Here is a 45,113-nt window from a genome sequence, read left to right as displayed (position 1 = left end):
GGCCCTGCACAGGGCCTGCGACACCGAATTCCAATGCGGGCACCTGCTTGCAGGTAGTGGCGTGTGCCCGCTGTTTTTCCGTGCCGATGTGAGCGGCACGCTATCCCGAAAGGAGTGACACCATGCTGGTGATGCGCCCCGCGCAAATGGCTGACTTGAACGAAGTGCAGCGCATGGCTGCCGACAGCCCGGTTGGTGTCACCTCGCTGCCGGACGATGCCGGCCGCCTGGGCGACAAGATCGCTGCCTCGGAAACCTCCTTTGCCGCCGAAGTGAGCTTCAACGGCGAAGAAAGCTACTTCTTCGTGCTCGAAGACAGCGCCACCGGCAAGTTGGCCGGCTGCTCGGCCATTGTGGCCTCGGCGGGCTACTCCGAGCCGTTCTACAGCTTTCGTAACGAGACCTTCGTGCACGCCTCTCGCGAGCTTAAGATCCACAACAAGATCCACGTACTGTCGCTGTGCCACGACCTCACCGGCAACAGCCTGCTGACCAGCTTTTACGTGCTGCCGGAACTGGTCAACAGCGGCTGGGCCGAGCTCAATTCGCGCGGGCGCCTGCTGTTCATGGCCGCACACCCCGAACGCTTTGCCGATTCGGTGGTCACCGAAATAGTCGGCTACAGCGACGAACAGGGCGAATCGCCGTTCTGGGACGCCATTGGCCGCAACTTCTTCGACCTCAACTATTCCCACGCCGAACGCCTGTGCGGGCTGAAAAGCCGCACCTTCCTCGCCGAACTGATGCCGCACTACCCGATCTACGTGCCGCTGCTGCACGACGAGGCCCAGGAGGCCATGGGCCAGGTGCACCCGCGGGCACAGATCACCTTCGACATCCTGATGCGCGAAGGCTTCGAGACCGAGCACTACATCGACATCTTCGATGGCGGCCCCACGCTGCATGCGCGCACCTCGAGCATCCGCTCGATTGCCCAGAGCCGCGTGGTGCCGGTCAAGGTCGAGGATGCCGCGGTCAAGGGCGGGCGCCCATACCTGGTGTGCAACGGCCAGTTGCAGGATTACCGCGCCGTGTTGCTTGAGCTTGACTGGGTGCCGGGCAAGCCGGTCAGCCTGAGCGCAGAAGCTGCCGACGCCCTTGGCGTGGGTGAGGGCGCCAGTGTGCGCCTGGTCGCCGTCTGAGCCCACGCCAACTGCAACAGTGAGTTTTGCGGCGGGCGCCGTCCGCCGCACAAGGAGATAGCATGATCGTTCGTCCTGTACGCAGCAGCGATTTACCCGCGCTGATCGAGCTTGCCCGCAGCACCGGCACCACCGGGCTGACCACGCTGCCGGCCAACGAAGAGCGCCTGGCGCGCCGGGTTGGCTGGGCGGAAAAAAGCTTTCGTGGCGAAGCCGAGCGCGGCGACACCGACTACCTGTTCGTGCTGGAAAACGACGAAGGCCTGGTGGTGGGTATCAGCGCCATCGCCGGCGCCGTCGGGCTGCGTGAGCCCTGGTACAACTACCGGGTTGGCCTGACCGTCAGCGCCTCCCAGGAGCTGAACATCTACCGGGAAATCCCCACGCTGTTCCTGGCCAACGACCTGACCGGCAACTCCGAGCTGTGTTCGTTGTTCCTGCGCAGTGACTACCGCAGCGGGCGCAACGGCCACTTGCTGTCGAAATCGCGCATGCTGTTCATCGCCGAGTTCCCCGACCTGTTCGGCAAGAAGATCATCGCCGAAATGCGCGGCATGTCCGATGAAGCCGGGCGCTCGCCGCTCTGGGAGAGCCTGGGCCGGCATTTCTTCAAGATGGAGTTCAGCCAGGCGGATTACCTGACCGGCGTTGGTAACAAGTCGTTCATCGCCGAGCTGATGCCCAAGTTCCCGCTCTACACCTGCTTCCTGTCCGAGGCGGCGCGCAGCGTGATCGGCCAGGTGCACACCGACACGGAGCCGGCGCTGGCGATGCTCAAGCGCGAGGGCTTCAACTACCAAGGCTACGTCGACATCTTCGACGCAGGCCCGGCCATCGAGTGCGCAACCGCCAGCATTCGCGCGGTGCGCGAGAGCGAAACCTTGGTGCTGGCCGTGGGCACGCCGGGCGATGACGCCACCCCGTACATCATTCACAATCGCAAGCGCGAAGACTGCCGTATCACTGCCGCGCCCGCACGCCTGGCGGCCGGCACCCTGGTGGTCGACCCGCAGACCGCCAAGCGCCTGCGCCTGGGCGCTGGTGACAATGTGCGCGCAGTGCCGCTGTCCGCCGCTCGGGAGGCCAAGTAAATGACCACGCATTTTATCGCCGGCCAGTGGCTTGCCGGGCAGGGCGAGGCCTTGCAATCGCTTAACCCGGTCACCCAGGCGGTGGTCTGGTCCGGGCAGGGCGCTGATGCCGCCCAGGTCGATGCCGCCGTGCAGGCGGCGCGCAAGGCGTTCCCGGGGTGGGCGCTACTTGGCCTGGATGCGCGTATCAGCGTGCTGGAAGCCTTCGCTGACAAGCTCAAGGCGCGCGCTGACGAGCTTGCTCGCTGCATCGGTGAAGAAACCGGCAAGCCACTGTGGGAATCGGCCACAGAAGTGACCAGCATGGTCAACAAAGTGGCGATTTCGGTACAGAGCTACCGCGAGCGCACCGGTGAAAAAAGCGCCCCGCTGGGCGATGCCAATGCCGTGCTGCGCCACAAACCGCATGGCGTGGTTGCGGTGTTTGGCCCTTACAACTTCCCAGGGCACCTGCCCAACGGGCATATCGTGCCGGCGCTGCTGGCCGGTAACTGCGTGGTGTTCAAGCCCAGTGAACTGACGCCCAAGGTCGCCGAGCTGACCGTGCAGTGCTGGGTTGAGGCCGGGTTGCCCGACGGGGTGCTCAACCTGGTGCAGGGTGCGCGCGAAACCGGCGTGGCACTGGCGGCCAATGCCGGTATCGATGGCCTGTTCTTCACCGGCTCCAGCCGAACCGGCAACCTGTTGCACCAACAGTTCGCCGGGCGCCCGGACAAGATCCTCGCCTTGGAGATGGGCGGCAACAACCCGCTGGTGGTCGATGAGGTCAAGGACCTGCACGCTGCGGTGTACACCATCATCCAGTCGGCCTTCATTTCGGCAGGCCAGCGCTGCACCTGCGCCCGCCGCCTGCTGGTGCCTGAAGGTGCCTGGGGCGATGCGCTGCTGGCGCGCCTGGTAGAGGTCAGCCGCAGCATCAGCGTGGGGGCCTTCGACCAGCAACCAGCGCCGTTCATGGGCTCGGTCATCTCGTTGCAGGCCGCGCAGGCATTGCTGGCGGCGCAGGCCGACTTGCTGGGCAAGGGCGCCCTGGCGCTGCTTGCGATGACCCAACCGCAACCGGGCGCTGCGCTGCTGACCCCCGGGATTATTGATGTAAGCGCGGTGGCCGAGCGCGTCGACGAAGAGTTCTTTGGCCCGCTGCTGCAAGTGGTGCGTTACGCCAACTTCGAGGCGGCCATCGATGAAGCCAACAACACCCAGTACGGCCTGGCCGCCGGGCTGCTGTCGGACTCCCATGCCCGTTACCAGCACTTCTGGCTGCGCAGCCGCGCCGGCATCGTCAACTGGAACAAGCAACTGACTGGCGCTGCCAGCAGCGCGCCCTTTGGCGGGGTGGGTGCCAGCGGCAACCACCGCGCCAGCGCTTACTACGCGGCTGACTATTGCGCCTACCCCGTGGCATCGCTGGAGACCGCCAGCCTTGCATTGCCGGCGGCCCTGACGCCGGGCGTCACCCTATAACAACAGGTCTCGGAGCCTAGCCGATGAAATCCTACGAAGTGAATTTTGATGGCCTGGTGGGGCCAACCCACAACTACGGCGGCCTGTCGTACGGCAACGTGGCCTCGCAAAGCAACAGCCAGCAAGGTTCGAACCCCCGTGAAGCGGCGCGCCAGGGCCTGGCAAAAATGAAGGCGCTGATGGACATGGGCTTTGTCCAGGGCGTGCTCGCGCCGCAGGAGCGCCCGGACGTCGCCGCTTTGCGCCGCCTGGGCTTTACCGGCAGTGACGCCGAGGTGATCCGCCGCGCCGCCAAGGAAGACATGCCGCTGTTGGTGGCCAGTTGCTCGGCATCGAGCATGTGGGTGGCCAACGCGGCCACAGTCAGCCCCAGCGCCGACACCGCAGATGGCCGCGTGCATTTCACCGCCGCCAACCTCAACTGCAAATACCACCGCAGCATCGAGCACCCGACCACCAGCCGCGTGCTCGGCGCCATGTTCAACGACGACAAGGTCTTCGCCCACCACCCGGCGTTGCCGGCCGTTGCGCAGTTCGGTGATGAAGGCGCGGCCAACCACACGCGTTTTTGCCGCAGTTATGGCGAGGCCGGTGTCGAGTTCTTCGTCTATGGCCGCAGCGCGTTCGACGCCCGTTACCCGGCGCCGCAGAAATACCCGGCGCGCCAGACCCTGGAAGCCTCGCAGGCCGTTGCCCGGCTGCATGGCTTGAGTGAGGGCGGGGTCGTCTACGCTCAGCAGAACCCTGCGGTGATCGACCAGGGTGTGTTCCACAACGACGTGATTGCGGTAGGTAACGGCGAGGTGCTGTTCTACCACGAGGATGCCTTCCTCGACACCGACGCGGTGCTTGCGCAACTGCAAGCTAAACTGGCCAGCAAGGGCGGTAACTTCCAGGCCATCTGCGTGCCGCGTGCGGCGGTAACGGTCGAAGATGCGGTGCGCTCCTACCTGTTCAACAGCCAGTTGCTCAGCCGCGCCGACGGCTCGATGCTGCTGGTGGTGCCAGAAGAGTGCCGCAACAACGAGCGGGTCTGGGCCTACCTGGCGCAGCTCGCCAGCAGTGGCGGGGCAGTCAAGGAGGTCAAGGTGTTCGACCTCAAGCAGAGCATGCAGAACGGCGGTGGCCCGGCTTGCCTGCGTTTGCGCGTGGCGCTGAAAGAATCGGAACTGGCGGCGGTCAACCAAGGCGTTATCATGACCGCCCCGCTGTACGACACCCTGGTGCAATGGGTCGACAAGCACTACCGCGATCGCCTCGTCGAGGCGGACCTTGCCGACCCGCAGTTGCTGGTTGAATGCCGCACGGCACTGGATGAACTGACCGGCATTCTCAAGCTGGGCTCGGTCTATCCGTTCCAACGCCAACCTTGATAGAGAGAATTAGCAATGTCCGACGCCCTGCAACTGATCCTGGAAGATGAAGACGGCACCCAGCTGGAAACCTCCTGCACCCGCTTTGCCGTAATGTGGCAAGGCAAGGAAGTGTGGATCCAGCAAGACGGCCGTGGCCAACTGCTGATCGGCGTCGATGTCGACGAAAACGACACCGAGTACGCCAACCTGTTGCTGCGCCCGATGGCGACCAACCTGGTCAGCCTGCAACTGGAAATGGAACCGGCTGAGGTCGGTGAAGACGACGATCATGTCCACGGCCCTGACTGCGGCCACCACCACTAAGGAAGCGCCCATGCTCGCCCTTGGCAAACTGCTTGAGCTGACCCTGACCGACCGTGAACCGGCCGAGAAGACCCAAGTGACGAGCCGGGGCGTGCGTTTGCGCTGGCTGGGCGAAGGTGCACTTGAAGTGCGCCCCCCAGAAAGCGACGACAGCGGCCTGGACGTGCTGCTGTCAGCGGGCATCCATGGCAACGAGACAGCTCCCATCGAGCTGCTCGAAGAGCTGTTGCATGGTGTTGCCAGTGGGCAGATTACGCCCAAGGCTCGGGTGTTGTTCCTGTTCGGCAACCCGGCGGCCATTCGCAAGGGCGAGCGTTTCATCGATCAGGACATCAACCGCCTGTTCAACGGGCGCCATGAGCTGACCAGTGGTTTCGAAGCGCTGCGTGCGGCTGAACTGGAACAGTTTGCCCGGGTGTTCTTCAGCAAGCCCGGGCGCACCCGCCTGCACTATGACCTGCATACCGCCATACGCGGCTCGAAGATCGAGCAGTTTGCCCTGTACCCGTTCAAGGAGGGGCGCAAGCATTCGCGCAACGAACTGGCGCGCCTGGCGGCGGCCGGCATGCAAGCCGTGCTGCTGCAGAGCAAACCTTCGATCACTTTCAGCGCGTTTACCTACGAGCAGCTCGACGCCGAGGCTTTTACCTTGGAGTTGGGCAAGGCGCGGCCATTTGGGCAGAACGAGCAAGTCAACCTCGATAAGCTGCACACCCGCCTGGTGCAGATCATCGAAGGCACTGAGCCGCAGGCTGATGCCTCGCTTGCCGGGCTCAAGCTGTTCAGCGTGGCCCGCGAAATCATCAAGCACAGCGACAGCTTTCACCTGCACCTGCCGGCGGACATCGAAAACTTCTCCGAACTGAGCAAAGGCTACCTGCTTGCCGAAGACCTGGCCGAAATGCGCTGGGTGGTCGAGGAAGAGGGCGCGCGCATCATCTTCCCCAACCCCAAGGTCCGCAACGGGCTGAGGGCCGGCATTCTGGTGGTGCCTGATTCGGGGCAGCGGCTGGGTTGAGCGGCTGGTTTTTTTGGATCCGATAGCCGATGAAAACCTTTTAATTCACCGGCTGTTCCATTTTCCCTTGGCATGGGCGGTAATGGGCTTGCCAGTGGCGAAACGCTGCATTTAGCATCGCCCCATGTCATTTTCTGTTTGAACACGCTCAAAACCGTCCGATTGGCGGTTTCTTGCACATAAACACACTGCACCGAGCCTGCAGGACCGATATAATGCGGCCCTTTGCCGTCGTTTCGACGATTCGACGTGGCCGCCGTTTCCGTGGAAGAACCTATGAAAAGCGCTGAAATCCGTGAAGCCTTCCTTCGCTTCTTCGAAGAGCAAGGGCACACCCGCGTCGCCTCCAGCTCTCTGATTCCGGGCAACGACCCGACCCTGCTGTTCACCAACGCCGGTATGAACCAGTTCAAGGACTGCTTCCTGGGCCAGGAAAAGCGCGCCTATACCCGCGCTGTGAGCAGCCAGAAATGCGTGCGTGCCGGCGGCAAGCACAACGACCTGGAAAACGTCGGCTATACCGCGCGTCACCACACGTTCTTCGAAATGCTGGGCAACTTCAGCTTCGGTGACTATTTCAAGCGCGATGCAATCACCTTCGCCTGGACCTTCCTGACCTCCGAGCAGTGGTTGAACCTGCCCAAGGAAAAGCTCTGGGTCACCGTCTACGCAAGCGATGACGAAGCCTACGATATCTGGACCAAAGAGGTCGGCGTGCCGGCCGAGCGCATGGTGCGCATCGGCGACAACAAAGGCGCCCCGTACGCCTCCGACAACTTCTGGACCATGGGTGATACCGGCCCTTGCGGCCCGTGCACCGAGATCTTCTACGACCACGGCGCCGATATCTGGGGTGGCCCGCCCGGCTCGCCAGAAGAAGACGGTGACCGCTACATCGAGATCTGGAACAACGTCTTCATGCAGTTCAACCGCACCGCCGACGGCGTGCTGCACCCGCTGCCGGCGCCGTCGGTGGACACCGGCATGGGCCTTGAACGCATCAGTGCGGTCATGCAGCACGTGCACTCGAACTACGAGATCGACCTGTTCCAGAGCCTGCTGGCTGCCGCCGCCGAGGCCATTGGCTGCAACAACGAAGAGCAACCATCGCTGAAGGTGGTCGCCGACCACATCCGTTCGTGCGGCTTCCTGATCGCCGATGGCGTGCTGCCTTCGAACGAAGGCCGTGGCTATGTGCTGCGCCGCATCATTCGTCGCGCCTGCCGCCACGGTAACAAGCTGGGCGCCAAGGGCAGCTTCTTCCACAAGATCGTCGCGGCGCTGGTCAACGAGATGGGCGAAGCCTTCGTTGAGCTGAAAACCCAGCAGGCGCACATCGAGCGCGTGCTCAAGACCGAAGAAGAGCAGTTTGCTAAAACGCTGGAGCAGGGCTTGCGCATCCTCGAGCAGGACCTGGCGCAGTTGCAGGGCAGCGTGGTTCCGGGTGATGTGGTGTTCAAGCTGTATGACACCTTCGGCTTCCCGATGGACCTGACCGCCGATATCGCCCGCGAGCGCGAGCTGACCATCGACGAAGCCGGTTTCGAACGCGAAATGGACGCCCAGCGTGAGCGTGCGCGCTCCGCCAGCGCCTTCGGCATGGATTACAACAGCCTGGTCAAGGTCGATACCGCCACAGATTTCCTCGGCTACGAGGCTACCGAAGGCCAGGGCAAGATCATCGCCTTGTACAAGGACGGCCAGGCGGTCGACCAACTCAGTGAAGGCGAGCAGGGCGTCGTGGTGCTGGACCGCACCCCGTTCTATGCCGAATCCGGCGGCCAGATTGGCGACACCGGCTTCCTCCAGGCTGGCGCTGCGCGCTTTGACGTACGTGACACCACCAAGACCGGCGGTGCCTTCCTGCACCACGGCGTGGTTGCCAGCGGCGCGCTGCTGATCGGTGCGCCGGTCGAGGCCAAGGTTGACGCCCAGGTGCAGCACGCCACGGCGCTGAACCACTCGGCGACCCACCTGCTGCACGAAGCGCTGCGCCAGGTGCTGGGCGAGCACGTCCAGCAGAAGGGCTCGCTGGTCGACAGCCAGCGCCTGCGCTTTGACTTCAGCCACTTCGAGGCGGTAACCCCTGCGCAAATCAAGGCGCTGGAGGACATCGTCAACCGTGAAGTGCGCCGCAACACCCCGATTCAGACCGAGCTGACCGACATCGAAACTGCCAAGGCCAAAGGCGCCATGGCGCTGTTCGGTGAAAAGTACGGCGACACCGTGCGCGTACTGAGCATGGGCGGCGACTTCTCCGTTGAGCTGTGTGGCGGTATCCACGCCAAGCGCACCGGCGATATCAGCCTGTTCAAGATCATCAGCGAAGGCGGCGTAGCCTCTGGCGTGCGCCGTATCGAAGCGGTCACCGGCGCCGTTGCGCTGGCCTACCTGAACGCTGCTGAAGAGCAGGTCAAGGAAGCCGCACAACTGGTCAAGGGCAACCGTGACAACCTGATCGACAAGCTGTCGGCTGTGCTTGAGCGCAACCGTCAGCTGGAAAAGCAGCTCGAACAGTTGCAGGCCAAGGCCGCCAGCGCCGCAGGGGATGATCTCTCCAGTGCGGCTGTTGAGGTCAAGGGTGCCAAGGTCCTCGCCGCCCGCCTTGATGGGCAGGATGGCAAGGCACTGTTGGCACTCGTCGATCAACTGAAGAACAAGCTCGGCCACGCAGTGATCCTGCTGGGCAGCGAGCATGAGGGCAAGGTCGTGCTGGTGGCTGGCGTGACCAAGGACCTCTCCGGCCAACTCAAGGCTGGCGACCTGATGAAACAAGCCGCTGCGGCGGTCGGTGGCAAGGGCGGTGGTCGCCCTGACATGGCTCAGGGTGGTGGCGTTGATGTCGCCGCGCTGGACAAGGCCCTGGCCCTGGCAGTGCCGTTCGCCGAGCAGGGACTTTGAGATGGAGCGGCCGCCGTGTGAACGGTGGTCGCGCCATGTTGGATTGTTTTTTGGGGCCCCTGGTGGGCTGAGGCACCTTTGAAATGGCGTTGATCGTACAGAAATTTGGCGGTACCTCTGTCGGTTCCATCGAGCGGATCGAGCAGGTAGCCGACAAGGTCAAGAAATTCCGTGAGTCGGGCGACGACCTGGTCGTCGTGCTGTCGGCCATGAGCGGGGAAACCAACCGCCTGATCGACCTGGCCAAGCAGATCACCGAAAAGCCTGAACCGCGTGAGCTTGACGTGATCGTGTCGACTGGCGAGCAGGTGACCATTGCACTGCTGACGATGGCCCTGATGAAGCGTGGCGTGCCTGCGGTGTCCTACACCGGCAACCAGGTGCGCATACTCACCGACAGCGCGCACAACAAGGCGCGCATCCTGCAGATCGACGACCAGAAGATCCGTGCCGACCTCAAGGCTGGCCGTGTGGTGGTGGTTGCTGGTTTCCAGGGCGTCGATGAGCAAGGCAACATCACCACCCTCGGTCGTGGCGGCTCCGACACCACTGGCGTTGCCCTGGCGGCGGCGCTGAAGGCTGACGAGTGCCAGATCTACACCGATGTCGATGGTGTCTATACCACCGACCCACGTGTGGTGCCGCACGCGCGGCGTCTGGAGAAGATCACCTTTGAAGAGATGCTGGAAATGGCCAGCCTCGGTTCCAAGGTGCTGCAGATCCGTTCGGTGGAGTTCGCCGGCAAGTACAACGTCCCGCTGCGCGTGCTGCACAGCTTCAAGGAGGGTCCGGGTACCCTCATTACCATTGATGAAGAGGAATCCATGGAACAGCCGATCATTTCCGGTATCGCCTTCAACCGTGATGAAGCCAAGCTGACCATTCGTGGCGTGCCGGATACCCCAGGCGTTGCGTTCAAGATCCTCGGCCCGATCAGTGCTTCGAACATCGAAGTCGACATGATCGTGCAGAACGTCTCGCACGATAACACCACCGACTTCACCTTCACCGTGCACCGCAACGAGTACGACAATGCGCTGAGCGTGTTGCAGAAGACCGCCAACGAAATCGGCGCGCGTGAAGTGATCGGCGACACCAAGATCGCCAAGGTGTCGATTGTCGGCGTTGGCATGCGTTCCCACGCAGGTGTTGCCAGCCGCATGTTCGAAGCCCTGGCCAAGGAGAGCATCAATATCCAGATGATCTCCACCTCCGAGATCAAGGTCTCGGTGGTGATCGAAGAGAAGTACCTCGAACTGGCTGTACGTGCGCTGCACACCGCGTTCGAACTCGACGCACCTGTACGACAGAGCGAGTAACACTTAGCCCAAAGGGGCGCGGCTTGCCGCGCCCTTCGCGTTTCTGGCTATCAGAGGGGCTCCTGTCCAAGTGCCTCTGGTGGCCATTACGGGCCCGTGCCGTCGTCCCCGGCCGGACCCTGCTTACCAAAGACTGTTGTCCCTGAAAGATTCGTTAAGGAGAAATGTATGTTGATTCTGACTCGCCGGTGCGCCGAGAGCCTGATCATTGGCGATGGCGAGATCACCGTAACGGTGCTTGGCGTCAAAGGTAATCAGGTGCGTATTGGTGTGAGCGCGCCCAAGGAAGTGGCCGTTCACCGCGAGGAAATCTACCTGCGCATCAAGAAAGAGAAGGACGAAGAACCAAGCCTTTAATTTTTTTGAAGTTTTTTTCAAAAAAGGGTTTGCAAACGGGGAGGGGTCTGGTTAATATACGCCCCGTGTTGCGGTGAGGTGGCCGAGTGGCCGAAGGCGCTCCCCTGCTAAGGGAGTATACCTCATAAGGGTATCGGGGGTTCGAATCCCCCCTTCACCGCCATTATTCGCTTAGTGCGCTGTAAACGGTCAAAAACTTAAGTCGTTGAATTTAAACGAAAAAGTTCTTGATAAAACGATATAGCGACCTATAATGCGCGGCAAGACACGGACTCATAGCTCAGCTGGATAGAGTACTCGGCTACGAACCGAGCGGTCGGAGGTTCGAATCCTCCTGAGTCCGCCACTTTTGAAGTGGCTTTGTTTCAAAGCTACTTCAAGCACCAGTGGTAATCTGGTCTAAAACTACCCCACGGACCCATAGCTCAGCTGGATAGAGTACTCGGCTACGAACCGAGCGGTCAGAGGTTCGAATCCTCTTGGGTCCGCCACTTTTGAAGTGGTTTTGCTTGCAAAGCTGTTTCAACGCCAGTGGTAATCTGGCATAAAAAATACCACCTACGGACTCATAGCTCAGCTGGATAGAGTACTCGGCTACGAACCGAGCGGTCGGAGGTTCGAATCCTCCTGAGTCCGCCACATCTGAAAAGCCCGCTTATATAAGCGGGCTTTTTCTTTTCCGCCTTTTCTGTGCGGTATCGAAATAGCGTCGGCCAGCCTTGGCTAGACTGCATTCAACTCCCTTCAATGCCCGCGCCGCGATTGTGCTTTTAACCCTCCAGATGCTATTGCACGGATGGCCTTGAGCGTTGTCATAGTTTCGTTGCGCAGACGATTGTTCCGGCCAAAAATTTAGGCGAACCAACAGCTTGTACAGTGTATGATTGCGCCCGTCAGCCCCGCCGGGGCTTGTGGAATACCACCATGGACTTACCCAGTAGTTACTCGCCAACACGCTTGAAACAGCCAGATCTGACCGATTGATTCTCCCGGCGTGCTCCGCTGCTGGGGGTGGAGTTCGCCTATGACCGAAATCGAAGTAAAAAAATCTCAAGACAGCCTGCAGGATCGCCTGGCCCAGGTGATCGAACTGCTGCAGCGTCAGCGCGTGGTCGAAGACCTGACGCACCGCCAGGAAGGCCATCATCAGGACCTGGTAGAAAACCTCGTTCACCGCCAGAACCTGGTCGAGCTGCAACGCAAGCTCGATGACCTGCACCCTGCCGACATCGCCTACATCCTCGAAGCATTGCCCCTGGAAGACCGCCTGGCGGTCTGGCAGCTGGTGCGCTCGGACCGCGATGGCGACATTCTGCTTGAAGTCTCCGACGCCGTTCGCCAATCCCTGATCGCCGACATGGACGATCACGAGCTGTTGGCAGCGGCCAAGGAGATGGACGCCGACGAACTCGCTGACCTGGCGCCTGAGCTGCCGCGTGACGTCGTCCACGAGTTGATGGAAACCCTCGACGCCCAGCAGCGCGAACGTGTGCGCTCGGCCCTGAGCTACGACGAGGACCAGATCGGCGCGCTGATGGACTTCGAGATGGTCACCATCCGCGAAGACGTCAGCCTCGAAGTGGTGTTGCGTTACCTGCGTCGGCTCAAGGAGCTACCTGGGCACACCGACAAACTGTTCGTGGTCGATTCCGACGGCAAGCTCAAGGGCGTGCTGCCGATCAAGCGCTTGCTGGTCAACGACCCAGAAAAACAAGTCGCTGAGGTCATGGCCAATGACCCGGTGGCTTTCCACCCTGACGAAGACGCCTACGACGCCGCCCAGGCCTTCGAACGCTACGACCTGGTATCTGCCCCGGTAGTCGACAAGAACGACCGCCTGATCGGCCGTTTGACCATCGATGAGATGGTCGACCTGATCCGTGAGGAGAGCGAGAGCGAAGTGCTCAACATGGCCGGTCTGCGCGAAGAAGAAGACATCTTCGCCTCGGTCTGGCGTTCACTGCGTAACCGCTGGGCGTGGCTTGCGGTCAACCTGATCACTGCTTTCCTGGCTTCGCGGGTGATCGGCCTGTTCGAGGGCTCCATCGAGAAGCTGGTGGCACTGGCGGCACTGATGCCGATCGTGGCCGGCATTGGCGGCAACTCGGGCAACCAGACCATCACCATGATCGTACGCGCCATGGCGCTGGACCAGGTGTCGCCGGGCAATACCAGCCGCCTGATGCGCAAAGAGCTCGCGGTATCGCTGCTCAATGGCCTTATCTGGGGCACCGTCATCGGTGTGGTTGCGTTCTGGCTGTATGGCAGCTGGTCGCTGGGCTTGGTCATGACTGCGGCGATGACCTTGAACCTGTTGCTGGCCGCGCTCATGGGGGTGCTTATCCCGATGACGCTCACCCGCCTTGGGCGCGACCCGGCCATGGGGTCGAGCGTGATGATCACGGCGGTGACCGACAGCGGTGGCTTCTTCATCTTCCTGGGCCTGGCCACACTGTTCCTGCTCTGAGTGCCGCGCAAAACCCGGGGCAATAAAAAAGCCAGCTTGCGCTGGCTTTTTCGTGTGCGGCGGTAAGGCGTGATCAGGACGCGTCTGCGGCCATTTCCACATCGTGGGCGATCAGCGCCACCAGCGCATTCTGCTGGCGGTGGGACAGTTGGCGGAAGCGCTGCAGCAATTCACGTTCGTGCAGGCTGAGCTCTGGGCTGTCCAGGCGCATGCTCAGCTCGTCGCCCAGCGCGCCTTCCTGGATAAGGCTCTGTTCCAGGCGCGCGATGATCTCGGAGTTCATGCTGCGGTGGTGGTTGCGCGCTACCTCGGCAATGCGCTCACGCATGCCGTCTGGCAGGCGGACGACGAATTTGTCGGCGGTGCGGCTCGAATAAATAGCCTGTTTCATTGGGCGCATATAAATTGACCGGTTGTTCTGGTTCAGGGGGAGCGGTTGTCAGATTGGCCGCACGGTGGTGGTACGACCACTGCGACGACAAAATGTTCAACCATCGTTTGATTTAGGTTTGCCATCTTGCCTCAAGGTTGCCGTTTCCTTGGCGTCAATTCTGTGACAAATAGTGATCTCGATAAAGGCTTTTTGCCAGTACCAATTATCAGAAATGCGCACTGGTTTGAAAAGTTTTACCTTTATCTGATCCCGTGGGTGTCAGACCTTTGTCGTCAAAATCTGGTAACTGGCAGCAAAGGCAAGGGAAAAAGCCTAGAATGCGCCGGTTCCCCCTCACATTGAGCATAGTGGCTATGCAACATGACGCAAGCGGCAAATTGCCGGTAGTGGCACGCCTGATCTACCTGATCGGACCGTCTGGTTCGGGAAAAGATTCCCTGATCGACGCCGCGCGTGGCCACCTGCAGGCCGCTGGGGTAGAAATCGCCCGCCGGGTGATCACCCGCTCTGCCGAAGCCAAGGGTGAAGCCGCGCTCAGCGTCACCCCAGAGCACTTCAAGCACATGCGCAGCGCCGGGGCGTTCGCCTTGCATTGGCAGGCCAATGGCCTGTGCTATGGCATCCCCGCGCAAATTGACACCTGGCTTGCCAGCGGCCGCCCAGTGCTGGTCAATGGCTCGCGGGGGTACTTGGCCGAGGCTCGTAGGCGTTACCCCAATTTGCTCGCTGTGGGGCTTCGCGTATCGCCCGAGGCCTTGCGTGCACGGTTGCTGGCGCGGGGCAGGGAAGGGGCGGTTGAGATCGAGCAGCGCCTTGCGCGCAACGCCAGCGTTCTGCCCTATGACGAGGAGGTGCAGGTGCTGGATAACTCCGCAGACTTGCAAGCCACGGTGCAGGCCTTGCTGGAGCTTCTGCGCGAGCAGCACGTGTTGTAGCAAAGCCCGACAGGCGATGTGCCCGATTCAGGCATGACAAACGGCTTGATGCTGGTTAACATGCACGCCGTCCCACGCACGCGGCAACGCCTGCGTTGCACACGTCTCAGTAGCTCAATTGGATAGAGCATCCCCCTCCTAAGGGGAAGGTTGCAGGTTCAAATCCTGCCTGGGACGCCACCTCCCGTCACTGCGCCATCCGCCGCAGTGGCCCCGACCAGCAGGGCCCGCGTCCACTACGCCTACAGCTCGGCTGTCTTCTGCTTCTGGCTGTCATCCGCATCCGCTGCTGCTACCGCAGCGCTGGCGCCTGCCTGTTCAGACTCGGCCTGTTGCTCGATCTTGGCCTGGGTCTTGATCTGCACATCTTCCTGAAGCCGTTCAGTGATCTGCTCCATGACCTTGGCCTTCTGTTCGGGGGGCAGGGCCTCGAACTCGTCTTCGGTCAGGCCCAGTTCCTGGAGGATCTTCTCCTTGATCTTCTCCTCAGGCGACTTGGCCATGTAATCGCGGAACTCCTGCACCGCGTTACTGGCTTTCTGCTTGCCGACACTGGCTTGCTCGCGCGCCTCGGTGTCGGGGTTTTGCAGCATTGCCATCAGCTTGGCGAAGGCTTCTTTTTGGTTGTCTTCAGCATTGCCTGCGGTGCTGCCCTTGCTGTTGTGCTGCGCTGTAGTACTGCCGATAGGCGCTACCGGCCGCTGCGGCATGAACCCGCCTTGCGCCTGTTCAGCGCCGGCGCGGGAAGGTAGCGGGGTGTTGGCGTACCAGCCCAGCCCGTTGAATGCATTGACCATGTGTCCCTCCTGGAACAATCGATAGGCGCCAATAACCGGGCAAGAGCTGTGCCAGCGGTCGCAAGCCATTGAAATCTCGGGTGGCAGCTATTCCGGTCGCGGCGCGCTCGGCATATGCTTGCCCAACAGAGGAAAGGGATTGCCGCTGGCGGCAACCCGCAGCGCATCGGCAGTACCGAGATGGCGCGCAGTTGCTGGGCAACGGAGGGAGTGTCCATGAGTCAGGTACCAAAGCCGGTTCCAACCGGTTTCACTGAGCAGCAGCTGCACACTTTGTTCGAACTGATCAGCGACGGCGTCTGGGATTGGCATGCCAACACCGGCTATGTCTATCGCAATCCGGCCTGGTACGCGATGCTGGGCTATGACAGCCACTCGCTGGACAACTCCGTACTCACTTGGGAAAACGTGATCCACCCGGAGGACTACCCGCGGGTGATGGCGCATTTCGAGGCCTACCTCGAGCAGCGTAGCGAGGCGTATTGCATCGAGTATCGCTGCATCCGGCGTGATGGCAGCCATTTGTGGGTCGAGGACCGTGGTTACATCATTGACCGCAACGAGGACGGCACGGTGGCGCGTATGCTCGGCGCCCATCGCAACATCGATGACCGCAAGCGCCTGGTGGTACAGCTTGAGTTGCGCAATCAGTCGCTGGAAAGCCTGGTGGCCGAGCGCACCCGCGAGCTGTCCTGGGTCAACCAGCAGTTGCTGCGCCAGCTAGACGAGAATCGACAGTTGGCCGAACGCGATTCCCTCACTCGCACGGCTAATCGCTACCATCTGGAAAAGACCCTGCACCAGGAGTGTGAGCGGGCGCGTCGCTTTCGCGAGCCGCTGGCGCTGATTGCCATGGACCTGGACAACTTCAAGCCAGTCAACGACCTGTACGGCCACGCCCGTGGCGACGCGCTGCTGATAGAGCTCGTCGAGCAGGTGCGCCCGCATTTGCGTGAGCAGGACATGCTGGCGCGCTGGGGTGGCGATGAGTTCGCCGTGGTGCTGCCCGGCACCACGCTGACCCAAGCCTGTGAAACGGCCCAGCGCATCCGCAAAGCGGTGGCCGAGCTTGCGCCGGTGGGCGAGTGCCGGCTGACCATGAGCTATGGCGTGGTGCAGTGGCGCGAAGGAGAGAACCAGCACAGCCTGTTGGCCCGTGCCGACCAGGCGCTGTATCGGGCCAAGGCGGCGGGCAAGAATATCGTCGCCGAATAAGGCCTTGGGGTAATTCCAGCCAGTCAGGCCCATCGCGGTGGTTCGGCATTCCGAGCAAGCCCGCTCCCACAGAGCTCGCCCATCCCCATATCGATGCCGTCTACGCGGTCAGTGTAGGAGCGGTCTTGTGTCGCGAAAGGGCTGCGAAGCAGCCCCAGCGATTCTGCTGGGTACACAGATCCTGGGGCTGCTTTGCAGCCCTTTCGCGACACAAGGCCGCTCCTACATAATCAAGAGCGACTTGCCCGAAACCATAGAATCCCCCACAGAATAGGCTTAGCTGACTGGCACTAGGCTTGGCGGGTTTCTGGCAGGCAAAAAAATGCCTGCAGCGTCTGGTAACGCTGCAGGCCAACTCGGCTTTCGCCGCCTCAGTGTGCTTGCCCTAGATGTGCAGTGCGTGCCCCAGCGCCCGCAGCGCCGCTTCTTGCACCGCCTCGCCGAGGGTCGGGTGAGCGTGAATGGTCCCGGCGATGTCCTCCAGGCGTGCGCCCATTTCCAGCGACTGGGCGAAGGCGGTGGACAGCTCCGAAACCGCCACGCCCACCGCCTGCCAGCCCAGAATCAGGTGGTTGTCGCGCCGCGCGACCACCCGCACGAAGCCGCTTTTCGCTTCAAGGCTCATGGCCCGGCCGTTGGCGGCAAAGGGGAACTGCGCAACGATGCAGTCCAGCCCCTGCTGCGCGGCCTGCTCAGGCGTGGCGCCGGCCACCACCACCTCGGGGTCGGTAAAGCACACGGCAGCAATGGCGTTGGGGGCAAAGCGGCGTGCCTTGCCATGGATCAGCTCGGCGACCATTTCCCCTTGGGCCATGGCGCGGTGTGCGAGCATCGGCTCGCCGGCCACGTCGCCTATCGCCCAGACGTTGCGCATGCTGGTCTGGCAGCGTTGATCAATGGCGATGGCCGCGCCGTTCATCGCAAGGCCCAGGCTTTCAAGGCCAAAGCCCTGAGTGTGCGGGCGGCGCCCGACCGCCACCAGTACCTGGTCGGCCTCGATACGCAGCAACTCGTCCTGGCCATTGCGCGCCAGCAGGCAGCCGTCGGCGTAGCCCTCCACGCGATGCCCGAGGTGCAGGCCGATACCGAGTTTTTTCAGCGACTCGGCCACCGGTGCAGTCAGTTCGGCGTCATAGGTGGGCAGAATGCGTTCGCGCGCCTCGACCACACTCACGCGTACCCCCAGCTTGCGGTAGGCGGTGCCAAGCTCCAGGCCGATATAGCCACCCCCGACCACCACAAGGTGCTGCGGCAGCGCCTTGGGCGCCAACGCTTCGGTGGAAGAGATGACTGCGCCGCCCAGCGGTAGCATCGGCAGTTCGACCGAGCTTGAACCGGTGGCCAGCAGCAGGTGCTCGCACTGAATGCGCTGGCCGTCGACCTCGACCTGTTTGCCATCGATGATCTGTGCCCAGCCGTGAATCACCTTAACCCCGTGCTTTTTCAGCAGTGCCGCGACGCCACTGGTCAGGCGGTCGACGATGCCGTCCTTCCACTGCACGCTCTGGGCAATGTCCAGGCGCGGGGAGGCGACGCTGATGCCCAGCGGCGATGGCTCGGTGAAGCGGCTGGCCTGATGGAACTGCTCGGCCACGTGAATCAGCGCTTTGGATGGAATACAACCAACGTTCAGGCAGGTGCCACCCAAGGCCTGGCCTTCCACCAGCACGGTCGCAATGCCCAGTTGCCCGGCGCGAATGGCGGCCACATAGCCACCGGGGCCGCCACCGATGACCAGCAGGGTAGTGTTGAGGATCGGTTGCATGGTCACTCCACGAACAGGCAGGCAGGTTGCTCCAGCAGGCCGCGCACAGCCTGGATGAACAGTGCAGCGTCCATACCGTCGACCACGCGGTGATCGAACGAGCTGGACAGGTTCATCATCTTGCGCACAACGATCTGGCCGTCTATCACCACCGGCCGTTCGACCATGCGGTTGACGCCGACAATCGCTACTTCGGGGGTGTTGACCACGGGCGTGCTGACGATGCCGCCGAGCGCGCCGAGGCTGGTGAGGGTGATGGTCGAGCCAGTGAGTTCTTCACGGGTCGCCTTGTTGCTGCGCGCAGCCTGCGCCACACGGGCGATCTCGCTGGCGTTAGCCCACAGGCTGCCGGCCTCTGCGTGGCGCAATACTGGCACCATCAGGCCGTTGTCACCTTGCGTGGCGATACCCACATGCACCGCGCCGTGGCGGGTGATGACCTGCGCTTCGTCGTCGTAGGTGGCGTTGATCTGTGGGAAGTCCCGCAGCGCCACCACCATGGCGCGCACCAGAAACGGCAACAGGGTCAGTTTGCCGCGGCTTTCGCCATGGCGGCTGTTGAGTTGCTGGCGCAGCGCTTCAATGGCGGTCACGTCGATTTCCTCGACGTAGCTGAAGTGCGCAACGCGGCGCTTGGCATCCTGCATGCGCTGGGCGATCTTGCGGCGCAGGCCGATCACCGGCACCTGTTCGCTGTCGCTGCGCCTGGCATAACCGCCTGGGGCTTGCCCGGCGCTGCTCTGGGGTTTGCTGATGAACGCGTCGAGGTCTTCGTGCAGGATGCGCCCGGCCGGGCCGCTGCCGTGTACATACCGCAGTTCGATACCGGCATCCAGCGCGCGCTTGCGCACAGCCGGGGAGGCCAGCGGTTTGTCGTGGGCCTCACGCGGTGCGATGGGGGCGGCGGTGTGCTGAGCGCTCGGCTGCGGCGCTTCGCGGCGTGGCTCGGGCGCGGCCTGTGGCGCTGCGGCTACCGGTTCCGGCGCCTTGGCCTGCGGGGCGTCGACATGGTTGCCGTTGCCTTCGACCTCGATGCGGATCAACTCGCTGCCCACCGCCATGACTTCACCGGGCTGGCCGCCCAGGGCCAGCACCTTGCCGCTGACCGGCGAAGGGATTTCAACGGTGGCCTTGTCGGTCATGACATCGGCCACCACCTGGTCTTCGTTGATGATGTCGCCGACGTTGACGAACCATTCCACCAACTCCACCTGCGCGATGCCTTCGCCGATGTCCGGCATCTTGATGACGTGCGTGCCCATTCAGACCTCCATGACCTTTTTCAATGCCGCGCCTACCCGCGAAGGGCCTGGGAAGTAAGCCCATTCCTGTGCGTGGGGGTAGGGGGTGTCCCAGCCGGTAACGCGCTCGATTGGCGCTTCGAGGTGATGGAAGCAGTGTTCCTGCACCAGTGCGACCAGTTCGGCGCCAAAGCCGCACGTGCGGGTGGCCTCGTGCACTACCACGCAACGGCCGGTCTTTTTCACCGAGTCGACGATGGTTTCCAGGTCCAGCGGCCACAGGCTGCGCAGGTCGATCACTTCGGCATCGACACCAGCTTCTTCGGCGGCCACCTGGGCGACGTAGACCGTAGTGCCATAGGTCAGCACCGTGACATCGTTGCCGGGGCGGGTAATCGCCGCCTTGTCCAGCGGCACTTGGTAATAGCCATCGGGTACGGCGCTATGAGGATGCTTGGCCCAAGGCGTAACCGGGCGGTCGTGATGGCCGTCGAACGGGCCGTTGTACAGGCGCTTGGGCTCCAGGAAGATCACCGGGTCGTCGCATTCGATCGAGGCGATCAGCAGGCCCTTGGCGTCATAGGGGTTCGACGGCATGACGGTGCGCAGGCCGCAGACCTGGGTGAACATCGCCTCGGGGCTCTGGCTGTGGGTCTGGCCGCCGTAGATACCGCCGCCGCAAGGCATGCGCAAGGTCAGCGGCGAAATGAACTCGCCGGCCGAGCGGTAGCGCAGGCGCGCCATTTCCGAAACGATCTGGTCGGAGGCTGGGTAGAAATAGTCGGCGAACTGAATTTCCACCACCGGGCGCAGGCCGTAGGCGCCCATGCCGACCGCGGTGCCGACGATGCCGCTTTCGGAAATCGGCGCATCGAACACCCGCGACTTGCCGTATTTGTTCTGCAGCCCTTCGGTGCAGCGGAACACGCCGCCGAAGTAGCCGACGTCCTGGCCGTACACCACCACATTGTCATCGCGCTCCAGCATCACGTCCATGGCGGAGCGCAAGGCCTGGATCATGGTCATGGTAGTGGTGGACATGGCGTTTTCCAGGTCGATTGCATTGATTTGATCGTTCATCTCAAACCCCCAGTTCCTGGCGCTGACGGCGCAGGTGGTCAGGCATGTCCTTGTACACGTCCTCGAACATCGAAGCGGCGCTGGGGATATGGCCGTTGCTCAGGGTGCCGAACTGCTCGGCCTCTTTCTGCGCGGCGATGATCTCGGCTTCAAGTTCGGCGCTGACAGCCTGGTGCTCTTCATCGGACCAGTGGCCGATCTTGATCAGGTGCTGCTTCAGGCGGGCAATCGGGTCGCCCAGCGGGAAGTGGCTCCAGTCGTCGGCAGGGCGGTACTTGGACGGGTCGTCGGAGGTGGAGTGGGGGCCTGCGCGGTAGGTGACCCATTCGATCAAGGTTGGGCCCAGGCCGCGGCGGGCGCGCTCGGCGGCCCAGCGCGAGGCGGCGTAGACGGCAATGAAATCATTGCCATCGACCCGCAGCGAGGCGATGCCGCAGCCCACGCCGCGCCCGGCGAAGGTGGTCGACTCGCCACCGGCAATGGCCTGGAAGGTGGAAATCGCCCATTGGTTGTTGACCACGTTGAGGATCACCGGGGCGCGGTAGACGTGGGCGAAGGTCAACGCGGTGTGGAAGTCGGACTCAGCAGTTGCGCCGTCGCCGATCCAGGCCGAGGCAATCTTGGTGTCGCCCTTGATCGCCGAGGCCATGGCCCAGCCGACTGCCTGCACAAACTGCGTGGCCAGGTTGCCGCTGATGGTAAAGAAGCCAGCCTCGCGCACCGAGTACATGATCGGCAACTGGCGGCCCTTGAGGGGGTCGCGCTCGTTGGACAGCAACTGGCAGATCATCTCGACCAGCGACACATCGCGGGCCATCAGGATGCTCTGTTGGCGGTAGGTGGGGAAGCACATGTCACTGCGGTTGAGTGCCAGGGCCTGGGCACTGCCGATGGCTTCCTCGCCCAGGCTCTGCATGTAGAACGACATCTTCTTCTGCCGTTGGGCCACGACCATGCGGCTGTCGAACAGGCGCGTCTTGAGCATGGCGCGCATGCCTTGGCGCAGCACCTGCGGGTCGATGTCTGCGGCCCATGGGCCAAGGGCATTGCCTTGCGCATCGAGCACGCGCACCAGGCTACCGGACAGGTCGGCGGTGTCGGCGGGTTCAACGTCGATGGGCGGTTTACGGACGGTACCGGCGTCGTTCAGGCGCAGGTAGGAAAAATCGGTCTGGCAGCCTGGCCGGCCTGTAGGCTCGGGCACATGCAAACGCAGGGGGGCGTACTCGTTCATGCTGTTTACGCTCGCTCGAATATTGTTTTTGTGAGCTCTGAAGCGGTCGCCGCTGGTGCCGGCTTGTGACTGGCAGGTCAGCGTCTGTTACATCATAGGGGGGCGGCTGGAGAATTTTTCTCTCATGTTCATTGCCTTTGTCTTACCAGGGAGATAAACATTCCGCACAAACACAAAAGCCAGGTGAATTTGTCTCATGCGCAAACTGGATCGTACCGATATCGGCATTCTCAACAGCCTTCAGGAAAACGCCCGCATCACCAACGCAGAGCTTGCGCGGTCGGTGAACCTGTCGCCCACGCCGTGCTTCAACCGGGTCAAGGCCATGGAGGAGTTGGGGGTGATTCGCCAGCAGGTGACCTTGCTGTCGCCCGAAACCCTGGGGCTGGACGTCAACGTGTTCATCCACGTGAGCCTTGAGAAACAGGTCGAGCAGTCGTTGCACCGCTTCGAGGAAGAAATTGCCGAGCGCCCCGAGGTGATGGAGTGCTACCTCATGACTGGCGACCCCGACTACCTGCTGCGCGTGTTGTTGCCCAGCATCCAGGCGCTGGAGCGGTTTCTTGACTACCTGACACGCCTGCCGGGGGTGGCCAATATCCGCTCCAGCTTTGCCCTCAAGCAGGTGCGCTACAAGACCGCGTTGCCGTTGCCGGCCAATGGCATGACGCTGCGCGATTGAACTTGGCTGGCCTGGGCGCGACGAAAGCTGTTACAGGCGCGCCGTGACGCGCTTTTTCAATGGCCGGGGCCTGCACTGGGCAGGTTTTGCCCTTATGCTTGGCTGCACCGCCGCCACCTGACCTGGGAGCTTTTCGGGACGCATGCGACACATCTGGAAGTCATTTCGCTCGCTGTATTTCGCCGCCCTCATGATGCTGATCGGCTCCGGCCTGCTCAGCACCTACCTTGCCCTGCGCCTGGCTGCCGAAAATGTCGACAGCCTGTGGGTGGGTGCACTGATGGCCGCCAACTATTTCGGCCTGGCCCTGGGCGGCAAGGTCGGCCACCGGCTGATCGCCCGTGTCGGGCATATTCGCGCCTATGCGACCTGCGCCGGTATCGTCGGTGCGGCAGTGCTCGGCCATGGCCTGACCAGTTGGCTGCCCGCCTGGATCGGGCTGCGCATGATCGTCGGCCTCGGCATGATGTGCCAGTACATGGTCATCGAAAGCTGGCTTAACGAGCAGGCCGACGCCAAGCACCGCGGTGCGGTGTTCAGCTGCTACATGATCGCCTCTTACCTGGGGCTGGTGCTTGGCCAGTTGATCCTGGTGGTGCACCCGCAGCTTGGCCCGGAACTGCTGATGCTGGTGGCCATGTGCTTTGCCCTGTGCCTGGTGCCAGTGGCCATGACCCGGCGCATTCACCCGGCGGCCTTGCGCCCGGCGCCGATGGACCCGAAGTTTTTCATCAAGCGAGTGCCGCAGTCGTTGTCGACGGTGTTGGGTGCAGGGCTGATCGTGGGGTCTTTCTACGGCTTGGCGCCGGTGTATGCAGCCAGCCAGGGGCTTAGCACCGAACAGATCGGTCTGTTCATGGGTAGCTGCATTTTTGCAGGCCTGGTGGTGCAGTGGCCGCTGGGTTGGCTGTCGGACCGCTATGACCGTGCGGTGCTGATCCGCAGCGTGGCCATTGGCCTGGCCCTGGCCTCGGCGCCCTTGGCGATTCTGCCTGGCGTGCCGCTCGAACTGCTGTTCGGCATTGGCTTTGTCATCTCGCTGCTGCAGTTCTGCCTGTATCCGCTGGCCGTGGCGTTTTCCAATGACCACGTCGAAAGCGAGCGGCGTGTATCACTGACCGCGATGCTGTTGGTGACCTACGGGGTAGGCGCCTGTATCGGGCCGTTGGCTGCGGGTGTGCTGATGAAGCTGCTGGGCGCGCAGATGCTCTATGCATTCTTTGTGTGTTTTGCGCTGGTGTTGGTGTGGCGTATCCGGCCCAAGGCCGTTACCGGCCTGCACCAGGTGCAGGATGCCCCGCTTGGGCACGTGGCGATGCCTGCTGCCGGTTCGCCGCTGTCGGCGGCGCTTGACCCGCGGGTGGATGAACAGACCGTGCAGGACGTGATGCAGGCGCCGGTGGCGGCTGAAGATACGGAAGAAGAGGCGCAAGAGGCTGGTGAGGTTGCGTCTGCGCAAGACCCGCAGCGCAGCTAGTTGCAGGCCGGTGATGATGGGCGCAGGTAAGAAGCAAGGCTATCGCGGGGCAAGCCCGCTCCCACAATGGTTGCCACTAGGGCCAGGTGTGGGGCGGGGTTGATCGGTGATGGGGTGGAGCGAACGGCGATCAATAATCGTCTTTGTCGAACCGGCGCGCTTCGCGCTGCAGCTGGTACACGAAGCTCTCGATCTTGCGCTGCGCCTGGCCGCTGAGGTTATGGAAGCGCACGCCGGCAAACGTGGTGTTGATGCGTTCTTCAAAATGCAGGTGGCGCAGTTCGACCATGGTGTCGGAAAGGCCCAGCGGGTTGGCCGCCTTGAAGTTCTCATACACCTGGCCCAGTTGCAGGCGGTGCTCGATATTGCCTTCGAAGCGCAGTTTGCAGCCGGTGGCCGAGATATCCAGCAGCTTGCCGCGTACAGCACCATCGCCCTTGAGGTAGGTGCCGTCGATGGCCACATCGACCAGTTGCGAAAGCTTGAGTGCAGCGCGGAATGCATTACGGCGCTGGTGGTAGACCACTTCTTCCGGCAGCGGGCCGCGGTAGCAGCGGTGGCCGTCGATCTCGGTGATGGTCAGCGGGGTGTTGCTCTCCCAGGCGATGCGCACACCGTCATGGAAGCCTTCGACGCGAAACGGCTCGCCGTTCTCGATGAATTTTTCGCCATCGCGGGGGATCATTTCGTCAAGCGCCACCACACCGGTGTCGCGGTCGACGTGCACCACGTAGCTCTGGAACCGTTGACTGCGCTCAGGGAAGCTGATGATCAGCGGGTCGTGGCTTTCCAGCAACTGGCGCAGGTTGGCCGCAATCTCCAAAGGGGTACTGAGCACCTTCGGTGGCTGGGGGGCATCGGTCTCATTGAACACGGGTAATCAATCTCCAGGCAAAAGCTACACACGCAAGAAAGGCATTTTGCCAGTATGTTCCGTGCCTTGAATACTATTAATCACACTTGGCTGAGGGCCCGGGGCTTGGCCATCGGCGAGGTGGCGCCACGGCTGTCGTACAGCGACGGAGAATCGCCACCGTTGAGGATGCGGATCTGGTTGGCCGTGGCGTTCTGCTGCATCTGGATAATCCGCCCGTTGGTCTCGTTGACCTTCTGGCAGGCATCCATCAGCTGCGTCAGCACGTCGAGCTGCTGCATGATCAGTTCGCCATTGGGCGACTGCGCCGCGACTGCCTGCACACCGGCACGATCAGCACTTAGGCCGAGGCTGGTGAGCACGTGGTTGCGGCGCTGCCCCTGCTGTTCGAGCAACACGATCAATGACTGTTTGCGTGCCAGGATCTGCTCCAGCACGGGCATGTCGCGGCCATGCAGCGCCACTGCTTCCTTTTGTAGAAGGTCGAGCAGTTCGTGCGTGGGGGCGATGTCGTCTTCGATCAGTTGCAGCAGGGTTGTGTCGTGCATGGCTAACTCTTGGCTATGTTGCGTCCTTGAAGTCAGCGCGCCGGAGCGTTAGCGCTGCGCTTCGAATTGGAGCAGTTTACCGGCGACCCGGCCGGCATCGACCTGGTAGCTGCCGTCTGCGATGGCCTGCTTCAACTCGGCCACGCGGGCGCTGTTGACGGTAGGCTGGTCGCGCAGCTTATCGCTGATCTTTTGCAACTGCTGAGCCTCTTGGCTGAAATGAACCGTTTCGCCGCTTTCGCTGGCGCGCACTGGCGTTTCACCAGTTGGCGCGGCTTTCTCGCTGCTGCCGTTGGCGGCAGTGCCACGCACGCCGCCTGCAACCGACGGAGAATTATTCAAACGACTGAAGTCGATGACCATGATCAGAACCTCTGGGTATTTGGACGCATGCCTTGTTTTCGGCCAACCCGAAACAAACTTTAGGCGCGAATACGCGACCGCTTGTCTGCTCGCATGCATGACCCGATTTCTGACCTAGTTTAGGGGGCGCGGTTCCGCCCCGCCAGTCTTCTGTCGTTTGCCGGCATCTGTTTGCCGGCCAGTGGTTACATTGACACCTCGACCTGGCCCGGCCCGGTCACCCGCGCCTTGACTACACGTTTTGAATTGAGATTGCGCACACGGATCTGCTCCTGCAGCCCGCCCTTGGTCAGGGCCTCGCCTGGCATGCGTACGCTCAGGCTGCCGCTGCGGGCAATGATTACCACCTGGTCACCTTTGCGAACTACTTCGGCCTGCTCCAGGTGAACTTGGGTCAGCACTTGGTCGACCACCACCGGGCGAATCAGCTTCATGCCCAGGGCCTGGTCCAGTTGGGTCAGATACCCAGGCCCCAGGGTGCCGACATCGCGCTCACGCAGGCCTACGTCGGCATCGCTGATCACGCTTTCGCGGCGCAGCGGGCGGGTCATTACCACCACGTCGCGCAGCAGCCGCACCTGGGCCGGGACAAACACCGTCCATGGCGAGCTGCCATCGCAACGCACCTTCACCGTGACTCGCCCCAAAGGCGTGGTGCTTTCCAGGGACGCGTCAAGTTGCTGGCTACACTGCGGCATGCGCAGGCGCGGGTCGAGGTTGTTCACCTGGATCTCGTAACGGCCTTGGGTCTGGGTGGTCGCCAGATAATCTTCGACTGTGAATTCAAGAAACCCTTGGGTGACACCGATAAGCTGTTCAGGCAAGGTGAACGCGTCCGCCTGCGGCTGAAGGCCAGGCGCTACTACGCACAGCGCGGCAAGCGAGCCGGTCAGCCAGTGCGTCAGTCGTCGGGAAAATGTCGTTTTCGTGTACATGGTGCTCAAAAAAGCAATCCCCGTGCCGACTTGGTACGCAGGCAATCGTTGAAGGAGTCCGGCATGGCTGGAGTAATGGATTCGGTCAACCAGCGCACACAGCTGGTGGGGCAGAATCGCCTGGAGCTGCTGTTGTTTCGCCTCAATGGCGACCAGCTCTATGGCATCAATGTATTCAAGGTCCGCGAGGTGCTGCAGTGCCCGGCGCTGACCTTGCTGCCCAAGGCGCACCCTGTGGTGCGTGGGGTGGCCAACATTCGCGGGGCGACCATTCCGATTCTGGACCTGTCGATGGCCACCGGCTTGCCGGGCCTGCGTGAAGAACTGCGCAACAGTTTCGTGATCATCACCGAGTACAACACCAAGACCCAAGGCTTCCTGGTGCATTCGGTGGAGCGCATCGTCAACATGAACTGGGAAGAGATCCACCCGCCACCCAAGGGTACCGGGCGTGACCATTACTTGACGGCAGTCACTCGGGTCGATAACCGCATGGTTGAAATTATCGACGTGGAAAAAGTGCTTGCCGAGGTTTCGCCGTCGTCACAACAGGTCTCGGCCGGTGTGGTGGATGCCGAGGTTGCCGACAAGGCGGTGTTGCTGCGGGTACTGACGGTCGACGATTCGTCGGTGGCGCGCAAGCAGGTCAGCCGTTGTCTGCAAACGGTCGGCGTGGAGGTGGTGGCGCTGAACGACGGTCGCCAGGCGCTGGACTACCTGCGCAAGCTGGTCGATGAAGGCAAACGGCCAGAAGACGAGTTTTTGATGATGATTTCCGACATTGAAATGCCGGAAATGGACGGCTATACCCTCACATCAGAGATTCGTAGCGATCCACGCATGCAAAAACTGCACATCTGCCTGCATACTTCGCTGTCCGGGGTATTCAACCAGGCGATGGTGAAAAAGGTCGGGGCTGATGACTTCCTGGCCAAGTTCAGGCCGGACGACCTTGCCCAACGGGTAGTCGACCGGATCAAGGCAACTCATTGAAACAGCCGGGGCTCGCCCCGGCGTTAGCGAATAGAAAGAGGCGGCAGCTGTGTCTACGGGTAATTTGGATTTCGAACAGTTCCGGGTCTTCCTGGAAAAAGCCTGTGGCATCCTGCTGGGCGAGAATAAGCAGTATCTGGTCTCCAGCCGTCTCAACAAGCTGATGGAGCAACAGGGTATCAAGTCGTTGGGTGAACTGGTGCAGCGCATCCAGACCCAACCGCGCAGCGGTTTGCGCGAGCAGGTGGTCGACGCCATGACCACCAACGAAACCCTGTGGTTCCGCGACAGCTATCCATTCGAAGTGCTCAAGAACAAGGTCATCCCCGAGTTCATCAAGGGCAACCCAGGCCAGCGCCTGCGTATCTGGTCGGCGGCGTGCTCGTCCGGCCAGGAGCCTTACTCCATCTCGATGACCATCGATGAGTTCGAGCGCGGCAACCTCGGGCAGCTGAAAATGGGCGCGCAGATCGTTGCCACCGACTTGTCTGGCTTGATGCTCAACAACTGCAAGACTGGCGAATACGACAGCCTTGCCATTGCACGGGGCTTGTCCCAGGAGCGCCTGCAGCGCTATTTCGACCCGAAAGGGCCGGGCCGCTGGGCGATCAAGGCGCCGATCCGCAACCGCGTCGAGTTCCGTTCCTTCAACCTGCTCGACAGCTACGCATCGCTCGGCAAATTCGACATCGTGTTCTGCCGCAACGTGCTGATCTACTTCTCGGCCCAGGTCAAGAAGGACATCCTCATGCGCATTCACAGCACCCTCAAGCCGGGCGGCTACCTGTTCCTGGGGGCTTCCGAGGCGCTGAATGGGCTGCCGGACCATTATCAGATGGTGCAGTGCAGCCCAGGCATCATCTACCAGGCCAAGTAAGGCGGGTGGGTGGTAGAAAGAGGCCGGTATCGAAAGATGCCGGCCTTTTTTGTTGTTTTTCCCTAGGTTCCCGAGCAGGCCTGTGCCGGCCTCATCGCAGGCTATCGCCAGCTCCCACAAAGACCGTGCTCAGCCTCGATGCTGATGGCCAGCACCGAACCCGTGGGAGCTGGCGATAGCCTGCGATGAGGCCGGCACAGGCTTGCCGCTAACCCCGCCGCAACCCACGTCAATTTTTTGTTTTGCCGCTGTTGCCGCCTGGCAATTGCCGCTTGCCTGCGCCAAGGCGGAAGCGCTTTGCCGCTTTTCTGGCAGCCGGCAAACCCCAATACCCAGCGCAGCCCGCAGATTCCGGGCTTTGGTGAAAGTGGCACAGCCCTTGCTAAAGCTTTGCCAACGAAATTCCGGTCAACCTCTGAAGGTTTCCCAGACATGAGCATCAGCTTCGACAAAGCCCTTGGCATCCACGAAAAGGCATTGGGCTTCCGCGCCCAGCGCGCCGAGGTGCTGGCCAACAACATTGCCAACGCCGACACGCCTAACTACAAGGCGCGTGACATGGACTTTTCCTCCGTGCTCGCCGCCGAGGCGGACAAGCAGCAAAAAGGTCGCATCGCCCTGGATCGCACCAACACCCGGCACATCGAAGCCGAAGGCCTGGCCATGGCTGACGACACCCTGAAGTTCCGTACCCCGACCCAGCCGTCGGTGGACCAGAACACCGTCGATGCGCATATCGAGCAGTCCAACTACACCGAAAACGCCATCGGCTTCCAGGCCAGCTTCACCTTGCTCAACAGCAAATTCAAAGGGCTGGTCTCAGCCCTGCGCGGAGAATAAGCATGTCCCTGTCCAGTGTCTTCAACATCGCCGGCAGCGGCATGAGCGCGCAAAACACCCGCCTCAACACCGTTGCCTCCAACATCGCCAACGCCGAGACCGTCTCGTCGAGCATCGACCAGACCTACCGTGCCCGCCACCCGGTATTCGCCACCACCTTCCAGAACGCGCAAGCAGGCCAGTCGCTGTTCGAAGAGCAGGGTGAAGCGGGGCAGGGCGTGCAGGTGAAGGGCATCATCGAGGACCAGAGCAATCTGGAAGCCCGTTACGAGCCCAACCACCCGGCGGCGAACAAGGACGGCTACGTCTACTACCCCAACGTCAATGTGGTCGAGGAGATGGCTGACATGATCTCCGCCAGCCGTGCGTTCCAGACCAACGCCGAGCTGATGAACACCGCCAAGGCCATGATGCAGAAAGTTCTGACCCTGGGTCAGTGATAAGGAATCCGAACCATGGCAACGACTTCTACCAGCGGTGTAAACCTCAACGACGTGATCGCCTCCTCAGGCGTGAGCTCCGGTAACGCCGCCAACAAGAAAAGCCTCAGCGGTACCAACGACAACAGCACCCTGGGCAAGGATGCGTTCCTGCAGTTGCTGGTTACCCAGATGCAGCACCAGAACCCGCTCGATCCGCAGGACAACGGCGAGTTCGTGGCCCAGCTTGCGCAGTTCAGCAGCCTCGAAGGCATCACCTCGCTGAACGAGTCGGTGACCAACATCGCCAGCGCCATGGCGTCGTCCCAGGCGTTGCAGGCCTCGTCCCTGGTCGGGCGCTCGGTGATCGTGCAGAACACCAAGGCGGTGGTCGATACCGCCGAAAGCTTCAACGCCCAGTTTGTCGTGCCGCAGGCCATCAACGAGGCCAAGGTCACTGTCACCGACAAGGACGGCAACACCGTCAAGACCATCGAGTTGGGCGAGCAGAAAGCCGGCTACGCGGACTTTATCTGGGACGGCACCAACGCCAAGGGCGAGAAGGTCGCGCCGGGTACCTACACCTTTACCGCCACCACCACGGTGGACGGCAAGTCGGTGCAGATGAACACCCTGCTGCCGGCCAAGGTCACCAGTGTCAGCTTCAACACCACCGGCGAGATGGTTCTCAACCTCGCAGGTGTGGGCAAGGTTTCCCTGTCCGACGTACAAACAATCGGTATCTAAGGCCGACAGAACGGCAAAAGGAGCAACAGCATGTCTTTCAATATCGGCCTTAGCGGTCTGTACGCAGCCAACAAGCAACTCGACGTTACCGGCAACAACATCGCCAACGTCAACACCACTGGTTTCAAGTCCTCGCGTGCCGAGTTCGCCGATGTGTACGCCGGCGCCAACCGTCTGGGCGTGGGCAAGAACCAGGTCGGTAACGGCGTGCGCCTGGCTGCGGTTTCCCAGCAGTTCAGCCAGGGTGACGTGAACAACACCGGCAACGTGCTGGACATGGGTATCCAGGGGCAGGGCTACTTCATCCTGTCCGACAACGGCGCGCAGGTTTACACCCGTGCCGGTGCGTTCCAGAACAACAAGGACAACTTCGTCGTTACCTCCGACGGCTTGCGCCTGCAGGGCTATGCGGCTGATGAAAATGGCAACATCAAGAAGGGCATCCTGACCGACCTGAAGATCGACACTTCGGCGCTGGCGCCTAAGGCTACCACCCTGATCGACCAGGGCATCAACCTGAACTCCGAAGCCGACATCATTGCCCTGCCGATCATCCCGACGCCTACTCCTCCGGCAGATGCGGGTGGCCCGGCGTTCGACCCTTCGGACGACACGACCTACACCAAGTCGTTCCCGACCAAGGTGTACGACAGCCAGGGTAACGAGCACACCATGGAGCAGTTCTATCGCAAGACCGGCACCAATGAGTGGACCATGTACACCCTGGTCGACGGCCGCAACCCGCTCGACCCGACCAGCACCGACCCGCTGGAAGGTACTATCAAGTTCAAGTCCGACGGCAGCGTGCTGTCGATGGCTGCCGAAGCGGTGACCCCAGCTACCGCGTGGTCGGTGACCAACAACACCTTCACGCTCAAGGGCTGGATCCCGGCGGCCAAGGATGCTACCGGCAACTGGGCGTCGAACGGTTCGGCTGCGGCCACTGACGGCATGCGCTTGTCGATGAACAGCACCACCTCGTACAACACCGAGACCGCGCGTATGTCGCAGTCCCAGGATGGCTACGCCACCGGTATCCTGTCGAGCCTGTCGATCGACTCCACCGGCGTGATGTTCGCAAGCTTCAGCAACCAGCAGTCGCGGGCCATTGGTCAGGTAGCGCTGGCGAGCTTCGCCAATGACCAGGGCCTGCAGCAGGTCGGTGGTACCCGCTGGACCGAGACCTTTGCTTCGGGCATTCCGGGCATCGATTCGCCGAAGACCGGCACCCTGGGCAGTGTCGAGTCCAACTCGCTGGAAGCTTCCAACGTCAACCTGACCGCAGAGCTGGTCGAGCTGATCAAGGCGCAGAGCAACTACCAGGCCAACGCCAAGACCATTTCCACTGAAAGCACCATCATGCAGACCATCATTCAGATGACCTGATGTTGGTTGGCTGAGCGGGACTGGACGAACCCCTTCCCTGAAGGGGTTCGTCATTTTTGCAGGAGCGCTTATGAAAAAGCTGCTGGTCATGCTGCTGGCTGTGTTCGGCCTTTATCAGGCGCAGGCGGCTATGGCGCCTTGGTGGCGCTGGGAAAGCCAGGCCGATGGGCGCTTGGTGTGCGCGCAGTGGGCGCCGGGGGAGGGCTGGAAGAAGTTTGCCGGGCCCTTTAACAATGCCGGTTGCCGGGACTTGAACAACTGAATCTCCCCCGGCTGTCGATCCGGGCTTTGTGTGTAGGAGCGGCCTTGCGTCGCGAAAGGGCTGCGCAGCAGCCCCAGGATCTCGGGTTCATGCACAATCGCCGGGGCTGCTTGGCAGCCCTTTCGCGACGCAAGGCCGCTCCTACGAGGGATCGCGTCGCGTGGGGGCTGTATTGCCGCAAGCGGCAACCCAGCGCCGGTTATCCGGCACGCTACGCCCGAGCTTATCGACGCAAAGCCCGTATCCACGGGCTTTTTCAAGTTTTTCAAAAGTTGGTTCGGAACTTGCTTTGTAGCCTGCATAGCAGCGGCGAGCGGCAATCGAACGCCAGTGCAGCGGAGGAAGACTGTGGACAAGATGCTTTACGTGGCCATGACCGGCGCCAGCCAGAACGCGCTGGCGCAGAAGGCCCATGCCAACAACCTGGCGAACGTTACTACCAACGGTTTCCAGCGTGACCTGGAGCAGGCGCGCTCGATGCCGGTATTCGGCGACAGCTTTCCGTCGCGCGCCTTCGCCATGACCGAGCGTCCCGCCACCGACTTCAGTGAAGGGCCGATGATCGAAACCGGCCGTGACCTCGACGTCGCCGTCGGCGGCCACGGCTTCATCGCCGTGCAGGCGCCCGATGGCAGCGAAGCCTATGTGCGCACCGGCAGCCTGAACATTGACGCCCTTGGCGTGCTGCGTACCGGCAATGGCATGCCGGTCATGGGCAACGGTGGCCCGATTGCCATTCCGCCTGAGCAAAAGGTCGAAGTGGGCGCTGACGGCACCATCAGCATCCGTTCGATGGGCGAAGACCCGCGGGTGATGGCCGAGGTCGACCGCATCAAGCTGGTCAACCCCGACATCAAGACCATGACCAAAGGCCCTGACGGCCTGATCCACACCCAAAGCGGCCAGGCGGCACCGGCTGACGGCACAGTGCGCGTCGTGTCGGGCTTCCTGCAAGGCAGCAACGTCAACGCCGTTGAAGAAATGACTTCGGTACTGGCGTTGTCGCGTCAGTTCGAGCTGCACGTAAAGATGATGAGCGCTGCCAAAGAAGGCGATGAAGCCATGGCGCGTGTTTTGCAAATCGGCTAACCACACTTGAACGGGTGCCGTAAAACAGGCGCACGAGGAGAATACTGATGCTTCCGGCTCTTTGGGTCGCTAAAACCGGCCTGTCCGCCCAGGACACCAACCTGACCGTCATTTCCAACAACCTGGCCAACGTCTCGACCACCGGCTTCAAGCGTGACCGTGCCGAGTTCCAGGACTTGCTCTACCAGATCAAGCGCCAGCCAGGTGCGCAGTCCACCCAGGACAGCGAGCTGCCTTCGGGCCTGCAGGTCGGTACCGGTGTGCGTGTCGTCGGCACCCAGAAAAACTTCCAGACCGGCAGCCTGCAAACCACCGAGAACCCGCTGGACCTGGCCGTCAATGGCCGTGGTTTCTTCCAGGTTCTGCAGCCGGACGGCACTGTTTCCTACACCCGTGACGGTACTTTCCACCTGAACTCCGATGGCCAGGTCGTGACCGTCAATGGTTTTGCCCTGGAACCTGCGATCGTCGTACCGAACGATGCCAAGACCTTCACCGTCGGCCAGGACGGTACCGTGTCGATCACCACCGCCGGCAACCCGGCCTCCCAGGTGATCGGCAACCTGCAGACCGCTGACTTCATCAACCCGGCCGGCCTGCAGGCGATCGGCGACAACCTGTTCCTGGAAACCGCAGCCAGCGGCGCGCCGCAGGTCGGTACCCCGGGCCTGAACGGTTTCGGCACCACGCTGCAGCAGACCCTGGAAAACTCCAACGTGAGCACCGTGGAAGAGCTGGTCAACATGATCACCACCCAGCGTGCCTACGAGATGAACTCCAAGGTCATCTCCGCCGCTGACAAGATGATGTCGTTCGTCACCCAGCAGCTGTAAGCCAAACTCAGTAACACCGTGAGGTATGTCATGAAGCGTCTGTTGTTCGTTTTCGCCCTGGGGGGGGCGGTGTCGCTGGCCGGTTGCGTCGCGCCGACGCCCAAGCCCAACGACCCGTACTATGCGCCGGTTCTGCCGCGCACCCCGTTGCCGGCGGCGGCCAACAACGGTTCGATCTACCAGTCCGGTTTCGAGCAGAGCCTGTACACCGACCGCAAGGCGTTCCGGGTCGGTGACATCATCACCATTACCCTGAACGAGCGCACCTCGGCCAGCAAGAACGCAGGCTCGCAGATCGCCAAGGACAGCAAGGCCAATATCGGCCTGACGTCGTTGTTCGGTGCCATCCCCAACACCAACAACCCGTTGGGCAGCGGCGACCTGACGCTCGATGCCGGTTACGAAGGCACCCGGGCGACCAAGGGCGCAAGCTCGGCGTCCCAGGGCAACACCCTGACCGGCTCGATTACCGTGACCGTGGCCGAAGTGCTGCCTAACGGCATCATCGCCGTACGCGGCGAAAAGTGGATGACGCTGAACACCGGTGAAGAGCTGGTGCGTATCGCTGGCATGATTCGCGCCGACGATATCTCCACCGACAACACCGTGCCGTCCACCCGGGTTGCCGATGCGCGCATTACCTATTCGGGGACCGGCTCGTTCGCCGATGCCAGCCAGCCTGGTTGGTTCGACCGCTTCTTCCTCAGCCCGCTCTGGCCCTTCTGAGTACGGATGACCATGTTCAACGCTAGACGGTTGATTGCCGCGACACTGCTACTGATCTGCGCCTTCGCAGCCCATGCCGAGCGGCTGAAGGATATCGCCAGTATTTCTGGCGTACGGTCCAACCAGCTGATCGGCTACGGCCTGGTGGTGGGCCTGAACGGCACCGGCGACCAGACCACGCAGACCCCGTTCACCCTGCAGACCTTCAACAACATGCTGTCGCAGTTCGGCATCAAGGTGCCGGCCGGCTCCGGCAACGTGCAGTTGAAGAACGTCGCGGCGGTGTCGGTGCATGCGGACCTGCCGGCGTTCGCCAAGCCGGGCCAGGTGGTCGATATCACCGTGTCCTCCATCGGTAACTCCAAGAGCCTGCGCGGCGGTAGCCTGTTGATGACCCCGCTCAAGGGTATCGACGGCAACGTCTACGCCATCGCCCAAGGCAACCTGGTGGTGGGCGGCTTCGATGCCGAGGGCCGTGACGGTTCGAAGATCACCGTCAACGTTCCGTCGGCAGGCCGTATTCCTGGCGGTGCCAGCGTCGAGCGAGCGGTGCCGAGCGGTTTCAACCAGGGCAACAGCCTGACCTTGAACCTCAATCGCCCGGACTTCACCACTGCCAAGCGCATCGTCGACAAGGTCAACGAACTGCTTGGCCCAGGTGTCGCCCAGGCCATGGACGGGGGTTCGGTGCGGGTCAGTGCGCCGATGGACCCAAGCCAGCGCGTCGATTACCTGTCGATCCTGGAGAACCTGGAGATCGACCCAGGCCAGGCCGTGGCCAAGGTCATCATCAACTCGCGTACCGGCACCATCGTCATTGGCCAGAACGTCAAGGTGTCGCCGGCAGCGGTGACCCACGGCAGCCTGACCGTGACCATTACCGAAGACCCGATTGTCAGCCAGCCTGGCCCGTTCTCCAATGGCGAGACGGCCGTGGTGCCACGCTCGCGGGTCAATGCCGAGCAGGAAACCAAGCCGATGTTCAAGTTCGGCCCTGGCACCACGCTGGATGAAATCGTCCGTGCCGTGAACCAGGTGGGCGCAGCCCCCGGTGACCTGATGGCAATCCTCGAAGCCCTGAAGCAGGCCGGCGCGTTGCAAGCCGACCTGATCGTGATCTGAGGACCCGCCATGGACTCCAAGAGCCTGATTTCCGGCAAGCCCGACAGCGGCGCCTACACCGACCTCAACCGCTTGAGCTCGCTCAAGCTTGGCGACCGCGACAGCGACGCCAACGTGCGCAAGGTCGCCCAGGAATTCGAGTCGCTGTTCGTCAGCGAAATGCTCAAGGCCTCTCGCAAGGCCACCGACGAGCTTGCCGACGAAGACAGTGTGTCGAACAGCTCCTCGGTCAAACAGTACCGCGACATGTATGACCAGCAGCTGGCCGTCAGCATGTCCCGCGAGGGCGGCGGTATTGGCCTGCAGGACGTGCTGGTGCGCCAGCTGTCGAAAAACAAGGCGGCGCCGCCTAATACCAGCCCGTTCCCGCGCATTGAAGGTGCGGCGCCGGCGCTGTGGGGCACCAAGGTGGTCGATGCGGCCAACCTTGCACAGAACGGCAACCACCGCAATGACGTGGCGGCGCTCAACTCGCGGCGCCTGGCGCTGCCGGGCAAGCTCACCGACCGTCTGCTGGCCGGGATCGTGCCCTCTACCGCCACCAACACCGCCCCCGTGCCGGCCCGTGAAGGGCAGCCGTTGGTCAACGGTGTGGCCAAGGGTGACTGGGAGCCGGCGCAGGCGTTTGCCGCCGGTAGCGATGGCACGCGCATCCTTGGGCGCGCCGTGGCCCAGCCACCGTTGGCACCGAAAAAATCCTTCGCCGGCAGCGACGAGTTCGTTGCCACCATGCTGCCGATGGCCGAGCAAGCCGCCAAGCGTATTGGCGTCGACCCACGCTACCTGGTCGCCCAGGCAGCGCTGGAAACCGGTTGGGGCAAGTCGGTCATGCGCAACAGCGATGGTTCCAGCAGTCACAACCTGTTTGGCATCAAGGCCACCGGCAATTGGCAGGGTGGCGAGGCACGGGCGATTACCAGCGAGTTCCGTGATGGCCAGTTCGTCAAGGAGACCGCAGCGTTCCGTTCCTACGATTCGTACCAGGACAGCTTCCACGACCTGGTCAGCCTGTTGCAGAACAACTCGCGCTATCAAGAAGCGGTGAAGTCTGCCGATAAACCAGAACAGTTTGTGCGAGAGCTGCAAAAGGCGGGGTATGCCACCGACCCGAACTACGCCAGCAAGATCTCGCAGATCGCAAGACAGATGAAGTCGTACGAGAGCTACGCGTCGCTCGGTACCACAACGAAACTTTAAGGGCTTGAACCATGGCGAGTTTACTAAACATTGGTATGTCGGGGCTTGGCGCCGCGCAGTCGGGGCTTTACACCCTCGGTAACAACCTTGCCAACGCCGATGTCGACAGTTATTCGCGCCAGCAGAACGTGCAGAAGACCAAGGGCGGTCAGCAGGCCGGCCAGGTGTTCATTGGCTCCGGCACCACGCTCGCCGACGTGCGCCGTGTGTACAACTCGTTCCTTGAGAACCAGCTGCGCACCACCACCGCGCTGTCGGCCGATGCCACCAGCTACCTGAACCAGATCGCCCCGCTGGATACCGCCCTGTCCAGCGCCGATACCGGCATTACCGCTGCCCTGCAAAGCTTCTTCAGTGCCCTGCAGGACGCCTCGGCCAAGCCGACCGAAGACGCCTCGCGCCAGCTGCTGCTGACCAGCGCGCAGTCGCTGTCCAAGCGCTTCAACACCTTGTCGTCGCAGTTGAACCAGCAGAACGACAACGTCAACAGCAACATGGCATCGCTGGCTACTCAGGTGAACAACCTGACCAAGACCATCGCTGACCTGAACGGCCAGATTTCCAAGATGTCGGCCATTACCGGCCAGCCCAACGACCTGCTCGACCAGCGCGATGGTGCGGTGCGCGAGCTGTCCAAGCTGATCGGCGCCGATGTCGTCGAGCAGAAGAACGGCAACTACGACGTCTACCTGAAAAACGGCCAGGCGCTGGTGCTGGGCAACACCACCCAAACCATCGGCGTTGCCGCCAGCAGCACCGACCCGACGCGCATGAGCCTGATCCTCAACCGCGGCTCGACGCAGATGGACATTACCAACGGCACCACTGGCGGCGAGCTGGGCGGGTTGATCCGTTACCGCAAGGAAACCCTGGACCCTGCGCTGAACGAGCTGGGCCGTGTGGCACTGGTAGTGGCCGATGCCATCAACAGCCAGCTGGCGCAAGGTATCGACAAGAACGGCGAGTTCGGTGCCAGCCTGTTTGCTGACATCAACAGCGACAAGGCCATCGCCGGGCGCAGCATTGCCAAGTCGGGCAACAGCGCAGGCTCCGGCAACCTCGATGTGACCATCAAGAATACCGGCAAGCTCAGCACCAGCGACTACCAGGTGACCTTCACCAGCGCCACCGGCTACAACGTGCGCAAGCTGCCTGATGGCACCGACATGGGCACCTTCGACCTGAGCACCACCCCGCCACCTGTGATCGACGGCTTCAGCCTGTCGCTCAATGGCGGCGGCTTGAGCGCCGGCGACAGCTTCAAGATCACCCCAACGCGCAACGCGGCTGCCAACATTGACGCCACCCTGACCGACCCCAAGCGTCTGGCCATGGCCGCGCCGTTGAGCGCTATCAGCGCCTCGGGCAACAAGGGTACCGGTGCCATTACCCAGCCGAACCTGACGTCGCTGGTGAATATCTACGACTCCACCCAGAGCAGCGACCTGCAAAAGGGCTTGAAGTATTCCACGCCCGTCAAGCTGGTGTTTGCCGACGACACCGCCTCGCCGCAGGCGTACACGATGTATGACGCTCAAGGTAACAGCATCGGCAGCGGCACCATCGTGCCGGGGCAGGACAACACGCTGAAACTGTCGGTACCGATGGTCGATGCCAGCGGCAACCCGATCACCGAAGCCGACGGCGTCACCCAGAAGACCTTCAGCTTTGAAATGAACGTGGCCGGCGCGCCGAAGACTGGTGACAGCTTCACCGTCTCGATGACCGCCTCTGGTTCTGCCGACAACCGCAATGCACAGTCGGTTATCGACCTGCAGACCAAGTCCACCGTCGATGTGAACGCCAACGGCAAGGGCATCAGCTTCACCGATGCCTACGCCAAGCTGGTGTCCAATGTCGGCGGCAAGACCGGCCAGGCGCAAATGGACAGCGATGCCACCACCGCCTTGCACAAGTCGGCCGAAGATTCGCGCAACGGCTTGTCGGGCGTGTCGGTTGACGAAGAAACCGGCAACCTCATCAAGTTTCAGCAGTACTACACGGCGTCGTCGCAGATCATCAAGGCGGCCCAGGAAACTTTCGCCACCCTGATCAATAGCCTTTAAGGAGTCGTAGATCGTGAGCGTACGCATCTCTACTGCACAGTTCTACAACACCAACAGCAGCAACTACACGAACAACTTCGCCAAGTTGGACAAGACTCGGCAGGAGTCCAGCGATGGCATTCGCGTGCGTACTGCGGCCGATGACCCGGTCGCAGCCGCCCGCCTGCTGCAGCTTGAGCAGCAGCAGAACATGCTCAAGCAGTACAGCGGCAACATCACCAGCGTGCGCAACTCGCTGGGCAGCGCCGAAAGCACCCTGAACTCCATCGGCAACATTTTGCAGAAGGTCAACGAACTGGCGATCAGCTCCGGCAACGCCGGCTTCACCGACGCTGACCGCAAGGCCAACGCCGACGAGCTCGGAGAGTTGGAGGAGCAGCTGTTCTCGCTGATGAACAGCAAGGACGAGAACGGCAAGTACCTGTTCTCCGGTTCCAAGGGCGACACTCAGCCCTACGTGCGCAACGCCGATGGTACCTACACTTACCAGGGCGACCAGACCCAGCTCAAACTGCAGGTGGGTGACGCACTGTCGCTGGCGGCCAACGAAACCGGCTACTCGGCGTTCGAGCAGGCGCTGAACACCAGCCGCAGCCAGACCAGCCTGACCGCACCGGCTGTCGATGACGGCCGTGTCAGCCTGTCCAATGGCCAGGTTTCCGGCAGCTCGGTTTACAACGATCGCTTCCGCGGTGGCGAGCCCTACAGCATCGAATTCACCAGCAGCACCGAATTCAAGATCACCGACGCCAGCGGCACCGACGTCACCTTGGAAGCTACCCAGGGCGGCAAGTTCGACCCAAGCGGCAGCAACACCGAGATTTCCTTTCGCGGCGTCGATCTGCGCCTGAATATCAGCTTCCAGGCGGGCGACTCGGCCAACCCGGATGCCGCCATCGCCGGCCACACCTTCAGCCTGACGTCCAAGCCTGACGAAATCACCGGCACCCGCAGCCCGGGCAACGCTTCGTCCAGCCAGGTCAGCGGTGCAACCATCACCGACCCGGTCGCCTACAAAGCGGCGTTCCCGGAAGGTGCGGTGCTCAAGTTCACCAGCGCCACCGACTACGAACTGTACGCCTCGCCGGTTTCGGCTGACAGCCGCCCGGTTGCCAGCGGTACCTTGGTCGGCAACAGCGCAACCGCCATGGGTGTGCAGATCGACCTGACCGGGCCTGCAGCAGCTGGTGACGCCTACGCAATCAAAGTCGATACCCACCAGAACCAGAATATTCTCGATACCGTCAGCAAGCTGCGGACTGCGCTGAAGACGCCGATCGACAGTGATCCGGTGGCCAAGCAGAACTTCAAGGCTTCGCTGGATTCGGCCATTGGCAACATCTCCAGTGCCAGCAATCAGTTGACCTCCTCGATCAGCTCAATCGGTGGCCGTGGCCAGGCGCTGGATGTCCAGGCCGAAACCAACGAAGCGTTGAGCAACGAGAACAGCCTGACGCAGAAATCCCTGCGCGAAAGCGATCAGGCCGAAGTGCTGTTGCGTCTGCAGATGCAGACCAACATGCTGCAAGCCTCGTTGCAGGCCTATGCCAAGGTTGCAGGGCTGTCACTGATTAACTACATCTGACAGCGGCTGTTACTTAGTCTGATATGCGCCGCCACCTTAAGGTGCGGCGCATTTTTTTTTCAAGGTCGTTAACGTGAACGCAAACCCACTGGTCAGCATTGTCATTCCTGCCTACAACCCGCGCTTCTTTGCGATGGCCCTACAGAGCGCTCTGGGTCAGAGCTGCACCGATCTTGAGGTGCTGGTGTGCGATGACAGTGAAGGCGATGAGATCGAATCTATCGTCAGTGCGGTAGAGGGGGAGTCACGCGCGCGCTTACGCTATGTACGCAACGCCCGGCGCCTGGGCTTTGTCGCCAACCTTGTGCAGGGGGTTTCGTTGGCCAGAGGCACGCTGGTCAAGATCCTGTGTGATGATGATCGACTGTTTGCGCGTTGCGTAGAACTGCAGGCCGAGGCCCTGCAGGGGCACGCAGAGGTCGGGCTGGTCCTGTCGCAGCGCGTATTCTGCGACGAAAACAATTTCATGCTGCCTATGCGTTTGGCAAATACGCGTTTCGCAGTGGTCGACAGCTTGTTCAAGGGCGAGGACATGCTTGCCCTGCTCGATGGCCGGCCGGTCAATTTCCTTGGAAACTTCTCGGCGGCGCTTATGCGCCGCGATCAGGTAGTGGAGTGGCTCACGGCGCTGACCGGTGAGGGTGCGGCGTTCGTAGCGCTGCTGGATCTGGCGCTGTTCGCCTGCCTGATGCGGCGCAGCAACATGATCATGCTCAGTGAGCCGGGGTTGATAGAGCGCCTGCATCCGCAAAGGCTGAGTAAGCAGGACCAAGTCATTCGCGGTTTGCCTCAAGAGTGGCGATGGTTGCTGCAGATGCTCGCCGCACGCAGTGGTGAGCCTGCGCCAGCCAGTGGCTGGGTGCGCTATGTCACGCTGGACCAAGCCGGCCAGCCGCGTGCGTGGCAGGAATTGTGCCTTGCAAGAGTCGTCAGCAATTGGCAGACGCGTCTTGACGGGAGAATTGGCAGCGATTGTGAAAGCTACGCTGAGCTTTACCAGCAGTGGTTGGCGGTGCGCCGCTTCAGTGATGTTCAGCGCGCCTTGCTGCCGCAAACTGTCGCCACCTGGCCGCAGCAGCCGCGCATTGTCCCGGTGGTGCTGGATCTTGAAGGTGACGCCCTGGCGTTGACGCGGACGTTGGACAGCCTGGCTGCCCAGCTCTATCCGGTGCACGCGTGTGTGGTGCTGGGCGAACACGCTCCCGACACCAGGCTGCGGCTTATTCAGTACCCCCTGCAGCAGCAATGGGCTCAGCAGCTCAATCAGGTGGTCGCCTCGCTGGGTGATACAGATTGGATCTACCTCCTGCGCGCCGGTGACTCGGTAGATGAAGCGGCCGTGCTGTTGCTTGCTGAGCGCGTTGCGGTTTTCCCTGGGCTTGCATGTGTGTATAGCGATGAAGGGGCCTGGATTGAGGGGGAGGCAGGCGAGCCGGTGTTCAAGCCCGACTTCAATCTCGACCTGCTGCGCAGCTACCCCTACGTCGGACGAACGCTGGCATTTGCCCGAGAGGCGGTGCTGGACATGGGTGGGTTTGATGGTCATTTTGCAGAGCTGGCTCCGCACGACCTGCTATGGCGCTTGGTCGAAAAGCGCGGGCCACAGGTGGTCGAGCATATTGCCGAGATCCAGGTGCAATCTGCGTTGAGCTTCGCGCAATGGCTGTCGTTGCCGGAGGTCATCGCGCAGAGCGAGCCGGTGGTGGCCGCGCATTTGACTCGTTTGGGAGTAGATCACCGGATCCATCACGACCATCTTGCCGTGCTAAATCGTGTGGAATATGTGCACCAGGGCTCGCCGCTGGTGTCAATCATCATAACGACCAGCTGTGAACTTGCCGACTTGCAGGCCTGCGTCCAGAGCATCCTGGAGCATGGTTCTTCTGCAGGCTGCGAGCTACTGCTGGTGGCTGACGGGCAGGTTGGGCTCGATACACTAGCCTGGCTGCGAGCAATGGCTGAACTGGGTGCGCAGTCGCTTCAGGTTGTGATGCTGAACGGCAGCCATTTGCGTGTGCAACAGATTGAAGCGGCGGCGGCCCGGGCTCGCGGAGAATATCTGCTGCTGCTGGATGCTTCGCTGCGCGTGGTTCAGGGCAACTGGTTAGCTGAGCTGCTGCAGCATGCCCGTCGGCCTGAGGTGGCGATAGTCGGTGGAAAACTGGTCGATTCCCGCGAGCGGGTGGTTGAGGCTGGCAGGGTACTGGGCGTATCAAGTGTCGCCGGCCGCGCGTTTGCTGGTGAAGACATGCACGCCCGTGGCTACCTTCAGCGCTTGCAGGTGGTGCAAAACTGGAGTGCCGTAGGTGGTGACTGCCTTATGGTACGCAAGGCGGTATTCGACGAATTAGGCGGCTTTGGTGCGCAGGCCCTTGGTCAGGGTCTGGCGGAGCTTGACCTGTGTTTGCGCGCCGGGCAGCTCGGGTATCTGGTGGTGGGTACCCCGTATTCGCTGTTGTTCAAGGTTGACGGTTGTACTTCGCCCGCGGAGTTTAGCCAGGAACAGCTCATTGAGCAGCAACAGGTGTTCTGTGAGCGTTGGTTGCCCAAGGTGGCTCGCGACCCCGCTTACAACCCCAGCCTCGGGCTGACACTTGCAGACTTCAGCATTGAACCAAGCCTGCGTGGGAGCTGGAACCCGCTATGTGCACGCGCATTGCCCGCGATCCTGGGGTTGCCAATCAATGACAGTGCCGTAGGCCATTACCGCGTCAGCGAGCCATTCGGGCAGTTGGAGTCTGCTGGCCGTGCTGTGGGCCGTATTGCCTACGAGTCGCCAAGTATTGTGCAACTGGCGCGTATGGATCCGGATGTAATCATCCTGCAACTGCGCCATAGCGACGACTCGGTGCGCGATCTCGAACGTATTGCCCGATTCTCCAATGCCCGGCGTGTTTTCGAGATTGACGACTATGTCCTGAGCGCACCGAAGAAGAATACCCACGCACGTAACAAGCCGCTCGACATCGAGCAGCACCTGCGCCGTGGTATAGGGCTGTGCGACCGGGTGGTGGTGACGACGCAGGCGTTGGCCAATGCATTGTCAGATATGCATGGCGATATCCGCGTGGTGCCAAACATGTTGGCACCGCACCTATGGGCCAGTCTGCCGCCAGGCCGCCGTGGCGTATCGAGCAAGCCACGGGTAGGTTGGGGCGGGGGCACCAGCCACAGCGGCGACCTGGAAATCATCGCCGACGTGGTGCGCGAGCTTGCGGGTGAAGTGGAGTGGGTATTCTTCGGTATGTGCCCCGAGGCGCTCAAGCCGTATATCCATGAGTACCACCCAGGGGTGGGTTTGCAGGCCTATCCGGCCAAGCTTGCCAGCCTCAACCTGGACCTTGCCTTGGCGCCGCTGGAGTTCCACATCTTCAACGACTGCAAGAGCAACCTGCGCCTGCTTGAGTACGGCGCCTGTGGTTACCCGACCATTTGCACCGACACCGAGGCTTACCGCGGCTACCTGCCATGTACGCGGGTTTACAGCAACAGTACCGAGGAGTGGCTGCAGGCGATTCGCTCGCACCTGAGCGACCCGGCGGCCAGCTACCGCATGGGCGATGAGTTGCGTGAGGCGGTGATGCGCGACTTCGTGTTGCGCGAGGATAACCTGCGGCATTGGGAGTGGGGTTGGTTGGCTGACTGATCCCACTGTGGATGCTGCCGGCCTCATCGCAGGCTGGCGCCAGCTCTCATAGAACAAACGCTAACTAACTGATTTACATCGAAACGTGGGAGCGGGCTTGCTCGGAATGCCGAACCACCGCGATAGCGATAGCACTGCCAGCATCGCATCGCGGGGCAAGCCCGCTCCCACGTTGCCCAGTTCTCTGCGCGGTAGCGCAGCCCGGAAGGGCTGGGTGATCTCCCGCAGGAATCTGGGCCAGACTTCAATATCGCAGCCGTGCGCGGTCTTTGTGGGAGATTCTATGGTTTTGTACAAACCTGTTCCCGCCAGACACATCTCCTTGTGGCGAGCTCCTTTGTGGCGAG

General features: G+C 61.8%; 39 protein-coding genes and 5 tRNA genes. 34 read left to right on the top strand and 10 right to left on the bottom strand.

The genetic code is table 11. The features are described 5' to 3' along the window. Positions 1-122: 122 nt before the first annotated feature. The 14 genes from aruF (at position 123) to mgtE (ending at position 13,438) form a co-directional block, all read left to right on the top strand. A complete protein-coding gene (aruF, locus tag HU720_RS12420; RefSeq protein WP_186520218.1) occupies positions 123-1,142 on the top strand; it encodes an arginine/ornithine succinyltransferase subunit alpha in 1,020 nt (339 codons plus the stop codon). A 62-nt stretch (positions 1,143-1,204) separates the two neighbouring features. Next, positions 1,205-2,233 carry an arginine N-succinyltransferase gene (astA, locus tag HU720_RS12415; RefSeq protein ID WP_186520217.1) on the top strand — a complete coding sequence of 343 codons (1,029 nt, stop codon included), beginning with the start codon at positions 1,205-1,207 and terminating at the stop codon, positions 2,231-2,233. Further along, positions 2,234-3,697, top strand: a complete 1,464-nt coding sequence (gene astD / locus HU720_RS12410; RefSeq protein ID WP_186520216.1) for a succinylglutamate-semialdehyde dehydrogenase — start codon at positions 2,234-2,236, stop codon at positions 3,695-3,697. A gap of 23 nt (positions 3,698-3,720) precedes the next feature. Next, the gene (gene astB, locus HU720_RS12405; protein WP_186520215.1) at positions 3,721-5,070 is read left to right on the top strand and encodes an N-succinylarginine dihydrolase; all 1,350 of its coding nucleotides are present in this window, start codon (positions 3,721-3,723) and stop codon (positions 5,068-5,070) included. 15 nt (positions 5,071-5,085) lie between these two features. Beyond that, complete coding sequence (locus tag HU720_RS12400) at positions 5,086-5,376, top strand: topoisomerase II (protein WP_186520214.1); 291 nt, start codon at positions 5,086-5,088, stop codon at positions 5,374-5,376. Between the two features lie 10 nt (positions 5,377-5,386). After that, complete coding sequence (gene astE, locus HU720_RS12395) at positions 5,387-6,394, top strand: succinylglutamate desuccinylase (protein WP_186520221.1); 1,008 nt, start codon at positions 5,387-5,389, stop codon at positions 6,392-6,394. A gap of 276 nt (positions 6,395-6,670) precedes the next feature. Continuing rightward, positions 6,671-9,295, top strand: coding sequence for an alanine--tRNA ligase (alaS, locus tag HU720_RS12390; RefSeq protein WP_186520213.1), 2,625 nt, complete (start codon positions 6,671-6,673; stop codon positions 9,293-9,295). Positions 9,296-9,378: 83 nt separating this feature from the next. Further along, a complete protein-coding gene (locus HU720_RS12385) occupies positions 9,379-10,614 on the top strand; it encodes an aspartate kinase (protein ID WP_186520212.1) in 1,236 nt (411 codons plus the stop codon). Between the two features lie 168 nt (positions 10,615-10,782). Further along, the gene (gene csrA / locus HU720_RS12380; protein WP_003254503.1) at positions 10,783-10,971 is read left to right on the top strand and encodes a carbon storage regulator CsrA; all 189 of its coding nucleotides are present in this window, start codon (positions 10,783-10,785) and stop codon (positions 10,969-10,971) included. Positions 10,972-11,043: 72 nt separating this feature from the next. Further along, a tRNA-Ser gene (locus tag HU720_RS12375) sits at positions 11,044-11,134 on the top strand. A gap of 106 nt (positions 11,135-11,240) precedes the next feature. Then, a tRNA-Arg gene (locus HU720_RS12370) sits at positions 11,241-11,317 on the top strand. A gap of 68 nt (positions 11,318-11,385) precedes the next feature. Continuing rightward, positions 11,386-11,462, top strand: a tRNA-Arg gene (locus HU720_RS12365). A gap of 71 nt (positions 11,463-11,533) precedes the next feature. Beyond that, a tRNA-Arg gene (locus HU720_RS12360) sits at positions 11,534-11,610 on the top strand. Between the two features lie 385 nt (positions 11,611-11,995). Next, positions 11,996-13,438, top strand: coding sequence for a magnesium transporter (gene mgtE, locus HU720_RS12355; RefSeq protein ID WP_186520211.1), 1,443 nt, complete (start codon positions 11,996-11,998; stop codon positions 13,436-13,438). A gap of 73 nt (positions 13,439-13,511) precedes the next feature. Here mgtE and HU720_RS12350 read toward each other — a convergent pair whose 3' ends face one another. Further along, a complete protein-coding gene (locus tag HU720_RS12350) occupies positions 13,512-13,838 on the bottom strand; it encodes an Arc family DNA-binding protein (protein WP_003254499.1) in 327 nt (108 codons plus the stop codon). A gap of 347 nt (positions 13,839-14,185) precedes the next feature. On the opposite strand from HU720_RS12350, the gene phnN reads away from it, so the two are divergent. Together phnN and HU720_RS12340 are read left to right on the top strand one after the other, a co-directional pair. Next, on the top strand, positions 14,186-14,767 hold the full coding sequence (gene phnN, locus HU720_RS12345) for a phosphonate metabolism protein/1,5-bisphosphokinase (PRPP-forming) PhnN (RefSeq protein WP_186520210.1): 582 nt from the start codon (positions 14,186-14,188) through the stop codon (positions 14,765-14,767). A 103-nt stretch (positions 14,768-14,870) separates the two neighbouring features. Then, positions 14,871-14,947: transfer RNA gene (locus HU720_RS12340), tRNA-Arg, on the top strand. A 62-nt stretch (positions 14,948-15,009) separates the two neighbouring features. Here HU720_RS12340 and HU720_RS12335 read toward each other — a convergent pair. After that, positions 15,010-15,564 carry a hypothetical protein gene (locus tag HU720_RS12335; protein ID WP_186520209.1) on the bottom strand — a complete coding sequence of 185 codons (555 nt, stop codon included), beginning with the start codon at positions 15,562-15,564 and terminating at the stop codon, positions 15,010-15,012. Positions 15,565-15,780: 216 nt separating this feature from the next. On the opposite strand from HU720_RS12335, the gene HU720_RS12330 reads away from it, so the two are divergent. Beyond that, on the top strand, positions 15,781-16,779 hold the full coding sequence (locus HU720_RS12330) for a sensor domain-containing diguanylate cyclase (protein ID WP_186520208.1): 999 nt from the start codon (positions 15,781-15,783) through the stop codon (positions 16,777-16,779). A 385-nt stretch (positions 16,780-17,164) separates the two neighbouring features. On the opposite strand, the gene lpdA is transcribed toward HU720_RS12330, so the two are convergent. From lpdA to HU720_RS12310, 4 genes are read right to left on the bottom strand one after another with little or no spacing between them, the layout of a single operon-like run. Further along, positions 17,165-18,544: a dihydrolipoyl dehydrogenase gene (lpdA, locus tag HU720_RS12325; protein WP_186520207.1), complete on the bottom strand. Its 1,380-nt coding sequence runs from the start codon at positions 18,542-18,544 to the stop codon at positions 17,165-17,167. Positions 18,545-18,546: 2 nt separating this feature from the next. Next, positions 18,547-19,806, bottom strand: a complete 1,260-nt coding sequence (locus HU720_RS12320) for a dihydrolipoamide acetyltransferase family protein (RefSeq protein ID WP_186520206.1) — start codon at positions 19,804-19,806, stop codon at positions 18,547-18,549. Next, positions 19,807-20,853, bottom strand: a complete 1,047-nt coding sequence (locus HU720_RS12315) for an alpha-ketoacid dehydrogenase subunit beta (RefSeq protein WP_186520220.1) — start codon at positions 20,851-20,853, stop codon at positions 19,807-19,809. A gap of 13 nt (positions 20,854-20,866) precedes the next feature. Continuing rightward, positions 20,867-22,099: a 3-methyl-2-oxobutanoate dehydrogenase (2-methylpropanoyl-transferring) subunit alpha gene (locus HU720_RS12310; protein ID WP_186520205.1), complete on the bottom strand. Its 1,233-nt coding sequence runs from the start codon at positions 22,097-22,099 to the stop codon at positions 20,867-20,869. 196 nt (positions 22,100-22,295) lie between these two features. Here HU720_RS12310 and bkdR point away from each other — a divergent pair, with 196 nt between their 5' ends. Continuing rightward, positions 22,296-22,781: a Bkd operon transcriptional regulator BkdR gene (gene bkdR / locus HU720_RS12305; RefSeq protein ID WP_186520204.1), complete on the top strand. Its 486-nt coding sequence runs from the start codon at positions 22,296-22,298 to the stop codon at positions 22,779-22,781. Between the two features lie 142 nt (positions 22,782-22,923). After that, positions 22,924-24,258, top strand: coding sequence for an MFS transporter (locus tag HU720_RS12300; RefSeq protein ID WP_186520203.1), 1,335 nt, complete (start codon positions 22,924-22,926; stop codon positions 24,256-24,258). A gap of 130 nt (positions 24,259-24,388) precedes the next feature. Here HU720_RS12300 and HU720_RS12295 read toward each other — a convergent pair whose 3' ends face one another. The 4 genes from HU720_RS12295 to flgA form a co-directional block, all read right to left on the bottom strand. Then, on the bottom strand, positions 24,389-25,132 hold the full coding sequence (locus tag HU720_RS12295) for a flagellar brake protein (RefSeq protein WP_186520202.1): 744 nt from the start codon (positions 25,130-25,132) through the stop codon (positions 24,389-24,391). Between the two features lie 80 nt (positions 25,133-25,212). Next, positions 25,213-25,680 (bottom strand): flagellar protein FlgN, encoded by a 468-nt coding sequence (locus HU720_RS12290; protein WP_186520201.1) that lies wholly within the window; start codon positions 25,678-25,680, stop codon positions 25,213-25,215. Between the two features lie 48 nt (positions 25,681-25,728). Continuing rightward, positions 25,729-26,043 carry a flagellar biosynthesis anti-sigma factor FlgM gene (gene flgM, locus HU720_RS12285; protein WP_186520219.1) on the bottom strand — a complete coding sequence of 105 codons (315 nt, stop codon included), beginning with the start codon at positions 26,041-26,043 and terminating at the stop codon, positions 25,729-25,731. A 185-nt stretch (positions 26,044-26,228) separates the two neighbouring features. Next, positions 26,229-26,978 carry a flagellar basal body P-ring formation chaperone FlgA gene (gene flgA / locus HU720_RS12280; RefSeq protein ID WP_186520200.1) on the bottom strand — a complete coding sequence of 250 codons (750 nt, stop codon included), beginning with the start codon at positions 26,976-26,978 and terminating at the stop codon, positions 26,229-26,231. A gap of 63 nt (positions 26,979-27,041) precedes the next feature. Here flgA and HU720_RS12275 point away from each other — a divergent pair, with 63 nt between their 5' ends. From HU720_RS12275 to HU720_RS12205, 15 genes are all read left to right on the top strand, one after another. After that, positions 27,042-27,971, top strand: a complete 930-nt coding sequence (locus HU720_RS12275; protein WP_186520199.1) for a chemotaxis protein CheV — start codon at positions 27,042-27,044, stop codon at positions 27,969-27,971. Positions 27,972-28,020: 49 nt separating this feature from the next. Beyond that, positions 28,021-28,848, top strand: a complete 828-nt coding sequence (cheR, locus tag HU720_RS12270) for a protein-glutamate O-methyltransferase CheR (protein WP_186520198.1) — start codon at positions 28,021-28,023, stop codon at positions 28,846-28,848. 432 nt (positions 28,849-29,280) lie between these two features. Further along, positions 29,281-29,688: a flagellar basal body rod protein FlgB gene (gene flgB / locus HU720_RS12265; protein WP_186520197.1), complete on the top strand. Its 408-nt coding sequence runs from the start codon at positions 29,281-29,283 to the stop codon at positions 29,686-29,688. Positions 29,689-29,690: 2 nt separating this feature from the next. Further along, a complete protein-coding gene (gene flgC / locus HU720_RS12260; RefSeq protein WP_186520196.1) occupies positions 29,691-30,128 on the top strand; it encodes a flagellar basal body rod protein FlgC in 438 nt (145 codons plus the stop codon). Between the two features lie 15 nt (positions 30,129-30,143). Then, complete coding sequence (gene flgD, locus HU720_RS12255; protein ID WP_186520195.1) at positions 30,144-30,854, top strand: flagellar hook assembly protein FlgD; 711 nt, start codon at positions 30,144-30,146, stop codon at positions 30,852-30,854. A 30-nt stretch (positions 30,855-30,884) separates the two neighbouring features. Continuing rightward, the gene (gene flgE, locus HU720_RS12250) at positions 30,885-32,240 is read left to right on the top strand and encodes a flagellar hook protein FlgE (RefSeq protein ID WP_186520194.1); all 1,356 of its coding nucleotides are present in this window, start codon (positions 30,885-30,887) and stop codon (positions 32,238-32,240) included. 70 nt (positions 32,241-32,310) lie between these two features. After that, positions 32,311-32,502 carry a hypothetical protein gene (locus tag HU720_RS12245; RefSeq protein ID WP_186520193.1) on the top strand — a complete coding sequence of 64 codons (192 nt, stop codon included), beginning with the start codon at positions 32,311-32,313 and terminating at the stop codon, positions 32,500-32,502. A 348-nt stretch (positions 32,503-32,850) separates the two neighbouring features. Beyond that, a complete protein-coding gene (locus tag HU720_RS12240; RefSeq protein ID WP_186520192.1) occupies positions 32,851-33,591 on the top strand; it encodes a flagellar basal body rod protein FlgF in 741 nt (246 codons plus the stop codon). A 47-nt stretch (positions 33,592-33,638) separates the two neighbouring features. After that, positions 33,639-34,424: a flagellar basal-body rod protein FlgG gene (gene flgG / locus HU720_RS12235; RefSeq protein ID WP_186520191.1), complete on the top strand. Its 786-nt coding sequence runs from the start codon at positions 33,639-33,641 to the stop codon at positions 34,422-34,424. A 30-nt stretch (positions 34,425-34,454) separates the two neighbouring features. Further along, positions 34,455-35,150, top strand: a complete 696-nt coding sequence (gene flgH, locus HU720_RS12230) for a flagellar basal body L-ring protein FlgH (protein ID WP_186520190.1) — start codon at positions 34,455-34,457, stop codon at positions 35,148-35,150. A 6-nt stretch (positions 35,151-35,156) separates the two neighbouring features. After that, positions 35,157-36,272: a flagellar basal body P-ring protein FlgI gene (locus tag HU720_RS12225; protein ID WP_186520189.1), complete on the top strand. Its 1,116-nt coding sequence runs from the start codon at positions 35,157-35,159 to the stop codon at positions 36,270-36,272. Between the two features lie 9 nt (positions 36,273-36,281). After that, the gene (flgJ, locus tag HU720_RS12220) at positions 36,282-37,469 is read left to right on the top strand and encodes a flagellar assembly peptidoglycan hydrolase FlgJ (protein ID WP_186520188.1); all 1,188 of its coding nucleotides are present in this window, start codon (positions 36,282-36,284) and stop codon (positions 37,467-37,469) included. 11 nt (positions 37,470-37,480) lie between these two features. Then, a complete protein-coding gene (flgK, locus tag HU720_RS12215; protein WP_186520187.1) occupies positions 37,481-39,535 on the top strand; it encodes a flagellar hook-associated protein FlgK in 2,055 nt (684 codons plus the stop codon). 13 nt (positions 39,536-39,548) lie between these two features. After that, positions 39,549-41,120, top strand: a complete 1,572-nt coding sequence (locus tag HU720_RS12210) for a flagellar hook-associated protein 3 (protein ID WP_186520186.1) — start codon at positions 39,549-39,551, stop codon at positions 41,118-41,120. A 73-nt stretch (positions 41,121-41,193) separates the two neighbouring features. Further along, a complete protein-coding gene (locus HU720_RS12205) occupies positions 41,194-44,766 on the top strand; it encodes a glycosyltransferase (RefSeq protein ID WP_186520185.1) in 3,573 nt (1,190 codons plus the stop codon). Positions 44,767-45,113: the final 347 nt, after the last annotated feature.

The organism is Pseudomonas sp. SWRI51 (assembly GCF_014268825.1).
Classification (GTDB): domain Bacteria; phylum Pseudomonadota; class Gammaproteobacteria; order Pseudomonadales; family Pseudomonadaceae; genus Aquipseudomonas; species Aquipseudomonas farsensis.
This window is presented reverse-complemented; position numbering and strand designations above follow the sequence as displayed.

Bases quoted from the DNA above. Each gene is read 5' to 3' on its own strand.
- aruF (WP_186520218.1), top strand. From the start codon at position 123: ATGCTGGTGATGCGCCCCGCGCAAATGGCTGACTTGAACGAAGTGCAG.
- astA (WP_186520217.1), top strand. From the start codon at position 1,205: ATGATCGTTCGTCCTGTACGCAGCAGCGATTTACCCGCGCTGATCGAG.
- astD (WP_186520216.1), top strand. From the start codon at position 2,234: ATGACCACGCATTTTATCGCCGGCCAGTGGCTTGCCGGGCAGGGCGAG.
- astB (WP_186520215.1), top strand. From the start codon at position 3,721: ATGAAATCCTACGAAGTGAATTTTGATGGCCTGGTGGGGCCAACCCAC.
- HU720_RS12400 (WP_186520214.1), top strand. From the start codon at position 5,086: ATGTCCGACGCCCTGCAACTGATCCTGGAAGATGAAGACGGCACCCAG.
- astE (WP_186520221.1), top strand. From the start codon at position 5,387: ATGCTCGCCCTTGGCAAACTGCTTGAGCTGACCCTGACCGACCGTGAA.
- alaS (WP_186520213.1), top strand. From the start codon at position 6,671: ATGAAAAGCGCTGAAATCCGTGAAGCCTTCCTTCGCTTCTTCGAAGAG.
- HU720_RS12385 (WP_186520212.1), top strand. From the start codon at position 9,379: ATGGCGTTGATCGTACAGAAATTTGGCGGTACCTCTGTCGGTTCCATC.
- csrA (WP_003254503.1), top strand. From the start codon at position 10,783: ATGTTGATTCTGACTCGCCGGTGCGCCGAGAGCCTGATCATTGGCGAT.
- mgtE (WP_186520211.1), top strand. From the start codon at position 11,996: ATGACCGAAATCGAAGTAAAAAAATCTCAAGACAGCCTGCAGGATCGC.
- HU720_RS12350 (WP_003254499.1), bottom strand. From the start codon at position 13,838: ATGCGCCCAATGAAACAGGCTATTTATTCGAGCCGCACCGCCGACAAA.
- phnN (WP_186520210.1), top strand. From the start codon at position 14,186: ATGCAACATGACGCAAGCGGCAAATTGCCGGTAGTGGCACGCCTGATC.
- HU720_RS12335 (WP_186520209.1), bottom strand. From the start codon at position 15,564: ATGGTCAATGCATTCAACGGGCTGGGCTGGTACGCCAACACCCCGCTA.
- HU720_RS12330 (WP_186520208.1), top strand. From the start codon at position 15,781: ATGAGTCAGGTACCAAAGCCGGTTCCAACCGGTTTCACTGAGCAGCAG.
- lpdA (WP_186520207.1), bottom strand. From the start codon at position 18,544: ATGCAACCGATCCTCAACACTACCCTGCTGGTCATCGGTGGCGGCCCC.
- HU720_RS12320 (WP_186520206.1), bottom strand. From the start codon at position 19,806: ATGGGCACGCACGTCATCAAGATGCCGGACATCGGCGAAGGCATCGCG.
- HU720_RS12310 (WP_186520205.1), bottom strand. From the start codon at position 22,099: ATGAACGAGTACGCCCCCCTGCGTTTGCATGTGCCCGAGCCTACAGGC.
- bkdR (WP_186520204.1), top strand. From the start codon at position 22,296: ATGCGCAAACTGGATCGTACCGATATCGGCATTCTCAACAGCCTTCAG.
- HU720_RS12300 (WP_186520203.1), top strand. From the start codon at position 22,924: ATGCGACACATCTGGAAGTCATTTCGCTCGCTGTATTTCGCCGCCCTC.
- HU720_RS12290 (WP_186520201.1), bottom strand. From the start codon at position 25,680: ATGCACGACACAACCCTGCTGCAACTGATCGAAGACGACATCGCCCCC.
- flgM (WP_186520219.1), bottom strand. From the start codon at position 26,043: ATGGTCATCGACTTCAGTCGTTTGAATAATTCTCCGTCGGTTGCAGGC.
- flgA (WP_186520200.1), bottom strand. From the start codon at position 26,978: ATGTACACGAAAACGACATTTTCCCGACGACTGACGCACTGGCTGACC.
- HU720_RS12275 (WP_186520199.1), top strand. From the start codon at position 27,042: ATGGCTGGAGTAATGGATTCGGTCAACCAGCGCACACAGCTGGTGGGG.
- flgB (WP_186520197.1), top strand. From the start codon at position 29,281: ATGAGCATCAGCTTCGACAAAGCCCTTGGCATCCACGAAAAGGCATTG.
- flgC (WP_186520196.1), top strand. From the start codon at position 29,691: ATGTCCCTGTCCAGTGTCTTCAACATCGCCGGCAGCGGCATGAGCGCG.
- flgD (WP_186520195.1), top strand. From the start codon at position 30,144: ATGGCAACGACTTCTACCAGCGGTGTAAACCTCAACGACGTGATCGCC.
- flgE (WP_186520194.1), top strand. From the start codon at position 30,885: ATGTCTTTCAATATCGGCCTTAGCGGTCTGTACGCAGCCAACAAGCAA.
- HU720_RS12245 (WP_186520193.1), top strand. From the start codon at position 32,311: ATGAAAAAGCTGCTGGTCATGCTGCTGGCTGTGTTCGGCCTTTATCAG.
- flgG (WP_186520191.1), top strand. From the start codon at position 33,639: ATGCTTCCGGCTCTTTGGGTCGCTAAAACCGGCCTGTCCGCCCAGGAC.
- flgH (WP_186520190.1), top strand. From the start codon at position 34,455: ATGAAGCGTCTGTTGTTCGTTTTCGCCCTGGGGGGGGCGGTGTCGCTG.
- HU720_RS12225 (WP_186520189.1), top strand. From the start codon at position 35,157: ATGACCATGTTCAACGCTAGACGGTTGATTGCCGCGACACTGCTACTG.
- flgJ (WP_186520188.1), top strand. From the start codon at position 36,282: ATGGACTCCAAGAGCCTGATTTCCGGCAAGCCCGACAGCGGCGCCTAC.
- flgK (WP_186520187.1), top strand. From the start codon at position 37,481: ATGGCGAGTTTACTAAACATTGGTATGTCGGGGCTTGGCGCCGCGCAG.